We start from the raw sequence: 56,387 nt of genomic DNA, 5'->3' as shown, positions 1-56,387 counted from the left end.
TACCTACAAGACCTTGGTATTCCTCGGTGCCGCCGCGGTGGCCTTCGCGCTGCTGCCGTGGGCCACGCGGCGCCTGTTCCAGCGCTACGGCGGGCGGCCTTCGGAGCTGGAAGCCAAATTTCTGCTGGCGGTGCTGTTCGCCCTGGGCGCGCTCGCTTCCTGGGCTGAGAGCGAGGCGGTGCTGCCCGCCTACATGGTGGGCATGGTGCTGGCCGGTACCGTAGGCAAGGACCATCAGTTGATCCGCCGCCTGCGCACCCTGACCTTCGGCCTGCTGACGCCGTTCTACTTCATCCGCGCCGGCAGTCTGGTGTCGTTGCCGGCTCTGGCCGCGGCGCCACTGGCCTTCGTGATCCTGCTGCTGGCCAAGATGGCGACCAAGTTCGCCGGGGTCTACCCGGTGACGCAGTTGTACAAATCCCCCCGGGGCGAGGCGATGTACACCACGCTGCTGATGTCCACCGGTCTGACCTTCGGCACCATCTCGTCCCTGTTCGGCCTGTCCCACGGCATCATCGATCAGGCGCAGTATTCCTACCTGGTGGCGGCGGTCATCGGCAGCGCCGTGGTGCCGACATTGATTGCCAATGCATTCTTTCTGCCGCGCCATCTGCTCGGCGGTTCCAGCACGGTGGTGGTGGAAACGGACGCGGCCAAGGAGAAGGAGGGGCGGGCCGATGGTTGAGACGGTTTTGTCGCGTCGGGCGGTTTACACGGTCGAGGGGCGGTGAGCCTCTGTTGCAAGGAGAACGACATGTTCAAGCACATCCTGGTTGCCTATGACGGTTCCGAGCCGGCGTTGCATGCCTTTCGCTATGGTGCCGGCCTGGCACGTGCGTACAGCGCCGCACTCACCGTGCTGTCGGTGGTACGGCCGCCGGAGTTCGGCGCCGACGTGGAGACGGAGGCGGTGATCGAGTCGTCGCGCCGTTACCACGAAGACCTGTTGCGCGCGCTGGCCGCCGTGCCGGAGGCGCAGGGACTGACGGCCGATTACCGCGTCGCCGTCGGCCACCCGGCGGAGCAGATCATCGCCGCGGCGGAGGCGGGCGGCGCCGACCTGATCGTGCTCGGCCACCGCGGCCGCAGCGGACTTGGCCGCTGGCTGCTGGGCTCGATCTCGAAGCAGGTGATGACCCACGCGCCTTGCGCAGTACTGATGGCCCGCTGAAGGCCGCAAACACCCCGTTCACATGGCGAGGAGTCACTCATGAAACTACACATCGAACACATCTCGGCTCTGGAAATTCTCGATTCCCGCGGCAATCCCACGGTGCGCGTCAGCGTAGCGCTGGCCGATGGCACGGTCGGCACCGCCTCGGTGCCTTCCGGCGCCTCCACTGGCGCGAACGAGGCGGTGGAACTGCGCGATGGCGATGCGCGCCGCTATGGCGGTAAGGGCGTGCGGCGTGCGGTGGACAACGTGAACAAAGAGATCGCACCGGCCCTGGCCGGCTGGGACCCGCGCCAACAGGCGCTGATCGACGCGCGCATGAATGAGCTGGACGGCACGCCCAACAAGGCGCGTCTCGGTGCCAACGCCATCCTCGGCGTGTCGCAGGCGGTGGCGCGTGCCGCCGCCCAGGCCAGCGGTCTGCCGCTCTACGCCTATCTGGGCGGTGTCGGCGCGCGGCGCCTGCCGGTGCCGATGATGAATGTGCTCAATGGCGGCAAGCACGCCGACAGCAGCCTCGATTTCCAGGAGTTCATGATCGTCCCCCACGGCGCCCCGACCTTCGCCGAGGCGCTGCGCTATGGCGCCGAGACCTTCGACACCCTGCGCCGCCTGTTGAAGAAGAAGGGCTATGCCACCAGCGTGGGCGACGAGGGCGGCTTCGCGCCGCAGCTACAGAGCAACGACGAGGCCTGTGAGCTCATCGTGCAGGCCATCGAGGCGGCGGGCTATCGGCCCGGCGAGGACGTGGCGATCGCCCTCGACCCGGCGGCCAGTTCGTTCTATCGCGACGGTGCCTACCACCTCGATCGCAGTGGTCAGGGGGTGAAGAGCAGTGCCGAGATGACGGCCTTCTATGCTACGTGGCTCGACAAGTATCCGATCATCTCCATCGAAGACGGCTTGGCCGAGAACGACTGGGACGGCTTCCGTGCCCACACCGCCGCCCTCGGCGGCCGCATCCAGATCGTCGGCGACGATATCCTGGTGACCAACACCAGGTTCATCCGCCGCGCCATCGCGGAGCACTCCTGCAACGCGGTGCTGATCAAGCTGAACCAGATCGGCACCGTCAGTGAGACCATCGACGCGATCCAGCTTTGCCGCGATGCCGGCTGGGGCTTCGTCATCTCCCATCGCTCCGGCGAGACCGAGGATACGTTTATGGCGGATTTCGCCGTGGCCATGGGTGGCGGCCAGATCAAGACCGGTTCACTGTGCCGCGGCGAGCGCATCGCCAAATACAACCGCCTGCTGGAGATCGAGGCGGAACTCGGGGATGTCGCGTGTTTCGGGCGTCGGTGATTCGTAGCGCGGGATGGTGCCCCTGCAGGATAGAGATGACGACGGTGTACCATGACCGTGCCTGACGGCCTTGCTGAAACGCATTTGCGCCGCCTGTTGGCGGATTTCCGCTACATGGACGAACTCTGGGTGGAGGCGAACGCGCGTCTGGTCAAACCCGATGTCGAACGACTTTTTCCGCGTTTCGTGCCGGATGCAAGCGAGGCTCAGGTGAGGTTGGTGGCGGAACATGCCGCCCGATTCCGTGAGGTCATGCGGCGCTTTCTCGAAGACCATCGGGCGTTTCCTGCGGCACCACCGCAGAGCGCCATCGGCAGCATGGGCGTGATGCTGAGTATCCTGGAGGTGGCGCTGGGAGAGATTACGCCCAAACAACTGGCGGGCTACGGTGCGCTTACGCCGGAAGGGGCGCAGGCCATCGTGCGGCTGCAAACCTCCCTGCAGGAGATCGTCGACGGTTTGCGTGCGCATCTGCGCGCCATGGCATGAGCGGCGGCATGGGGATGCAGGACCACACGGCAATGCCTGCCCCTTCCGCTGAGTCTGCGGCCAAGACCTGGCAGCGGCCGCCGGATCTGCCGTGGCATACCCGTGCCGTCACGGAGGTGCTGGCGGCGTTCAGTGTGGATGAGTCGGGGCTCGCTCCCGCGGAGAGCGCGCGCCGTCTGGCCCTCCATGGCCCCAATGCGCTGCCGCCGCCCCGCGTACGCAAATCTTGGCGCCGCTTGCTGGCGCAGTTTCAGAACATACTCATCTATGTGCTGCTGGTTTCCTCCGTGGTCACGGCCCTGCTCGCCGAGTGGGTGGACACCGGGGTGATCCTCGGCGTGGTGATAATCAACGCCATCGTCGGTTTCATCCAGGAGGGAAAGGCGGAGTCCGCACTCGCGGCCATCCGCAGCGGACTGGCGCGCCGTGCCACGGTGCTGCGCTCGGGTGAGCGGCGCGAAGTGGCGGCCGAGGAGGTGGCGCCTGGTGAACTGGTGCTGTTGGCGCCGGGGGACCGGGTGCCGGCGGACCTGCGCCTCGTCGAGGCCCGCGGCTTGCGCATCGACGAGGCGAGCCTCACCGGTGAGTCGGTGGCAGTGGACAAGACGAGCGCTCCGGTGGCGGCTGACGCCCACCTGGCCGAGCGTTTTTGCATGGCCTATGCCGGTACCCTGGTGAGCCAGGGGCGGGGCGCGGGTGTGGCGGTCGGTACGGGATTGAATACCGAGTTGAGCCGCATCAGTGCGCTGCTCGGCGGCATCGAGCCGCTGACCACCCCCCTGTTGCGGCAGATGGACCGCTTCTCCCGCCGCCTGGCGTTCGCCATCGTCGCCGGTGCGGCGCTGCTGTTCGTGTTTGGGACGCTATGGCGCGGACTCGGGGCCGAGGAGATGTTTCTTGCAGTGGTCGGACTTGCCGTCGCCGCCATCCCCGAGGGGTTGCCGGCGGTGCTGACCATCGTGCTCGCCATCGGCGTGCAGCGCATGGCGCGGCGCAACGCCATCGTGCGTCGCCTGCCCGCCGTGGAGACCCTCGGTGCAGTGACCGTGATCTGCTCGGACAAGACCGGAACCCTCACGCGCAACGAAATGACCGTCCGCCATCTGGTGACCGCCGGCGGCCGTGTCCAGGTGAGCGGTTCGGGTTACGCACCGGCCGGTGGTTTCAGCAGGGACGGGCGAGAGATCGCGCTGGACGGCCTGCCGGATGTGAACGAACTGATCCTGGCCGGTCTGCTGTGTAACGACGCGCGCCTGATGCAGCATGATGGGCAGTGGGCGGTGGAAGGCGATCCTACGGAAGGGGCACTGCTCGCGCTGGCCGGCAAGGCGGGGCTGGATATCAAACAGGACCGCGAGCGCCGGCCGCGTATCGACGCCATTCCCTTCGAGTCGGCGCATCGCTTCATGGCCACCCTGCACCACGATTTCGCGGGCCACCACTTCATCGTGATCAAGGGCGCGGCGGAGGCCGTGCTCCCGCGCTGCACCCACCAGCGCAGCGGCGGTGACGAACGGCCGCTCGAGGCGGCTTATTGGCACCGTGAGGTGGCGGCCATCGCGGCCAGCGGCGACCGCCTGCTTGCACTGGCCTTCGCGGCGTTGCCGGCGCCCGCCGCTGCGCTGACGCTGGCGGATGTGGAACAGGGCCTCACCCTGCTGGGGCTGGTGGGTATCACCGATCCGCCGCGGCTCGAGGCCCGCGAGGCGGTGGCCCGCTGCCAGTCCGCCGGCATCCGGGTGAAGATGATCACCGGCGATCACGCGGTGACCGCCGCCGCCATCGCCGATCAGTTGGGCATTGCCACGGGCCAGGTCATGACCTGCGACGAACTGACGCGGATGGACGCCACGGCACTGCGCCGCGCCGTGGCTGCCACGGCGGTGTTCGCCCGCGCCGCACCCGAGCACAAACTACGGCTGGTGGAGGCCTTGCAGGCGAATGGCGAGGTGGTGGCAATGACCGGCGACGGTGTCAATGACGCCCCGGCCCTCAAGCGCGCCGATGTGGGGGTGGCTATGGGGCGCAAAGGGACGGAGGCGGCGCGTGAGGCGGCGGAGATGGTGTTGGCGGACGACAACTTCGCCACCATCGCCCACGCCGTAGAAGAAGGTCGCACCATTTACGACAACCTGAAGAAATCCATTCTCTTCATCCTTCCCACCAACGGCGCCGAAGCGGCGGTGATCGCTGCCGCCATCCTGCTGGGTCTGACCCTACCCATCACCCCGGCGCAGATCCTCTGGGTCAACATGATCACCGCCGTCACCCTCGCACTGACCCTGGCCTTCGAACCACCCGAGGGTGACCTGATGGCACGGCCGCCACGGCGCGCCGACGAGCCGCTGCTGTCCGGCTATCTGGTGTGGCGGGTGGCGCTGGTCAGTGGCGTGCTGACCGCCGGCGTGCTGTGGCTGTTCCTGTGGGAACTGGCTACGGGTGATTCACTGGAATCAGCCCGCACAGTGGCGGTCAACGCCCTGGTGATGGGCGAGATATTCTACTTGTTCAATACCCGCTTTCTGCACCGCCCGGCGTTACGCGGCGGGTTGCGTGGCAACCGCGCCATCTGGATCGCCATCGCACTGTTGCTCGTTGCACAGCTTTCCTTTACCTACCTGGGGCCGTTTCAGGCCCTGTTCTCGACGGCTCCGATCACCGCGGGGGGGTGGCTGCTGAGCGCCCTGGTGGGGGGCGTGCTGATGGTGTGCGTAGAAGTGGAAAAGTGGCTGCTGGACTACTGGCAGTCCAACCACCGTGGTTGAGAGGAAAGCCGTGACCGATTGTAGCAGCACCTATTGTTCCCAATTCACCTATTGGCTCGACACGCTATGCGGTATCGAGGGGGCCGACCCCGCCGTGTGTGCCGACCTGCGCGCCAAGCTGGCGGCCCAATCGTTCAACCTGGTGGTGGCAGGACAGTTCAAGCGAGGCAAGAGCACCCTCATCAACGCCCTGCTCGGAGCAGAGTTGCTGCCGGTGGCGGTAGTACCTCTTACTGCCGTGGTCACCCGTCTGCACTATGGCGATACACCGGCGGCGCGGGTGGTGTTCGAGAACGGTACGGAGCGTGCGATAGCGATCGAACAATTGGCAGAGTATGTGGCCGAGGCGGGCAATCCACGCAATGCCAAGGGAGTACGCGAGGTCAGCGTGCAGTATCCTTCCGCGTGGTTGAGGGAGGGCATTCATTTGGTGGATACGCCGGGCATCGGTTCGGTACATAGCCACAATACCGAGGCGACCTATCGCTACCTGCCTCAGGCCGACGCGGTCATCCTGGTGATTTCTGTGGATCAGCCTGCCAGCCGCGAGGAGCTGGATTTCCTCGCCGAGATTCGCCGCCATGCCGGTAAGGTATTCTGCCTGCTGAACAAGGCAGACTACCTGAATGCTGAGGAGCTGGAGGAATCGCTCGGTTTCACCCGCACCGTGCTGCAGCAGGCCGCGGGCGAGGCCGTGCCGGTGTTCCCGATCTCGGCACGCCTGGCCTTGCGCGGCAAGCTGGAACACTCGCCGGCCATGCTCGAGGCGAGCGGGCTGCCACGCTTCGCGGCGGTGCTGGACCGCTTTCTGCATGAGGAAAAAGGATCTGTCTGGCAACAGTCCATGCGCCACCACCTGCTGCGCCAACTCAATCAGATGCGCCTGACGGCCTGTCTCGAATGCCAAGCGCTGACTGAGCCCCTGGAGCGCATCGAGACCAATCTCAATGCCTTTGAGAGGAAGAAGCAGGAGACCCGGCAGGCGCGCTCCGATTACGAAACGTTGCTCAAGGCAGAGGCACTGCGCCTGATCAAGGAAAAGGTGGAGCCCGATCTGGAGGCATTGAAGCCCGCCTTGCAGCGACATCTGGCTAGCCGTCTGCACGACTGGTACCGTGAATTGCGCCCGCAGGGTTCGGCAGCCGTGCAAGCGGGCCTGGAGACTCGCTTGCAGGCGGCAGTGCGGCAAGAGTTCGATGCCTGGCGCCGCGCTGAGGACGCCGCCGTGCGTCAGGCATTCGAGACGATGTGCGGCCGATTCTGGAATAACGTCCAGGAAATGGCTGACGAGTTGTTGCGCTATTCCTCCGAACTGTTTGCCATTCCGTTCCAGACCACGCGCGCCGACTCGCTTTGGCAGGCCCGTTCCGGTTTTCACTACAAATTCTGGCAGGAGCCGCCATCCATGGTGCTGTTGACTGCCTCATTGCTGCGCTGGTTGCCTGGTTTCATCGCTCACCCCCTGATGCTGCGCCAGGCACGCCAGCGCGCTGCCGACCTAGTGGAGGTGCAGGCGGGGCGTCTGCGCCACGACTTCGAAGAGCGCATCAAGGCGAGCACCGAGGAATTCCGCCAGGCTATGCTGGAGCGGCTCGATGCCACCATCGGCGGTATTGAGGTGGCCGTTGCCAAGGGAGTGGTGGCACGGCGTGCCGGTGCAGAGGTTACATCCAGCCGCTTAGCAGTTCTACAGGCCGTCCTCATGGACATCGATCGGCTTTCAGGGCAGATATCAGAATCACAGGTATCATAACCGTGCTATCGATCGATAGGCCGATCGGTGGACGCACCGGGAATATCGAGATGAATCTCACGTTGCTGAAAGAATAGTTCGCTTTCCATCGCGTGGACGAGGATCTGCTAAAGGAACGCAGCGCTGGAGGCCGGGCGACGTGGGGCGTTTCATGGTTTTGTTCGGGTCTACCAGTTTAATCTTCGAATCACCACCTAAGCTATGCTGTGGTTTGTATTCAGAGCCAAATACGCCCGAGGAACAAACCCTGTTCCTATTCGGCTGGTTTATCGTCGGACTGCTGACGCAAACCCTGATCGTGCATATGGTTTGTACACCGAAGATTCCTTTCATCCAGAGCCGGGCAGCCCCGCCGCTCCTGGTGATGACGGCGGTAATCATGGGTTTTGGGATTTTTTTACCGATGGGACCACTGGCGCACTATTTCAAGTTGCAAGCGCGGCCACCGCTGTACTTTATGTTTCTGCCGCTGATCTTGCTGGCCTACATGGCGCTGACTCAGGCCAGGAATGGCATCGATGTGCGCCGTTACGGTTGGCATTGGGTGGTCTGCACGGGTAAAGCATGGCCGCGATATTGACCCCGCTGTCGGACACCGAACGTGCCGCTGCCATAGAGCGTGCAGTCGCATATCTGCACGGCCGCCAGTCACCGGCCGGCGGCTTTTGCGTCTATCGCAGCGCACAGCTCGACGAGCCGAATCTGTTCGACACCTACTACGCCGTGGCGGCGCTGCGCATGGCCGACGGTGTGCTGCCGCGGCCGGAGGCGATCCGGCGCTTTCTCTGCCAAGCCGAACCAGTGCAAGTGTACGGTCTGTACTTCCGCAGCTTTGCCCTGCAGTTGCTGGGACAGGACGATCCCGTCATTGCGGCGACGCGGGCGGCGGTCGTCGCCTTGCCGCTGGTCCCTCCGCGGGCGGAATCCCTGACCAGCGGGAAGCTGCGCTCCCTGTTGTTCACCTTGCGCCTCAAGCGTTTGTTGGATGCGCCGCTGGATATGGTGGTGGCGGCAAGGTTGCGCGCGCTGGAGCATGCCGGCGGTGGTTTTGGCGGCAAGCCCAATGCCATCGATACCCACCTCACGCTGGCGTGTCTTGCCGCCTGCGGCGATCAGGTGCCAATGCCGCGTACCGATGAGTTCCTGCAACGTCTCCAGCATCCCGCATTCGGCTTCCGGCTCACGGAGGATTCGCTGGCGCCCGCCCTCGATACGCTGTATGCCGGTGTGCAGGCCTGCCGCCTGCGGCAAGTGCCTGTGGCCTATCCCGCCGCGGTCGCCCGTTTCGTCCTCGACTGCCAGACGGCCAACGGCGGCTTTGCCCGCGCCCCCATGGCTCTGCCCGGGATTGAACTGACCTGCCGCGCCTTGGCTTTGCTGCTGCCTTCGGCTCGCCCTGCCGCATGATCAGGGACGGATGTTCTGTCGCCTTACTCACTTCATTGTCGCCTTTGTTACATACGACAGGCCATAAATTCATAATAAATACAGCGATGTAGAGTATGGCACGGCGGTTGCTGGGGGAGATATCAAACCTTCAGCCCCTAAGGTGCCGCCATGCAGCCGAAAGACATTGCCGCCCTGCTCGACGAACCGGCCTGCGTCCACAACAGCAAGGAAAAGTCCGGTTGCGCGCGGCCCAAGCCCGGCTCCACCGCCGGCGGCTGCGCCTTCGACGGTGCGCAGATTGCCCTGTTGCCCATTGCCGACGTGGCGCATATCGTCCATGGTCCCATCGCCTGCGCCGGTTCCTCCTGGGACAACCGCGGCACCCGCTCCACCGGACCGACCCTGTACCGCATCGGCATGACCACCGACCTCACCGAGCAGGACGTGATCATGGGCCGCTCGGAGAAGCGTCTGTTTCACTCCATCAAGCAGGCCATCGACAGTTACGCCCCGGCGGCGGTGTTCGTCTACAACACCTGCGTGCCGGCGCTCATCGGCGACGATGTCGATGCCATCTGCAAGGCCGCCACGGAAAAGTGGGGCGTGCCGGTAGTGCCGGTGGACGGCGCCGGCTTTTACGGCACCAAGAATCTGGGCAACCGTATCGCTGGCGAGGCGATGGTCAAGCACGTCATCGGCAGCCGCGAGCCAGACCCGTTGCCGCAAGCCAGTGTCCGTCCCGGCATCAAGGTGCACGACATCAATCTGATCGGCGAATACAACATCGCTGGCGAACTGTGGCACGTGCTGCCGCTGCTGGACGAGCTGGGTCTGCGCGTGCTGTGCACCCTGTCAGGTGATGCGCGTTTCCGTGAGGTGCAGACCATGCACCGTGCCGAGGTGAACATGATGGTCTGCTCCAAGGCCATGGTGAACGTGGCGCGCAAGCTGGAGCAGAAATACGGCACACCCTGGTTCGAGGGCAGCTTCTACGGCGTGCGTGATGTGAGCCAGGCGCTGCGCGATTTCGCGCGCCTGATCAACGACCCCGATCTCACGGCGCGCACCGAACAGGTGATCGCCCGCGAGGAGGCTAGGGCCGATGCCCTGTTGCAGCCCTGGCGCGAACGCCTCAATGGCCGCCGCGCATTGCTATACACCGGCGGCGTGAAATCCTGGTCGGTGATCTCGGCCTTGCAGGATCTCGGCCTCAAGGTGGTGGCCACTGGCACCAGCAAGTCCACCGAAGAGGACAAGGCGCGCATCCGCGAGCTGATGGGCCCCGACGTGAAGATGCTGGACGAGGGTAGCCCGCGCGCGCTGCTCGATACCGTGCGCGACTACCAGGCCGATATCCTCATCGCCGGCGGCCGCAATATGTACACCGCGCTGAAGGCGCGCATCCCCTTCCTCGACATCAACCAGGAACGCGAATTCGGCTACGCCGGTTACGCCGGCATGGCCGAGCTGGCACGTCAACTGGCGCTCACCATCGAAAGCCCGATCTGGCCGGCGCTGCGCAAGGGCGCACCGTGGGAGGTGGCATCATGAGTGTCACGGTCATCAAGCGCAACAAGGCGCTGACGGTCAATCCGCTGAAGACCAGCCAGCCGCTGGGCGCAACGCTGGCCTTTCTCGGTATCAACAAGGCGATGCCGCTGATGCACGGCTCGCAGGGTTGCACCGCCTTTGCCAAGGTGATGTTCGTGCGTCACTTCCGCGAGCCGATCCCCTTGCAGACCACGGCAATGGATCAGATCAGCACGGTGATGGGCGCCGACGACAGCGTGGTGGAGGCGCTCGCCACCATCTTCTCCAAGAACAAGCCGCAGGTCATCGGCCTGATGACCACCGGCCTGTCGGAAACCCAGGGCACCGACATCCTGCGCGCGGTGAAGATGTTCCACGCGGCCCATCCGGAGTTTGCCGATCGTCATGTGGTGGCGGTGAACACGCCGGACTTCACCGGCGGCCTGGAGAGCGGCTTTGCGCTGGCGGTCAAGGCGCTGGTGGAGACCCTGGTGCCGGAGTCGAACCGCGCCGGTCTGCGCCAGCGCCAGGTCAATGTGCTGGCCGGCGCCCATTTGACGCCGGGCGATGTCGAGGCGCTGAAGGAGATGATCGAGGCCTTCGAACTGCGCCCGGTGGTGTTGCCCGACCTGGCTGACTCCCTTGATGGGCACCTCACGCCCAATGATTTCACCCCGCACACGGTGGGCGGCACGCTGCTGTCCGACATCGAACTGATGGGCGAATCAGCGGCAACCCTGGTGATCGGTGCTGCCCTCGAGACGGCCGCCGACGCCCTGCGCGAACGTACCGGCGTGCCCGACCACCGCTTTGATCATCTGCTCGGCCTCGATGCAGTCGATCAGTTTGTGCACACCCTGAGCCGTATCGCCGAGCGTCCGGTGCCGGAGCGCATCAGCCGGCAGCGCGCGCAGTTGCAGGACGCCCTGGTGGACGGTCACTTCATGCTCGGCCAGCGCCGCGTGGCCATCGCCGCCGAACCGGATCAGTTGCTGGCCCTTGCCCAATTCGTGCAGGGGTTGGGCGCCGAGGTGGTGGCGGCGGTGGCACCGAGCCGCGGCCCGGCGCTGGACAGGCTGGCACTGGACGAGGTGAAGATCGGCGACCTGGAGGATCTCGAGCAGAAGGCCGGCGCGGACCATGCCGAGCTGCTACTGGGAAACTCCCATCTCGGCGCCGCGGCCGACCGCCTTGGCCTGCCGTTGCATCGCATCGGATTTCCGCTCTACGACATGGTGGGCGGCTACCAGCGCACGGCGATTGGCTATCGTGGCACGCGCACGCTGTTGTTCGATCTCGCCAATCTGATGCTGGAGCACGGCCATCACGGCATCGAGCCGTATCGCTCCGTCTACAGGGTGGGCGACTAATCATGGCCATGCAGCGTCAATTGCGCGTACTGGAAAATGAAGCAGGCGCCGACGATGCGATGGCCTTGCAGGTTGCTTTCGCCACCTCGGACCTCAAGCATGTGGATCAGCACTTCGGTTCCGCCGAGCGCTTCGCCATCTATCGAGTGGAGGCGGAGCGGGTGACGCTGTCGCGGGTGGCCGAGTTCGGCGCCCTGGAGCAGGACGGCAACGAAAACAAGCTGCTGGAAAAGTTCGTGCTGCTCGACGGCTGCGCCGCTGTCTACAGTCAGGCCATCGGCCCGTCCGCGGTGCGCCAGCTGCTGGGCCTCGGCATCCAGCCGATGCGCGTACCGGAAGGCAGTGTCATCAGTGCGCTGCTCTCCATATTGCAACAGGAACTCGCGGTGGGCGCGCCGGGCTGGATCAGTCGGGCACTGGAGCGCCAGCGGCGGGATCGGCGCCGTTTTGATGACATGGAGACGGAGGGCTGGGAGGACTGAGTATCGTCCGGGATGCGGGACATGGGGCTGAGCGGTAATTCGGGGGCGAGTTACAGCTCCCGTGTACCGCATCCCCGACGGTATTCGACCGATGGGAGCAAGACGATGAGCAATGCAATAGCAGACAACGATCCGATTCTGGGAACCGACTTCATTACGGAAATGCTGCGGCAGATGCGTGCGCTGGACAGCTATGGCGTGTGGGAGGGGAACAGCGCGGTCGAGGTGCTCGCGCCCCTGGTGCTGACGCCGGAGCGCAAGAAGGAAATCCCGGTGATCGGTGACCCGGACGAGGAGACCATGGCGCGGGTGAAGGCGTTCTATAACGCCATCGCTGCCCTGATCGAAAAGGAATGTGGCCTGATGGCGATCCCGCTGATGGTGCTCAGTCACGAGGGCTTCGGCCGCGTGGTGATCACCGTGGGCAAGCTGGTGGTGCTGGACAAGAGTCTGCGCGATGTACACCGCTTCGGTTTTGCCAGCCTGTCCAAGATGAAGGACGAGGCGGACAAGCTGTTGTCCGTGGCGCTGGAGCTGGTTGGCGCCCATTCCAAGGTCGCTGGTCTTTGAGGTGGCGTCATGAGTGAAGACGAACTGAAGGATCTGGAGAAAGAGGTGCGCAAGCGCAAGCGCATCGCCTCGGAGTGGGCCTCGCAGCTGCACGATCTGGTGGAGGACAAGTTGCCGGCGGCCTATGCCGAATTGCCCGGCATCGCCCAGTCCACCTACGAGGCCTGTGTGGCCTGGGCCGAGGCCAATCAGATCTGGCAGGCGGCACAGTCCGGCAAGTGAAACGTGGAGTAGAGAAATGAGTGAAATGATTACCGGTCTGACCCGCGGCGGCGCCAGCTGGACGCCGGAGTTCATCGTCGCCATCAATCAGCAGGAGTGCATCGGCTGCGGTCGCTGCTACAAGGTCTGTCCGCGCAATGTGTTCGAGCTGGTGGAGCGCGAAGGTGACGACGAGGATGATGACGACGACTTTTCCGACGACGTGGCCATGGTGATGACCATCGCCAATGCGCTGGATTGCATCGGCTGCGGCTCCTGTGCCCGCGTCTGTTCCAAGAAGTGCCACAGTCACGCCGCCGCGGCGCAAAGCGCCTGAGTCGGAGCAGGGGAGCGATCATGCCGAAACCGCAAAAGCATGTCTTTGTCTGTACCCAGGCCCGTCCCGAGGGGCACCCGCGCGGCTCCTGCCAGCAGAAGGGCTGCGCCGCCATCGCCGAGGAATTCTGGTTTCAGTTGCAGGGGCGCAATCTGCTCGGCCCGGTGCAGCTCACCACCACCGCGTGCATCGGTCCCTGCGGTGTCGGCCCCAACGTGCTGGTCTATCCGGAAGGGGTGATGTACAGCGGTGTCGGCAAGGAGCAGGTCGGCGCCATCGTCGAACAGCATCTGGTTGGCGGTACGCCGGTGGCCGAGCTGTTGGCGCCGGCCGATCTGTGGGGCTGATGTGCGCGATACGGCACGGCTGATCGTCTATCACAAACAGTCGACCAGCGCGCGGTTGCGCTTTCTGCGCCATGCCGCGCATACGGTATGTGGCTTCGGCGCGCTGCCGCGTCTCGCGGTAGTCGTGGAGCGTGGAGAAATGGCGCGCTTTGACCCGGCGGTCGTGCCGCATCCCGCCGCCCTGCCGCGGCGCATGGAAACTGCGCTGTCGCTGCCTGCCGGCAGCGTGGAGCTGGACACTGACTTCATCGCCCGCGTCGATGTGCCAGACGGTCCGCTGACCGTGTACCTGGCACGTTTCACTAGCATCGACCCACCCTTTGCCGCCGCCACGGCCCACGGCGGCGCCTTCATCGATCTCACCCAGGCACGCGACCTGCCCGCACCGGAATTGGAATTGTTGCGCCGTGTTTATCAGCATGTGATGGAAGGCTGAGTGTGTCCTGCGCCGTGCGCCCCGCGCAGAGGGATGATCTGCCTGTGTTGTGCGCCCTGCTGGGCGAGCTGTTTTCCATCGAGGCGGACTTTCGGCCCGATCCTGCGCGGCAGTGGGCTGGTCTGGAGCGGCTGCTGGCGCACGCGCCGGAGGCCGTGGTCCTGGTAGCCGAACTCGACGGCGTGGTGGTGGGTATGTGCACCGCCCAAGTGTTGATCTCCACCGCCGAGGGCGGTGAGGCCGCTCTGGTGGAGGATGTGGTGGTGCGTGGTGATCGGCGCGGCTGCGGCATCGGCAGTGCCTTGCTCACCGCACTGGAGGCGTGGTGTCGCCGGCGCGGCATCCGCCGCCTGCAATTGCTGGCCGATCGCGCCAACCCCCCGGCGCTGGACTTCTATCGCGCCAGGGGCTGGCAGCCGACGCAACTGATGGCCTGGCGCAAGACGCTCGCTTGACGGCTATGCGTAACTCGGGGCAAAGGCCTGCTGCGGGTCGCGCACCGGTCCATTGGCCTTGCCGTCCCAGTAGGGCGACAGCTTGCGCAACTGCGCCACGATGGACGGCACCGCCGCGACCACACGTGCGACTTCGTCCGCTGTGTTGTAGCGCGAGAAGGAGAAGCGCACCGTGCCATGCGCGGCGGTGTAGGGAATATCCATGGCGCGCATGACGTGCGACGGCTCCAGTGAGCCGGAGGTGCAGGCCGAGCCTGATGAGGCGGCGATACCGGCCTTGTTGAGCAACAACAGGATCGCCTCGCCCTCGATGTATTCGAAGGCGATATTGGCGGTGTTGGGCAGGCGCTGGTGCGGGTCGCCGGTGACGAAGCAGTTGGGCACCTGGGCGATGATGCCCTGCTCCAGACCGTCGCGCAGACGGCGTACCGTGGTGTTTTCCTGGTCCATGTAATGCAGCGCCAGTTCCGCCGCCACGCCCAGGCCGACGATGCCGGCGGCGTTCTCGGTGCCGGCGCGGCGACCGCGTTCCTGATGACCGCCGCGCAGCAGCGGGCGGTAGCGCACGCCGCGGCGCAGGTACAGCACGCCGACACCCTTGGGCGCGTGCAGCTTGTGGCCGGACAGCGACAGCATGTCGATGGCGGTGGATTTCAGATCGAGCGGGATCTTGCCGGCCGCCTGCACCGCATCGGTGTGGAACAACACACCGGTGCCGCGCGCCAGCTCGGCCATCTCGCGCACCGGAAACAGGGTGCCGGTTTCGTTGTTGGCCCACATCACCGACACCACCGCCACCTGCGGCGACAGCACGGCACGGTACTGGTCCAGATCGAGCCGCCCCTGTTTGTCTACCGTGAGGTAATGCACGGTGTAGCCTTCGCTCTGCGCCAGATGCTGGCACAGGGTCAGCACCGCCGGATGCTCCACGGTGGTGGTGATGATCTCACGCCGCTCCGGATAGGACTGCAGCGCGGAGAGGATCGCGGTGCTGTTGGATTCGGTGCCGCAGGAAGTGAAGACGATTTCCGACTCGTGCGCCGCGCCGAGCAGGATCTGCACCTGGCTGCGCGCGTGCTTGACGGCGCGGCCCACCTTGTCGCCGAAGCTGTGCATGCTGGAAGGGTTGCCGTACTGCTCGGTGAAGAACGGCAGCATGGCCTGTACCACCGCATCGTCGACGCGGGTGGTGGCGTTGTTGTCCAGATAGATGTCGGTCATGGCTAGCGCCCTCCCGCGGCGGCGCGCTTCATTTCGCTCGCCGGCACCACGCGCACAAACTCGCCCAGGGCCTCGATGAGCTGCTGCTGGATGCCGCCCAGGGTGGCGCCGGCCATCATGCAGCCGGTGCAGGCGCCGATCAGGTTGACGTAGATGACATTGTCGTCCACGTCGACCAGCTCCACGTCGCCATGGTCGCGCTGCAGCATCGGCCGCAGTCCTTCCAGCACCTGCTCGATGCGGCGGATGCGCTGCAGGTTGGTGAGGCCGCCGCAGGGCATGGCGTCGGCGGATGGCAGGGGAACTACCGGCGCTGGCGCTGCCCCCCAGATGCGGGTAAGCACGTTCTCGATGCCTTCGTGGCAGGTGGCGCAGCCGCCGCCGGCCTTGGTGTAGTTGGTCACTTCCTCGATGCTGCGCAGGCCGTTGGCGCGCACCGTCTGTTCGATCATCGCCTCGTCGATGCCGAAGCACTTGCAGATCAAGGCGCCTTCCTCGTGATCGTCGTGCCATTCCTCGCCGCGGTAGTTGGCGATGGCGGCGGCCAGCGCCTCGCGTCCCATCACCGAGCAGTGCATCTTCTCCGCCGGCAGGCCATCGAGGTAGTCGGCGATGTCCTGGTTGGAAATGGTCAGCGCCTGCTCCAGCGTCATGCCTTTCACCATTTCGGTGAGCGCCGACGAGGAGGCGATGGCCGAGCCGCAACCGAAGGTCTGGAAGCCGGCATCAACTATCGTGTCAGTCTGCGGGTCCACCTTCAGCGTCAGGCGCAGCGCATCGCCGCAGGAGATGGAACCCACCTCGCCGACGGCGTTGGCTTGCTCCACCGCGCCGGCGTTGCGCGGATTGAAAAAGTGCTCCTTGACCTTTTCCGAGTATTCCCACATGACACACCTCCTCAGGCAGAGAACGACTTGCCGCAGCCGCAGGTGGAGGCGGCATTGGGGTTGTGGAAGGTGAAACCGCTTTCGGTGAGGGTGTCGATAAAGTCGACGGTGACGCCCTGCAGCATCTGCGTGCTGGCCGGGTCGAGGAACAGCTTCACCCCGTGCGCCTCCACCACGGTGTCGCTATCGGAGGGCGCCGCCTCCAGTTGCATGTCGTACTGGAAGCCGGAGCAGCCACCACCGGTCACGGCGAGGCGCAGTCCGGTGGCGGGGCTGGCGCTGCCACGGATGAAACGGCGGGCAGCCTTGGCGGCACGTTCGGTTACGGTGATCATGGTTTCTTCCTCCTGGTGATAAAACCTGTGCTGATCACTCAGCAATGGCCGTGCCACCTCTGTGCGGTGCTGCTTACCTCTTGTGGCCGTTGAAGTTTTTCTCGACGAACGGGAGCGCGCGGCTGTTCCGTAACACGCAGCAGGGGAGGGTTTGTCGCAGATGCGACAACGGCGCCTTACTCAGCCGCCAGCAAACCCTTGAGGTAGTAGATCAAATCCAGCGCGCTGCGCGGGGTGAGGGTGTCGGGGTCGAGTTTGCGCAGCTCCACCACCACCGGCACGTCGGGCGGCGGTGGTAGGGCCAGGGCCATCTGCTGGGCCGGGTTGTCGTAGTCGCGGTGGGCGGCGTTGTCGGTTTCCAGTTCGATCAGCTTGCGCCGCGCCGCCTCGATCACCGCGCGCGGCACGCCGGCCAGTTGTGCCACCTGCAGGCCGTAGCTCTGGCTGGCCGGGCCGTCCTTCACCGCGTGCAGGAACACGATGGAATCGCCGTGCTCCACCGCGTCGAGGTGGACGTTCACTACGCCTTCCGCCAGTTCGGGCAGGGCGGTGAGCTCGAAGTAGTGGGTGGCGAACAGGGTATAGGCACGGACGCGCTCGGCCAGGTCGCGCGCCACTGCCCAGGCCAGTGACATGCCGTCGAAGGTGCTTGTGCCGCGGCCGATCTCGTCCATCAGCACCAGGCTCTGGTCGCTGGCGTTGTGCAGGATGTTGGCGGTTTCGGTCATCTCCACCATGAAGGTGGAGCGGCCGGAGGCGATGTCGTCAGAGGCGCCGATACGGGTGAAGATGCGATCGATGGGGCCGATCACCGCGCGCGTCGCCGGTACGTGGCTGCCGATGTGGGCCAAGAGCACGATGAGCGCGGTCTGGCGCATGTAGGTGGACTTGCCGCCCATGTTGGGGCCGGTGACGATGAGCATGCGGCGGCCCTCGCCCAGGCGGATGTCGTTGGGCACGAAGGGCGTTTCGCTGTATTGCTCCACCACCGGGTGGCGGCCGCCTTCGATGTCGATGCCGGGCGTGGCACTCAGTTGCGGTTGTACCCAGTTCAGTGTTTCGGCGCGTTCGGCGAGGTTGGCCAGCACGTCGATCTCCGCCAGTGCCGCTGCGCAATCCTGCAACGCGCCCAGGTCTGTGCACAGCGTTTCGAGCAGCGCATCGTACAGCGCCTTTTCCCGTGCCAGCGCACGCTCCGCGGCGGACAGGGCCTTGTCCTCGAATTGTTTCAGCTCCGGCGTGATGTAGCGCTCCGCCCCCTTCAGGGTCTGGCGGCGGATGTAGTCGTCGGGCACCTTCTCGCTCTGGGCGCGGGTCACCTCGATGTAATAGCCGTGTACGCGGTTGTAGCCGACCTTGAGGGTGGGGATGCCGCTGCGCGTGCGTTCGCGTGTCTCCAGATCGACCAGGTAGTGGCCGGCGTTTTCGCGGATGGCGCGCAGTTCGTCCAGTTCGGCGTCATAACCGGCAGCGATGACGCCGCCGTCGCGGATCAGCAGCGGCGGCGCCTCGATGATGGCGCGCTCCAACAGCCCGTGCAGTTGCGGGCGGGCGGTACTGCGCGCGGCGAGGTCGGCGAGGCGCGGCGCATCGAGCGCGGCGAGTTGCTGTTGCAGAGACGGCAGGCGGCCGAGGGCGGTGCGCAGTTGTACCAGATCGCGCGGACGGGCGGACCTCAAGGCCACGCGGGCGAGAATGCGTTCGATGTCGCCGCTGCCGCGCAGCAGCTCGCGCAGCGGTTCCCAGCGCCGCGCGTCGATGAGCGTAGCAATGGCCTGCTGGCGTGCGCCGAGCACGGCGTGGTCGCGCAGCGGCCGGTGCAGCCAGCGGCGCAGCAGGCGGCTGCCCATGGGGGTGGCGGTGTGGTCGAGCACCCCGGCCAGGGTGTGTTCGGCGTTGCCGCCGAGGGCGTGCTCCAACTCCAGGTTGCGGCGGCTGGCGGCGTCCAATAGCACCGCCTCGTCGCGCCGTTCCAGGGCCAGGCCGCGCAGGTGGGGCAGGGCGGCGCGCTGGGTCTCCTGCACGTATTGCAGCACGGCGCCGGCGGCGCCGAGGGCGGTATGCAGGTGATCGCAGCCGAAGCCGGCGAGGTCGCGGGTGCTGAACTGGGCGCTGAGCAGGCGGCGCGCGCTGTCGGTGTCGAAGCGCCAGGGTGGCAGGCGCTGCACACCGCGCCGCTCCTGCCACAGCGGGTGGGGTGGCAGGTCGTCGGACAGCAGCAGTTCCGCCGGGCGCAGCCGCTCCAGTTCGCCGGCCAGGGCCTCATCACCACTGACCTCCATTACCGTGTAGCGCCCGCAGGTGAGGTCCAGCGCCGCCAGGCCCCAGGTGTCGCCGCTGCGGTGGATGCCGCACAGCAGGTTGTCGCGCCGCTCCTCCAGCAGGGCCTCGTCGGTGACGGTGCCGGGGGTGACGATGCGCACCACCTTGCGTTCCACCGGGCCCTTGCTGGTGGCCGGGTCGCCGATCTGTTCGCAGATGGCCACCGATTCGCCCAGTTTAATGAGCCGCGCCAGGTAGCCCTCGACGGCGTGATAGGGCACGCCGGCCATGGGGATGGGTGCGCCGGCTGAGCTGCCACGGGTGGTGAGGGTGATGTCCAGCAACTGGGCGGCCCGTTTGGCGTCGTCGTAGAACAGCTCGTAGAAGTCACCCATGCGGTAGAACAACAGCAGATGCGGATTCTCCGCCTTGATGCGCAGGTATTGCTGCATCATGGGGGTGTGGGCGGCGAGGGCCTCGGGTGCGGCGGGACGGGTCATGGGGCGCAAGGATAACGAAAAAGCCGTGCCGCCGCGAAGGGTTGCGCAGGGTGGCGCCGGTCTGTTACCTATGCAGCAGGTATCCAAGGGAGGAGATGGGGCGTGAGCAGAGAATACGACGAGAAGCGTAACTTTATCCGTATGTGCATGGACTGTCCCATGAGCTTTACCCGCTACGACGGCAGCGTGTACAGCGCGCTGGCCCGCGACCTCAGTGGCGGCGGCCTGGGTTTCGTCACCGATCAGGCGCTGACCCTGGGGGAGGTGCTGACGGTGCAGGTGGCGCCGCAGCACGCGGTGGTGGCGCCGCTGCGCGCCGAGGTGGAAGTGGTGCGGGTGCAGCCGTCGAACCCGGGGGGCTACGACATTGGCGTGACCCTGCGGCGTTTCCTCTAAGGAAGGTCTGAATAAGTCCATCCTGGACTTCTCAGCCCACGCGAAACGAAAAGTGTGATTTTCGATTCGCTTAATTTTCCAACGACTCATGGTCGTTGGAACATGGCGGCACATCCCTGTGCCGCGGAAGCGCTTCCCTAAACCATCTCGTCCAGCCCCTGGTGGGAACCTCCCGCCGGGGCGCTGTTGGCCTGGTAGGCGGACAGGGCGCGGGCGGCGTAGGGGGAGGTGCTGCCGCCGGGGGCGGCGGGGCCGTTCTGCGCCGTCTCGGCACGCTGCTGGCGCGCTGCGCGGATCAGATCGCGATAGTCGGTGCTATCGTTTTCCTCCACTACCTCGCCGCGGGCGATGTATTCGGTCAGGCCGCTGGCGCGACGCTCCGGCGCTGCTCCCGTGGTGGAGGATGGTTCCTGTGCCGCAGGCGGACGTGCAGGCGTCTGCGCCGGCTGCAGCGGCGTGTACAGGGGGATGGGGGAGTGGCGGATCTCCATGATGTAGCAACTATAACGGATCTTTTGATGACCGATCAGGAATTGGATGCGTTGGCGGAACAGGTGGCGGCAGCCCTGCTGGCGCGCGGCTGGATGCTGGCCACGGCCGAGTCCTGCACCGGCGGCTGGGTGGCCAAGGTGTGCACCGACCTGGCCGGCAGTTCGCGCTGGTTCGAGCGCGGCTTCGTCACCTACACCAACGAGGCCAAGCAGGAGATGCTTGGCGTCGAACCCGGTGTGCTGGCGGAGCAGGGGGCGGTGAGTGAGGCGACGGTGCGGCAGATGGCTGTCGGCGCCCTGTCCCGCAGCCACGCCCGGGTGAGCGTTGCCATCAGCGGCATCGCCGGGCCGGGCGGGGCGACGCCGTTCAAGCCGGTGGGCATGGTGTGCCTGGCCTGGGCGGTGCGCGGGGGCGAGACGGTCAGCTGTATCCGCCATTTCGATGGCGACCGTAACGCGGTGCGGCGCCAGGCGGTGGCGGCGGCCCTGCAAGGGGTGCTCGATGTCCTCGCCGCCGCCTGAGGGGCCGCGCCTGTTTTTCGCCCTGTGGCCGGATATGGCCCTGCAGCAGACCCTTTATAAGGTGGGCCGGGCCATCGCCCCGCCGGGCGGCAAGCCCATGGCGGTGCACAATCTCCACATTACCCTGGCATTTCTCGGCGCGATCGATGCCGATAGGCGCGTTTGTATGGAACAAGCGGCTGATGCCATCCGCTTGCCGCCGTTTGAGCTGGCGCTGGACCGCGCCGGTTTCTGGCCACGGCCACAGGTGGTGTGGCTGGGCTGCTCGACGGTGCCCCCAGCCTTGCAGGCCCTGGCGGCCCGACTGAACGGGGCCATGGCCGCCTGCGGCCTGACGCCGGAAACCCGTCCCTACAGCCCGCACCTGACGGTGCTGCGCAAGGCGCGGCAGGGACCGCGACAACTGGATATAAATACAGTATCATGGGCCGTGGGTGACTTCGTGCTGGTGCAGTCCTTGACCCTGCCCGAGGGGGCCCAATATCAAGTGGTGCGGCGCTGGCCGCTGGCGGGACAACTGTGAAATAATCCGGGTCCTGAATATGGGCGGCGGGGCATGGATGGTCCCGCCCTATGCATTTTTGGAGGCAGGAATGGACGACAACAAACGTAAGGCCTTGAGCGCGGCTCTGAGCCAGATCGAGAAGCAGTTCGGCAAGGGGTCGGTGATGCGCATGGGTGACGCCGGCGTGGCGCGCGACATCCAGGCAATCTCCACCGGCTCCCTGGGCCTGGACATCGCCCTCGGCATCGGCGGTTTGCCCCGCGGCCGCGTCATCGAGATTTACGGCCCGGAATCCTCCGGTAAGACCACCCTGACCCTGCAGGTCATCGCCGAGGCCCAGAAGCAGGGCGGTACCTGCGCCTTCGTCGATGCCGAGCATGCCCTCGATCCCACCTATGCCCAGAAGCTGGGTGTCAATGTGGACGACCTGCTGGTGTCGCAGCCGGATACTGGTGAGCAGGCGCTGGAGATCGCCGACATGCTGGTGCGCTCCGGTGCGGTGGACGTGGTGGTGGTGGACTCCGTCGCCGCCCTGACCCCCAAGGCAGAAATCGAAGGTGAGATGGGCGACTCCCACGTCGGCCTGCAAGCCCGCCTGATGTCGCAGGCCCTGCGCAAGCTGACTGCCAACATCAAGCGCTCCAATACCCTGGTGATCTTCATCAACCAGATCCGCATGAAGATCGGCGTGATGTTCGGCAGCCCCGAGACCACCACCGGCGGCAATGCCCTCAAGTTCTATGCCTCGGTACGTCTCGATATCCGCCGCATCGGCGCCATCAAGAAGGGTGAGGAGGTGGTTGGCAACGAGACCCGCGTCAAGGTGGTGAAGAACAAGGTCGCGCCACCGTTCAAGCAGGCCGAGTTCGATATCCTCTACGGCGAGGGTATCTCACGCGAAGGCGAAATCGTCGACCTGGGTGTGAAGGCCAATATCATCGAGAAGTCCGGCGCCTGGTACAGCTACAACGGCAATCGCATTGGCCAGGGCAAGGACAACGCGCGCCAGTTCCTCAAGGACAACCCGGAACTGGCCCATGAGATCGAGACCAAGATCCGCACTGCCGTGCTGCCCGAGGTGATCACCGCTGGCAGCGATGACGTGATGGAAGAAGCCTGATCTGTTCGATATGTGGGTCGGACTGGGGGCCGACCCACATCAGGATATGCAACAGCAGGACGATCCCTATCCGCGTGCGATGGCGCTGCTGGCGCAGCGCGAGCACAGTGCGCGCGAGCTGGAGCGCAAACTGCGCGACAAGGGTTATGCCCCTGAGTTGATCGCCGCCTGCATGGCGCGCCTGCAACAGGAGCGTCTGCAGAGCGATGCGCGCTATGCCGAGAGCTACGTGCACATGCGCGCCGGCAAGGGCTATGGGCCGCTGCGTATCCGCGCCGAACTGGCCGAGCGCGGTGTGACCGACGAGTTCATTGCACCGCCCTTGGAGGAGATGGACGGGCAATGGAGCGAGCTGGCCGAACAGGCGCGGCGCAAGCGTTTCGGCAGCAAGCTGCCGAAGGATTTTCAGGAACGGGCCCGTCAGGCCCGCTTTTTACAGTATCGCGGTTTTGCCACGGAGCACTTTCGCAAGGTGTTCAACGGCGACGAATGAACATTGGTCGCAGATTTTTTCTTGAGTCAGGTGATGATGAAAAGCGCAGAACTTCGCCAGGCCTTCCTGGATTACTTCCGCAGCAAGGGGCATGAGGTCGTGGCCTCCAGCCCGCTGGTGCCGGGCAATGACCCGACACTGCTGTTTACCAACGCTGGCATGGTGCAGTTCAAGGACTGCTTCCTCGGTCAGGATCAGCGCAGCTACACCCGCGCCACCTCGGTGCAGCGTTGTGTGCGCGCCGGCGGCAAGCACAACGATCTGGAAAACGTCGGCTACACCGCACGTCACCACACCTTCTTCGAGATGCTGGGCAACTTCAGTTTCGGCGATTACTTCAAGCGCGATGCCATCCACTACGCCTGGGAGTTTCTCACCCAGACCCTCAAGCTGCCGCGCGAGAAGCTGTGGGTCACCGTCTACAAGGACGACGATGAGGCGGCGGCCATTTGGGTCAACGAGATTGGCGTACCGGCCGAGCGTGTAACGCGCCTGGGTGAAAAATCCAATTTTTGGTCCATGGGCGACACCGGCCCCTGCGGCCCCTGCACCGAGATCTTCTACGACCACGGCCCCGAGGTGTGGGGCGGTCCCCCGGGCACGCCGGAGGAAGACGGCGATCGCTACATCGAGATCTGGAACCTGGTGTTCATGCAGTTCAATCGTGACGCCGACGGCACCATGACGCCGCTGCCCAAGCCCTCGGTGGACACCGGCATGGGTCTGGAGCGTCTTGCCGCCGTGATGCAGCATGTGCACAGCAACTACGACATCGACCTGTTCCAGAATCTGATCAAGGCCGTGGCGGCCCTGGCGGCGACCAATGACTTGGGCAATCCCTCGCTCAAGGTCATCGCCGACCACATCCGTTCCTGCGCCTTCCTGGTGACCGACGGTGTGGTGCCCTCCAACGAGGGCCGCGGCTACGTGCTGCGTCGCATCATCCGCCGCGCCATCCGTCACGGCCACAAGCTGGGCCTGCGCCAGCCGTTCTTCCACAAGCTGGTGGCACCGCTAGTCAAGGAGATGGGCGTCGCCTATCCGGAACTGGCCAGGGCCGAGGCGCAGGTGACGCGTATCCTCAACCAGGAAGAAGAACGCTTCGCCGAGACCCTGGACCAGGGCATGCATCTGCTGGAGGAGGCCATCAACAGCCTGTCCGGCCACGTGCTGTCAGGCGCCACCATCTTCAAGCTGTACGACACCTATGGTTTCCCGGTCGACCTCACCGGCGATATCGCCCGCGAGCGCAACCTGGAACTGGACATGGATGGCTTCGACCGCGAGATGGAGGCGCAGCGCGAGCGCGCCCGCGCCGCCTCCACCTTCGGCGCCGCCTATGGCCACAAGCTGGAGATCGCTGGCAAGACCGAGTTCACCGGCTACGAGCGCGTGGCCGACCAGGCCAAGGTCATTGCCCTGTACAAAGGCGGCGATGCGGTACAGCAGCTCGCGGCCGGCGAGCAGGGCATGGTGATCCTCGACCACACGCCGTTCTACGCCGAATCCGGCGGCCAGGTCGGCGACCAGGGCCATCTCAGCACGGCCGGCGCCCTGTTCGAGGTACAGGACACGCAGAAGCAGGGCGAGGCCTTTGGTCATATCGGCATCGTGAAGAACGGCAGCCTGAAGGTGGGCGACAGCGTCGATGCGGCGGTGGATTTCGCTGCACGCGCCGCCACTGCCGCGCATCATTCCGCCACCCACCTGCTGCACGCCGCACTGCGCCGTGTACTCGGCGAGCATGTGCAGCAGAAGGGTTCTCTGGTGAATCCCGACCGCCTGCGCTTCGACTTTTCCCATTTCGAATCGGTGAGCCGCGAGCAACTGCGTCGCATCGAGCAGCTGGTGAATGATCAGATTCGTACCAACAACGAGGTACTGACCCGCATCATGGGCATCGAGGACGCCAAGGCCTCCGGTGCCATGGCTCTGTTCGGCGAGAAGTACGGCGACAAGGTGCGCGTGCTGTCCATGGGAGAGTTCTCCACCGAGCTGTGTGGCGGCACCCATGTGGGCCGCACCGGCGACATTGGCCTGTTCAAGATCGTGAGCGAAGGCGGCGTGGCCGCCGGTGTGCGCCGCATCGAGGCGGTGGCCGGTCGTCGTGCCCTGGAATGGGTGGACAGCACCGAAGACAGCCTGGAGGCGGTGGCCGCGGCGGTGAAGGCTAGCCGTGACGTGGTGGTGGACAAAGTGCGCCAGATGCTCGACCGCCAGCGCAAGCTAGAGAAGGAGCTGGAGCAGCTCAAGGCCAAGCTGGCCTCCAGTCAGGGTTCCGACCTGGCCGGACAGGCGGTGGACGTGGCCGGTATCAAGGTGCTGGCGGCCAATCTGGAAGGCGTCGACCCCAAGGCGCTGCGCGATACCCTGGATCAACTGAAGAACAAGCTCGGTTCGGCGGCCATCGTGCTGGCGGCGGTGCAGGGCGACAAGATCAGCTTGGTGGCCGGCGTCACCAAGGACCTGACCGACCGTGTGCAGGCCGGCAAGCTGCTGCAGGAAGTGGCACAACAGGTGGGTGGCAAGGGCGGCGGCCGGGCCGATATGGCCCAGGGTGGCGGTACCGAGCTGGCCAAACTGCCGGCGGCCCTGGCGGCAGTGAGCGGCTGGGTGGCGCGGGAACTGGGCGCTTAAGTCCCGGCTCCCCTTTAATTTCCGGCCAATTTAGTGTTTAATTTGCGCCCTTTATACCCAACTGGGTCGGTACATCGGCAAACATGGCTTTAATCGTCCAGAAATACGGCGGTACGTCGGTCGGCAGTATTGAGCGTATCGAGAACGTCGCCAACAAGGTGATGGCTTTCCGCGAACGCGGCGACGATGTGGTGGTGGTGCTTTCCGCCATGAGCGGCGAGACCAATCGCCTGATCGATCTGGCCAAGGCGATCCAGAATCCGCCCGACCCGCGCGAGCTGGACATGCTGGTGGCGACCGGCGAGCAGGTGACGATTGCGCTGCTGGCCATGGCGCTGAAGAAGCGCGGTCAGGATGCCCGTTCCTACACCGGTGGTCAGGTGCGTATCCTCACCGACAGCGCGTTCAACAAGGCGCGCATTCTTGAGATCGACGAGAGCAACATGCGCCGCGATCTCGCCGCCGGTCGCGTGGTCGTGGTCGCCGGCTTCCAGGGCGTGGACGAGCAGGGCAACATCACCACCCTGGGCCGTGGCGGTTCCGATACCACCGGCGTGGCGCTGGCTGCTGCGCTGAAGGCCGATGAATGCCAGATTTATACCGACGTGGACGGTGTCTACACCACCGACCCGCGTGTGGTGCCCGACGCGCGCCGTCTCGACCGTATCACCTTCGAGGAGATGCTGGAGATGGCCAGTCTCGGTTCCAAGGTGTTGCAGATTCGCTCGGTGGAATTCGCCGGCAAATACAACGTACCGCTGCGTGTACTGTCCTCGATGCAGGATGGTCCCGGCACCCTGATTACTTATGAGGATGAAGGAATGGAAGACGCGCTCATTTCCGGCATCGCGTTCAACCGGGACGAAGCCCAGATCACCGTGCAGGGTGTGCCTGATCAGCCGGGCGTGGCTTACCGTATTCTCGGTCCGGTCGGTGAAGCCAATATCGAAGTGGATATGATCGTGCAGAACACCAGCCCTGACGGCAGCACGACCGATTTCACCTTCACTGTACACCGCAACGATTATGAGAAGGCCCTGGCGCTGCTCACCAAGCATGCCGGTGAGATGGGCGCCCGCGAGGTGAAGGGCGACAGCAAGATCGTCAAGTTGTCGCTGGTCGGCGTCGGCATGCGTTCCCACGCCGGTATTGCCAGCACCATGTTCGAGGCACTGGCCAAGGAGGGGATCAATATCCGCATGATCTCCACTTCCGAGATCAAGATTTCTGTTGTTGTGGATGAGAAGTACCTGGAGTTGGGCGTGCGCGCCCTGCACTCGGCCTTCAAGCTGGATCAGGCGCCCGCTGCCTGAAGCTGTTTGTAGTGGTTCAGTCTGCCGACGGAACAGGGGAACGCGGTAAGCTGGTTTTTTCTGATGGACTATCATTAGTCAGCGCCCCGGGCCGGGAGAGGCCGAGACCGCGTTGGCATTACTGGATTGAATTGAGGAGACGGGAAGATGTTGATACTAACTCGCCGCGTCGGTGAAACGCTCATGATTGGTGAAGAGGTGAGCGTGACCGTACTGGGTATCAAGGGCAATCAGGTACGCATCGGCGTCAATGCGCCGAAGGATGTGTCTGTACACCGCGAAGAGATTTACGAGCGCATTCAGCGCGAGAAGCAGGACTCCGGTAATCAGTAAGACGTTTTTCGTCTTTACGCAAATAGCCCGGGCAGGTATCCTTAGCGCCTGCTGCAGTTCAGGAGAGATGGCCGAGTGGCCGAAGGCGCGCCCCTGCTAAGGGCGTATGGGTCAAAAGCCCATCGAGGGTTCGAATCCCTCTCTCTCCGCCATATGACAGTGTTTTCTTGACAGTTCTAGGTTGTATCAAGATAATACGCGTCCTCAAGCGCCCGTAGCTCAGTTGGATAGAGTACCTGGCTACGAACCAGGTGGTCGGGAGTTCGAATCTCTCCGGGCGCGCCAATAATAGAAGGCCCACCAGCAATGGTGGGCCTTTTTCATTTTCGTCTGGCCGTGCGTGTCGTGCCGGCACCTTACTCCAAACGGATGGCAAATACTTCATCCAGCGATGTCCTGCCGGTGCGTGCCAGGGCGAGAGCGTTGCGGGTGAGGGTGGTCATGCCCTCCCGAATCGCCGCTTCTTTGATGATTTGTACGTTGGCGCCGCCATTAATCAGGGTCGCAATCTCCGGCGTGATGGGCAACAGCTCAGTGACCGCGACGCGGCCATGGTAACCACTGTAGTTGCAGGCGGCACAACCGGCACCGCGATGAAACACCTCATCTGTGGGGACCTGTAGCACATCACGCACTTCCTCATCGACGCTCTCTTCCTCCAGGCACTGGGTACAGTTCAGGCGAATCAGGCGCTGTGCCATGACCCCCAGCAGGGTAGAGCTGAGCAGATAGGGTTCGATGCCCATATCGATCAGGCGAGTGACGGTGCTGGCAGCATCATTGGTGTGCAGGGTACTCAGGACCAGGTGACCGGTCAGGGCGGCCTTGTTGGCAATGCGTGCAGTTTCCAGATCGCGGATCTCACCGATCATCACCACGTCCGGATCGTGGCGCAGAATGTGCCGCAGCGCCTCGGCAAAGGTATAGCCGGTGGCTGGATTGATCTGGATCTGCTCTACGCCTTCCATGTCGTACTCGACCGGATCTTCGACGGTAATGATGTGCGGATCACGGCTGCGGATTTCATTCAGTACGGCATACAGCGTGGTGCTCTTGCCCGAACCGGTGGGGCCGGTTACCAGCAGCATGCCGTAGCTGCGGCTCAGCATGCGGCGGATCTGGCTCAATTCCCAGCTACCCAGGCCCAGGCCATCCAGGGGTTTGAGGCCGACCTTTTTATCGAGGATGCGGATGACCACGCTTTCGCCGTTGACCGTCGGGATGCAGGAGATACGCAGATCGATGGTGTTGTTGTCGCGGGTGAGGCGGGCATGGCCGTCCTGCGGCAGTCGCCGCTCGGCAATGTCCATGCGACCGGTTATTTTGATGCGGCTGACCAGGGGGGCCAGCAGACTTTTGTTCAACGAGCGGGAGAAGCGCAGCTTGCCATCGATGCGGTAATAGATGTTGACGCGATTGCGCTCGGGGCGGATGTTGATATCGGAGGCGCCATGCAGGATGCCTTGCATGATGACGGCGTTGACCAGCCTTACCACCGGCTTTTTCTGCGCCTCCTGCTCGATGAGGTGGACCGCGATGTCATCGGTCTTATCCTGCTCCGGACTGAGATCGATGACGTCGGCCATGTCGCTGATCTCACGATCTTCGCGCAGGCGGTAATATTTGTTCAGAGCCTGGCTGATGTCCTTGCCTGAGGTGATGACCGGCTCGATGCTGTGGTTGGTATTGAAGCGCAGCACTTCCAGCGCCTCCCAGTCCATGGGATTTTCCATGGCGACCACCAGATGGCCGGCATGGAGTGTGAGGGGAAGCACGCTGTATTGCAGGGCGATGTCCGGTGGTACCAGCGCCAGGACGTCTGCCTCGATCTCGAATTCACCTAATTTTACAAAGGGAATTCCGAGTTTGTGGGCGAGGGCGGCGTGGATTTGCTCCTTGGCCACCAGGCCCTGTTCGAGCAGGATGTCGCCCAGGCGGCGGCCAGGTGTCTGGCGCTGTTGGCGCAGAGCATCGTCGAGCACGTCTTCATGCAAATGCCGTTCACCCACCAGGATCTCGCCCAGGTGCAGATCTGACAGGGGATGCGTTTCAGCAAACACCTGCTGCAGATCGTCGGCATTGTTGATGACATGCTCCTTCATGGAACCCCCTAGGGTGGAACAGGATTCCCATACATTACGTGCAGCCCGCGGCGGAGACAATGGTTTCGAGCATCAGTTGTCCTGCGAGTGGCTATCCGCGCAGCGCCGCCGCCAGCGGCCGGTATTGCAGCCCGTAGAACATCTCCAGGTAGCGGCGAGTCTCGTCGCGCTCCAGATTGGTGACATATTTCCAGAAGCCGTAGATGCAGGAAAGAGTCAGCATGCGTTTAGCGTGGATTTCCCAGGTGTAGCGGCTGCGCACCCGCTCGATAGCAGCGCGGGAGATGGCGTTCCAATGTTCGCCATCGTTTTGGCAACGGTGGAAAAACTGCGCCATGCGCTCCGCCGCGACAGTGCCGTGATTGGGGTCGATGTGAAATCCGGACCGGCCATCCTGAATAATCTCCAGCGGGCCGCCATAGCAGGTGGCGAAGGTGGGCAGGCCCGAGACCATGGCCTCGATAACGGTCAGGCCGAAGGCTTCGAATAGGGCCGGTTGCACGAAGGCGCCCTTCCGATCGGCTACGTAGCGATACAGTTCACCGGCCAATGGTTTGTCCAGGTGCCGCCCCAGCCAGCGGACTTGGCCGTCTAGGCCATACCTGTCAAACAGGGCGTGCATGCGCTCGATTTGGCGCTGCTCCTCCATGTCGCCGGAGCGTCCGGCATCGGTGTGACCGGCAATCACCAGCAGGTTGGCCGCCTGGCGCAGGTCGTCGTTACTGCCGTACCATTCCACCAGGCCGGTGATGTTCTTGATGTGATCGAGCCGGGCCATGGTGAACAGCAGTGGCTTTTCCGGTTGTTGCAGTTGGCCGCGAGAAAATTCATCGGCAGCACCGAATATGAGGCGTTCTATCTCGGGTTGCAGACTGCGCAGCCGGCGTAGTTCGTCGTCATAGGGAAAATACACCGTGGCATCGGCGCCGGGAGACACGATGTTGAATTTGGGGTCGAACACGTCAATGCCATTTACCACGCGATAGAGCCCAGGCATGGTGAAGGCGCCATAACTTTCGTACTGTCCAACGCTGTCGGCGGTACCGGCGATCTCCTGATATGTGCTGGTAATGATAAAGTCGGCCGCGTTCATGGCAATGAGGTCAGCGGTAAATTGACAGGAGAAATGATATTGCGGGTCGTTCTCCTTCCAATACAGGTCGGAATACAGATACTTGGTCTTTTCCAGCGCATGGGCAATGCCACATTGGGTGACATGCAGCCGTTGTGATAGCAACGTGGCGACCAGATTGCCGTCCGAGTAATTGCCGATGATGAGGTCGGGGCGTGAGCCCAATTCGGCGAGTATGGTCTTCTCAGATTCTGCAGCGAAGCGTTCCAGATAGGGCCAGACCTCAAAACGTGAAATCCACTGGGGAACGATCTCACCGCTGTCATTACGGAAAGGGACGCGCACGATGCGTGTACCGTCGGTACCGATGACGGGTTCAATGGGCTGGTTGCAGCGGGTGGTGCCGGCGTCCGGAATGAGACGGGTGACAATCAATATTTGCGGTTGTATATCCAGCCCCTGCTCGTGGGCACGCTGACGCATTTCGTGCTCCAGCGCCCGCACCTGGTCCAGAATATAAACTACCTGACCGCCGGTGTCGGGCAGTCCCAGTACATTGGTCTGACCGAAGTAGCCGTGGGGAGACAATATCACCAAGCTGAAGATCATTGGTATGCGTCCGAGAAAGCGCTCGATGGCTTCCGGCGCCGGGGCCTCCAGGATATCGGTCAGCAAATCGAAGTTGGAGCGTATTTGCTGTACCGTGCGCCCCCATCCCGGTTCGAAGCCATGTTGCTGTAGGGCGTGTCCTACCACGTTCCAATCAGCATCCTCGGCTTGTGTCGACAAATAGTCCTCCGCATGACGCAATGCCGTCCGTAGGCCGGCAACATCGCGGACGCGATCATTGAGCATCAATTGCTTGCCGCGATATTGGTGCACGCTTAGGAAATCAAGCAAGCGCTTATCACCCTTACCCAATTCCTGAAACAGCTGGCTGGATAGACGGCGGTTGAGAAATTCCACGCCGCGGCCGATAGAGCGCGATTCCTGCAACTTGGGAAATTCCCGGTTGAACGGGCCGAAGTCCAGTTCCATCACATAATCCGTGCCATGACCAGCAGTGTTGCGCAGACGCTCTTTGAATTCCAGAAAGTCGTTCACGCTGATGGAGTCGTACTGCATGGTGTCAATATGAAAGCGCAGGTAAGTCCAACGCGCTATGCGCGTTCGCACCGCCAGGTATAGCCACGGGCTGGCGATAGCGGCCTCCTGGGTGACGCCGATGAGTCGTGCCAGTTCCGAGCGGGGCAGGTCAGTATTTCTGTGAGTGCCGCAAAACTGCTCGAATTCATCACGCAGATCCGAGCGCAGCAGAAAGGGACGTCCCAGTGCCATATAATGTCGAAGCAAGGCGTGCACCGCATCGCGATGCTGTACGATGTGGTCGGTCAGTGTGCTGATCATGGGTTCTCTCCAACAGATGGCGCGGTATGACGAGAGAGGAATGCATAGTGTTCCAATCCTTCCACTACGCCACGGGCGTAGTGGCCGGAGGCGAAGTAGATTTTTGGTTCGCCGCGCAAATGACGCAGCTCCGGGCTGTAGTTTCCTACCACAACACCAAGGGTGTCGCCGCGCAACATCTCGATGTCATTGCCGGAATCTCCGGCGACCAGCATACGCTGCGGGGCGATGCCCCACTTGGCGCCGAGATAACGTACTGCTTGACCCTTGGAGGCGCGTATGGGCAGCAGATCAAGATATGACTGATGTGAGTATATTAGGTTGGCGGACAGGTTGTGGCTGCGCAGGTGGCGCGTCAGCTCGCGGATGGGTGGTGCCTTGTCCGGATCGATGTAGTAGCTGATTTTATGGCTGCGTTGATTCTCTTTGGGTTGCATGCGTAGGCCGGGCACGCCTTCGAGTAGCTGTCGTAGCCGCTCTCTATCCCAACGATAATCGATGTGCTTCTGCCAGTCGGTATCTGGCCGTAATTGCCTGCCGTAATGAATCTCCGTGCCGACCGAGGTGACAAGCACATCAGGAATTGATACGCCATTCTCGGTTAATACCTTGAGTGCACTGCTGAGGTGGCGTCCGGTGGCGACCCCGAAGCCTAAGGTAGGGTCCGCGTTGATGTGTGTGAGTAACTCTGCAAGCGCCTCGTCGTCACCCAATAGGGTATTGTCGATGTCGCAGATTACTATCCGCTCAATGGTTGGCAGGCGGCTCTTGTTTGGGCGGATTAGACGAGCACGTGCCGTTTGGCCGAGCAACCGGCGCACGGCCTTTACATAGCTGGTTACATGCGATGCCCATGCATAGTAACGATGCGCTCCTTTGACGCCGTTGCTGGCCCAGGTGCGCCAGCGCTTGCCGTTGCTCAATGCGTCGAGCAACATGGTGCCCATGGCATCTGCATCCAGTGGATCTATGAGCAAGCCGTTCCTGCAATGAGCCACGATATCCTTTGGGCCGCCGTCCTCTGTGGCGACGATGGGCAGACCACTGGCCGCTGCCTCGATCAGTGTGAGGCCGAAGGGCTCGGTCAAGGCGGGGTTGACGAACAGGCCTCGGCTGCGGGCAGCGAGGCGATAGAGTTCAGGCACATCGTTGGATTGGTGGGCCTTAGGGTAGGCGACCCGGCCATAAAGATCGTGTTTGTCGATTAGTAGGAGCATATCGTTCAGTACCGTGCGCGTTCCTTTGTCCAGCGTGGTGAGATCGTCACGGTTGCCAGCGATGACTACGAGGTTGGCGCGCTGCTGTAATTCCCGGTTTTCGCCAAAGGCGCGCAACAGGGTGGATATGTTCTTGCGTTCGTCGGCGCGTGAGATGGCCAACACCATAGGCTTGCGCGGTTCACGCAGGAAACGGTGCAACGCATGACGTATTGGGGAATCGTTGAGGAGGCCCCGTGGCGGATGGAAGCGGCTGAGATCGGTGCCGGGGGGGATCACCAACATGTTTTTGGGCTGGTAGTTGGCATACTGGCTGTATTGCTGCTCTACCTCCTGCCGGGTGCTGGCGATAACCACGCTGGCGACGTCCATGGCCAGTTCCTCAGCCTCAATACGCCGGGTTATGTTGTATTGGGCCTCGATCTGAGGTGCCGGCACGCCCTGATCGAGTAAGCGGCGCCGTTTCTCTCTCCCAAGCGAATGCCCGGTATGTATGAGTTGAACGCCAAGCAGACTGGCTAGGCGGGAGCCCACGTAGCCGGCATCGGCGTAGTGGCTGTGAATGATGTCAGGAACACGCCCCGTGCTGCGGATATGCTGTAGTGCCTGATCGGCCATAGAGTCGAGATACGGCCAGAGCACTTCCTTGCGCAGATAACGCCGCGGTCCAAATGGCAGGCGTACAATGAAGCTGCGCGGGCCGATTTTTTCCAGTGGAACGGCGTATTCCGGTGACACCTTGGGATCGTAGATTTGGCGCGTGATGAGGTCGACGCGATATACGTCCGGGTGTTCACCCAGCGCACGCGCCAATTCGACTACGTATTTGCTCTGGCCTCCGGTATCAGCGTCGCGGCCGAGCTCAAGATTGTGTCCACGAATCAGTCCGTGGACGCTAATTAGGGCGATGTATAGTCCGTTTTCTGTAGTGATAACTCAGTCCTCCCAGCGGTTGATGAACTCCTCATAAAAGATGGGGTCGCTGACCGTGGCCCCACGTTGCATACAGATGGCTGCGGCAAACTCAGTGGCACTCCTAAGCATTTTCTGTGCGTGCCAACGACGGGTCAGGCCCAGCATGATTACGGCGCTGAAGGCATCGCCGGCGCCTACGGTATCTACCAGACGGTCGACCTTTGCTGCCGCGCTCCAGTGGTGCTGATCTCCATGGAGAAGAAGCGCACCATCTGCGCCCATCGTAACGAGAAGATGGGTGATATGATGCTGACGTGCCAGTTGCCGGGCCGCGCATTCAGCTTCGGTAGTACCCGTCACAAATTCGCGCAATTCATCATCATTCAGCTTGAGCCAGTCCGCATCCTGTATCAATGCGCGTACCTCCTCGGCCCGCCACCATGGGGCACGCAAATTGATATCAATGAAGGTAGGCAGATGAAGTTCGTGTCGTAGCCAGTGCAGGGTGTCACAGGAGGCAGCACTGCGTGCAGCCAGTGTTCCATGATAGAGGAGGCTCAAATTGTCATCGCTCAAGGCCATGCGGGCCTTCTCGCGATCAATGTGGTCGTAGGCCTGATCCGGTGCGATATGAAAGCGGTGGTAATCACCGTGCCATGTAATGGCAACCGTTCCGGTGGGATATACCGCACTTTTCTGCACGGCACGAGTATCCATGCCCCAATCGGCCATTTGCTGCAGCGCACCATGGCCATTGGCATCGTCGCCAATGCAGGTGAGAAATAGCGGCGACAGTCCAAAACCCTGCAGGTGCCAGGCGACATTGAACGGCGCCCCGCCGAGCACTTTTCTGCCATCGGGGAAGCAGTCGTACAACACCTCGCCGAAGATCAGTGGTCGTGTGCTGTCGTGTGAACAGTCAGTTTTTGCCATGTTTCGAATCCCTGAGCTGATTCGTTGAACGATGGCGACAGTGGGGCCATGAGGCCGTGCTTATGCCGCGGGTGCAGCCAGAAACTCAGCTGCGTGTGGTGATCGTAAGTGCAGACGTGGACAGGATTGTTTATTTATAACAGACCAGAGCCTTGATGGCAAAACGAAAAGGTCAGCGGTAGCCTTGCTTGAGGCGATAGACTACGCCATAAGCGGTGCGGACCATTTCGAACATGTCGACATAGCTGGTAGGGGACTCGGAACCGCCGAGGAATAGGTAACCACGTGGATTCATGCTCTGAGCGATGCGGGTGAGTATGTCCTTCTTCAACTCTGAAGAAAAATAAATCAACACGTTGCGGCAGAAAACGATGTCGAATTTCCCTAACGCGGCATAGCTCTGCATTAGATTCATTTCACGGAAGGATACGCGACTGCGAATTTCCGGTTTGACTTCCCAGCGATCGCCTTTCTGGACAAAGAATTTCTTGACCCGATCATCGGCGATGCCACGGACGATGGACATTTTGTCATATTGACCGTTGCTGGCATCCTTCAGCATGGTCGGAGAAATGTCAGTAGCTACGATTTGAATGTTGGTGGTCAGGGCGCCGGGTTTTGCCGCCATGAATTCCTGAATCACTATGCTGATGGAGTAGGGTTCCTGCCCCGAGGAACAGGCGGCCGACCAGATGCGTATCTGGCGTGCCTTCAGGCTACTGTATTCCGGCAGGATGATATTGGTGAGGATATCGAACGGATAGCGGTCACGAAACCACATGGTTTCGTTAGTGGTCATTGCATCGACAATACGCTCGCGCAGTTTGGTGTGGTGTTTTTGCTTGAGCTGGACCATCAGCTCGCTGAAGGTATTGATGTCAAACTCACGCATCAGGCGCGTCAAACGACTGGTGACGAGATAATGCTTGTTGTCGCCCAGCATGATGCCGCAGGCATCTTCGAGAAAACGGCGAAACTCCTCGTATTCGTTAGGGGCAATGTGAGTGGTGGTCACTTGGTATTCTCAGGCAAGTCGGCAGCGTAAATCATTTGCGAGCATGTCTGGTGCGAACTGCACCCCTACATGCGGTAGACCGGCGCACACTCAGCTCATGGCTTTCAGTCGCTCAATGACGGCGTTTGCCAGTTCGTCCGGTTTGAACTTGGCGATGAATTTGTTGGCCCCTACCTTTTCTACCAGTGAGTTGTTGAAGATGCCACTCAGCGAAGTGTGCAGGATCACATACAGTTCCTTGAGACGGTTGTCGGAGCGTATCTGGGTGGTCAGCGTATAGCCATCCATCTCCGGCATCTCCACGTCGGATATCACCATGCTGATCTGGTCAGTAACGGGGGTGCCGCTTTCCGCCATGGTATTTAGCATATTGAGTGCATCGCGGCCATCCTTGGCGAGGATGGTTTCTACGCCGATTTGATCCAGCGTGCGCTTGATCTGGTTGCGGGCGACGCTGGAATCGTCGGCCACCAGGATGCGGTGCTTGCGTTGCCCGATAGTGTTCCGGTTGTCTTCAATGATGCTGCTGGTGACGGTCTCGTCGATATGAATCACTTCCGCCAATACTTTTTCAACATCGATAATTTCCACCAGATCGTTATCGACACGTGTAACCGCGGTCATGTAGTTGTGACCAGAGCCCTTGGGCGGCGGCAGAATTTCTTCCCAGTTCATGTTGACGATGCGATCGACGCCGCTGACCAGGAAACCCTGCACGGCGCGGTTGTATTCGGTGACGATAATATAGGCTTGTGAGGTATCGGTGATGGGACGGCGACCGATGGCTTGGGCCAGATCCATGATGGTGATGGTCTTGCCACGCAGCGTGGCGACGCCTCGTACCACGGGGTGGGCGTGGGGCACTTTGGTCAGCGGCGGGCACTGGATGACTTCCTGCACCTTGAACACGTTGATACCAAAGCGCTGCTTGTCGCCGAGGCGAAACATCAACAGTTCGAGCCGGTTGTGTCCGGCCAACCGGGTGCGTTGGTTAACGCCGTCGAGTACGCCCGCCATTATTGTTGTCTCCGCTTGGTCCTGTGGTTCAGGGATGAGGCTGTTATCGGCAGGCCCTGCTGCCGCCTTAACCTGCCAGTCGGCACGTTATTTGCGTGCATCAGGTATAGCGGCCGGATTTCACCCGCGCCCTACGGCACCAAATCTGCCGAGTTGCCCAAAGTATATACGCTAACTGATTAATTCTGGTAAAGAAATGATTTTTGTTATTGCACAGTTCTTTCGCCATACAGCGATGAGGGTGGCGCCAATATCCCGGCGCTCACTGGCGCTGTTGTGCTGTGCTGGCGGTCTTCTTCTGCCAGGGGGGCTGCGGGCGGAGGAGTTGCAGTCACTGGAGTCCATCCAGCAGGCGGCCGTTGCCTATCTGGAGGGACAGCATGCCGACAGCCGGACTCCGCCGCAGGTGAGCGCCGGTCGCATAGACTCCCGTCTGCGCCTGGCCAGCTGCGACACGCCGTTGGAGGCCTTCACTCCTCCCGGGCAGCGTAATGTCGGCATGACCACGGTGGGGGTGCGGTGTGCTGCGCCGGTATCATGGACGGTGTACGTCCAGGCGACCGTGGCCCTGGTGCAGCCGGTACTGGTGGTGCGACGTTCGCTGCCGCGCGGCACGGTGTTGAGTCGCGCGGATGTGGATGTTGTGGAGCAGGACGTTACCCGCCTTGCTACGGGGTATCTTACTGATTTAAAAGACATTGAAGGTATGGTTCTACGGCGTTCGGTTACTGCCGGTGCGGTGTTGCATCCGGGACTGGTGCAGCACCCCGTGTCGATCCGGCGGGGTGAACGGGTGACCATTCTCGGCCAGGTCGGAGGAATTGAGGTCCGAATGGAGGGGCAGGCCTTGATGGATGGTGCCCGGGGGGAGGTGATACGTGCCCGTAACCTCTCGTCCGGACGGGACATCGAAGGTGTGGTGGTTGCCCCCGGGGTGATCCAGGTACGATTGTAATTAATTCGCAAATAGAGGCTAAAGTTTATCCCCAGCTGGCCGATACGGGATGTAGAGAAAAGGAGAGTAACCATGGCAATCAACAACATAACCGGTTTCCCCGGCAATCAGAGCCAGCGCGCCACTGACGGATCGCAGGTGCAGGTGGCCCGTAGTGAGCCGACCGCCTCCCAGCAGCAGACCGGGCGGCCCTCGACGATGGATACGGTCAGCCTGACCGATACCGCCGCCCGTCTGCGGGAACTGGAAAACAGCCTGGCTAAGATGCCGGTAGTGGACAGCCAGCGGGTGGAGAGCATCCAGCAGGCCATCGCCAACGGCAGCTACGAAATGGATTCCGGGCGCGTGGCAGAGAAGATGTTGCGCTTCGAACAGGATCTGCAGCGGTAATCATGCCCGTGGACCAGGCTTGCGCATCTCTCGGGCATCTCATGCAGCAGGAGCAGGAGGCCGCTGCGCGGCTGTTTGCTGTTCTCCAGACTGAACATGAGGCCATCGCGCGTCGTGATACGGATGCTTTGCAGCAAGCGGTGGCGGACAAGCAGGCTTTGCTCAATCAATTGGAGAATAGCCACAACCGGCGTTTGCAGCTGATGCAGGCGGCAGGTTTGAATTCCGGCCCCGATGGGTTCGACATCATGCTGGAGCGGTGTGCCGCCTCCGGCCATGATTTGTTCCTCCGCTGGAATGACCTCAAAGAAAGTCTGGTATCTTGCCAGCGACAGAATCAATTGAACGGCGCCGTGCTGGAAAGCAGCCGGCGCAGCACGCACCGGGCTCTTTCCATCCTCTTGGGTGGGCAGGGAGACAGCTCCGAGTTGTACAACCAGGCGGGCAAATCCACTCCCTCGATGCCAGGCAGTAACCGCGTTATCAAGGCCTGAACCCTTGTTAAGCTTCCCCCCGCGCTAACGCGCACCGCACTTTCGCCTTTTATTTTGCTGTTGCCTACCACAGTGACGGTGGCGGCATCCGTTGTGCACTCCCTAAACACGTCGCGCCGAATTGAATATTAGAAATACATTAATTGCTGAATGTAAAAATTTTCATAGCTACCGCTTTAGAGGTATCCCCATCAGAAGATATTTAGCAAATTCAGTTAATTGCCATCGGACTTTTCTTGAGTTGTCACAAACCTGTCCTATAACTAATGCGCGAGTGTGTTAAAACACACACCAATGTGCGTCAGGAACCACACGGTTTGATTTGGATCAAGGCGCCTTGCGATACGAAGGATGACCATGACGCGAGGTTTACTTTGTCACCAACCAAGAAAAGGGAGAGGGCTGATATGAAGCCGACTGCAAAACGTACGCTCTCGATGCTGGCGGGCCTGGGAATAGGTCTGGTTGCATCGACGAGTGCCTGGTCCAACTCGACACTGGAACAGGTCATGAAGGCGCGGAACCTGACCCAGAAGGATCTGCTGGCAGCCGCCAAAACCTATACACCCTCTGGTGCCCGCGACGAGTTCATCGCATTTGCCTCCGGTGGCCAGAGCGGTCAGGTCATCGTCTACGGCATCCCGTCGATGCGCATCCTCAAGTACATCGGTGTGTTCACGCCGGAGCCGTGGCAGGGCTACGGCTTTGAGGAAGAATCCAAGGCAGTGCTGGCTCAGGGGCGTATCCAGGGCAAGGACATCACCTACGGTGATACCCACCACCCGGCCATCTCCGAGACCAAGGGTGAATACAACGGCCGCTGGCTGTTCATCAACGACAAGGCCAATCCGCGTATCGCCGTTATCGACCTGCATGACTTTGAAACCAAGCAGATCGTGGTCAATCCGCTGTACAAGTCGTCCCATGGCGGCGCCTTTGTCACCGAGAACACCGAGTACGTGATCGAGGCGGCTCAATACGCCGCGCCGTTCGAGAACAAGTTCGTTCCGCTCGAAGAGTTCAACGAGAAGTACCGTGGTGGTATCACCTATTGGAAGTTCAATAACGACACTGGCCGCATCGAACCGGAAAACTCCTTCTCCGTTGAAGCACCTCCCTATAGCCAGGACCTGTCCGATGCAGGCAAGGGGCCGAGCCACGGCTGGTCCTTCACCAATTCCTTCTGTAGCGAGCGCTATGTGGGCGGCATCGAGCGTGGCCGTCCGCCCTTCGAGGCGGGTTGTTCCTCCAAGGACACCGACTTCCTCCATGTCGTGAACTGGAAGAAGGCCGAAGAACTGGTCAAGGCCGGCAAGGCCAAGAAGGTGAATGGCCACAACGTGATCACCATGGACGTGGCGGCGAAGGAAGGGGTGCTGTTCCTGATCCCCGAGCCGAAGAGCCCCCATGGCGTGGATGTGTCGCCGGATGGCAAGTTCATCATCGTGGCCGGCAAGCTGGATTCGCACGTAACCGTGTACAGCTTCGACAAGATCCAGGCCGCCATCAAGGCGAAGAAGTTTGAAGGCAAGGATCCGTACGGCCTGCCCATCATCGCCCTGAAGGATGCAGTGCATAAGCAGGTACAGCTGGGCCTCGGTCCTCTGCACACCCAGTACGACGCCAAGAAGTGCGTGGTCTACACCTCGCTCTACGTGGACTCGATGGTGGCCAAGTGGGACTACTGCGAAGGCAAGGTGCTGGATAAAATCTCCATCCATTACAACATTGGTCACCTGATGACCATGGAAGGCGATTCCGTCACCCCGCAGGGCAAGTATCTGGTCGCCCTGAACAAACTGGCCATCGACCGCTTCAACCCGGTTGGCCCGTTGCATCCGCAGAACCATCAGCTCATCGACATCAGTGGCGACAAGATGGAGTTGTTGTATGACATGCCGCTGCCGCTGGGTGAGCCTCACTATGTGGTCGCCATCAAGGCTGATCGTCTGCAGCCGACAGTGCGTTACGCCTCCGGCACCGATAGCCGTACCGACAAGCGTCATCCGCATGCCGTGCGTGCCGGCCGCGAGAAGACCGAGCGTACCTGCGACAACACGGGCAAATGCACGGTACGTGTACTGGGTACGGCGATACGCTCGCACTTCACCCCGGAGATCATCGAGGCCGAAGTGGGTGATGAGGTGCTGTTCCACATCACCAACCTGGAGCGTGCGCAGGATCAGACCCACGGCTTCGCCATCTACGGCCACAACGTGCAGATGTCCCTGGAGCCGGGTAAGACGGCGACTGCCCGCATGGTTGCTGACAAGGAAGGCGTCTATCCGTACTACTGCACCGAGTTCTGCTCGGCGCTGCACCTGGAAATGCAGGGCTACCTGCTGGTTCGCCCGAAGGGCTACCAGGCCAAAGCCGTGTCGATGCAGGAAGGCGTGAAGTACACCAAGGCTGATTACGACACCCAGGTCAAGACCAACATCGAGACCCAGGCCGTAATCGACTCCGTGGTGGCCTTCATCACCAGCCACAACTACCAGGAGTTCCCGACCGTGGTCGGTCTGGTGGAAGACGCCACCGACCAGCTTGAGTTCGCCAAGGACGCCAAGGCCAAGTCGGAAGCCGCTGCGGCCAAGCAGGATTGGCAGAATGCCATGCTGTGGGCCAATCAGTGGTGGCAGTACCAGGTGAAGGCGGCTGACCTCGGTCTGCGTGCCAAGACCCACCTGGAAGAGAACAAGGCTAAGAAGATTAAGTAAGACAGTCTGTCTTTGATCAGAGTCAAAGACTAAATTGACAGGGGGACGCATTGTGTCCCCCTGTTTTTTGTAAAAGGCAAAAGGAGACACCCATGAAGTACCTGAACAAGCTCACCTTGGCGGCCATGACTGTTGGCGGTTTGCTGATCGGCGGAACCGCCTTGGCACAGGACGGTGCTACCCTGTACAAAACCAAGACCTGCATCGCCTGCCACGGTATGAATGGCAATGCGCCGGTACTGCCGACCTATCCCAAGTTGGCGGGTCAGAATGCGGCCTATGCGCTGCAGCAGATGAAGGACATCAAGAGCGGCGCCCGCAACAACGGTCAGACCGTGGCCATGAAGGGGGTGATGCACCTGGTTTCCGATGAGGAGATGAAGGCCATTGCCGATTGGTTGGCTACGGTTCAGCCTTGAGTGCCATCAGTGGCGCTCGTCTTGATGCGCGTCAAAGCGTTTTTTGAATTGAAGCATATACTGATATTCAACAACGGCACGGTGCCGTTTTCCACCAAGTGTGGTTGAGGACTTGGGTTTGTGTAGAGGAGCGATTCGGGACAGGCACGCCGGACAGGCGGCCCGGATCACTCCACCTAGAAGAGGGGTACGGTATGAAAGTGGTTCTGAAATCAGCATTGTTTGTTGCCTTGGCCATGTCGGCCAGCGGCGTGGCGCTGGCGGCCGAAGGTGGCAAGGTCAAGATGCCCGCCTGGCAGATGCAGGGTGACGAACTGGAAATCGCCATGGGGCTGAAGGGTGATGCCAAGCGTGGGCGTGATGTATATGAAGTCTGTGCGGCCTGCCACATGCCGGAAGGCTGGGGTTTGCCCGACGGAACCTTCCCGCAGCTGGCCGGCCAGCATCGCACGGTGCTGATCAAGCAGCTGGCCGATATTCGCGCGCAAAACCGCGACAATCCGACCATGTACCCGTTTGCTTTGCCGTCGCAGATCGGTGGTGCGCAGGCAGTTGCCGACGTGGTGGAATACATGGCCACCCTGCCGATGACTCCGGAGAATGGCGTTGGCCCCGGCACTGATCTGGCGCTGGGTCAGCAACTGTACAAAGACAACTGCGTGCGTTGCCACGGTCCGAATGGCGAAGGGAACAATGACGAGTTCATGCCGTTGATCCAGGGACAGCACTACGAGTACATCAAGCGGCAGTTCCGTGAGATTCGTGACGGTGCCCGCCGTAACGCCAATCCGGACATGGTCAAGCAGGTGAAGGGTTTCTCGGATCGCGATCTCAGCGCGGTCAGTGATTACGCCTCACGTCTGAAGCCGCCCGCCGATCGCCTCGGTCCTCCGGGCTGGCATAATCCTGACTTCGACTAAACTCAATATATCCGCCGTACCATTCCGGTACGGCGGATAATTGCAGCATCTTTATCCACGCCCATCTTCGGGTGTGCCGTTCAACTCCTTTCCTGACTCAAGGAACGCGAACGCCATGACTTCCGCACAAGATCGCACAAAGCTCATCCTCACCGGGCTGCTGACTCTGACTGCCCTTGTACTGCTGGTGGCGATTTATTACACCCCCACCTGGTGGGTATCGCTCAAGGCCCCCAATTATCCGCCCGAGTCCTTTCCTGATGGTGTGCGCATCCATTTCCACATGAATGGTGTGTTCAACGGCTGCACCATGGTGGAGAAGGCCGAGATCCGCGAGGATGAGGCACTGGATTGCGTGCATGAGATGGATACCATCAATCATTACGTGGGTATGTATCCCATTGCTGCCGGTGGCCCGGTGGAGAAGGCCTATTCACAGTTCCTGATGGTGCTGCTGGGAGTGATGGTGGTGGGGTTCGCCCTGCCCTGGCGCAAGGTGCGCCTTGGGGTCATGGCTGTGGGTTTCATCGTAATCGCGGGATGGATGTATATGACCATGTATAGCGATAATGGAATTCGCCTGCAGAACACCGGTTATGTGGATGCCTTGCTGGCATCGTTGGATCAGGAAAAAGGTGAAAGCAATGAACAGGCTGCCAGTATGGATCCTGGGCGGGCCTTGATCGAACAGCTACGCCGCGCCATGGCCGAAAAGGAAGCGCCGGTGGAACAAGTGAAGCCGAAAAAGGCCGAGAAGCCTGCCAGCGACAAGGAGCGCTATATCGACAGCCTGCGTGTCACCTTTGAACACGATCAGCGGCGCAAAGGGCGGGACGATGTATGGACTGGTAGTGGCTTCCAGGTAATGTCCTGGCACTATGAAAAGAATTTGGGCCGCTATTTCAATAATCCGGAAGAAATCGGGCCGATGGTTGACACCTTGAAACTGGCAACGCACCTGCTGTTTGTTGGTATTCTCGGCGCCATGGTGCTATTGCTGTGGGGGGCGCGGCAGTCACGCGGTTTCCTGTATTGGGTGTTGGCCTTGGCCCCGATGGCCTTGCCGGTATTCTTCATCATCGAATATGCGGCGTGGCTGTGGTGGTTTGGTCATAGCCTGCATGAAATGGCGGCATTTACCGTCAAACCGTTCATGCCTACGGTATTTGGTGACGGCAAGGTGGCCCAGTTCTCCACCCACTCCTATCCCCACATCGGTTTTGGCCTGATGCTGTTGTTCAGTGTGGTGATGGCAGCACTGGCCTTGCTGCGCCGCAAGCAAATCATGACCAGCGAAGCGGGGGACGCATGACGGTAGTGCCACGTTCCCTTGCCCTTTGGGGCGTAGGGCTTCTATTTTGGTTAGGTAGCGCGGCGCTTGTTGCCGAAGAGGCGCGGCCGTTACAGCCGATCCTGAACGAAGCCAAGGCGGGCGGTACACTGGTTCTGGAACCAGGGTATTACCGCGGTCCAGCCATCCTGGACAAGCCGCTGACGTTGGAGGGGAACGGCAAGGTCACCATCGATGCCGGTGGTCGCGGCACAGTGCTGGTAGTGGATACCGATGGCGCAACCATCTCCGGGTTACGCCTTGTAGGTTCGGGGCTATCTCACAATGATCTCGATTCCGGCATTCAGGTGCGCGGCAAGTACAATGTCATCAAGGACAATGTGATTGAAGACACCTTGTTTGGCATCGATCTGCAGCAGTCCAACAACAATATCGTGCGCCGTAATCGTATCAGCTCGAAGAACATAGAGCTTGGCATGCGCGGGGATGCTATCCGATTGTGGTACAGCTACGACAACCGCATCATGGACAACGTTGTGACGAACTCCAGGGACATTGTCATCTGGTACTCGCGCGACAACACGATCTCGCGTAATACCGCCAGTGGCGGCCGCTACTCCATGCATTTCATGTATTCACAATTCAATCTGGTTGAAGACAATACCTTTTTTGATAATTCGGTAGGCATATTTGTGATGTATAGCGACGGTGTGGTGATGCGCAATAACCACATTCGCAATGCCACTGGTACTACCGGTGTTGGTATCGGCTTCAAGGAATCATCCAATGTCGTTACCGAAAACAACCAGATTCTCTACTGCGCCAATGGTATCTATATTGATGTATCGCCGTATGAGCCGGATACCACCAATGCCTTTATCAATAATATTGTTGCCTATAACGGCATTGCGGTGCGGTTCCATAATGATTGGATAGGCAATGAGTTTCGCGGCAACCAGTTCAAAGGCAACCTGACACAGGTGGCGGTCGGCGGCGGCGGGACGGCTACGCGTCACCTCTGGCAAGGCAACCACTGGGATGACTATGAAGGGTTTGATCGCGACAATGATGGCATCGGTGACACGCCACACGAAATGCACGCCTACGCAGACAGGCTATGGATGGACGTGCCGCCGGCGCAGTTCTTCAAGGGCTCGCCCCTGCTAGAGGTATTGGATTTTCTGGAACGCCTGGCGCCGTTCAGCCCGCCCAAACTGTTGCTGCGCGACGCTGTGCCAGTGATCAGGGTCAGAGGCGAATCATGAGTGATGACAAGCAATCCTCGGGCAAAGGCAGTCCGGACAACGCGGAATTGCCGGTGGTCAATCGCCGCAAGCAGCAGGAACGACGCCAATTTCTGCGTTCGCTGATGCTACTCACCGGCATAGTAGGCATATCTGCTATGGGGTATGTGCCGGTCGCGCGTTCATGGAATCCGCGCCTGCGCCCGCCCGGTGCGCTGGACGAGGCGGAGCTTCTGGCCTCCTGCATCAAATGCGGTCAATGCGTTCAGGTTTGCCCGGTTGAGGCGATCAAACTGGCCGACATTATGGACGGCTTCGGTGTTGGTGTTCCCTATGTGGATGCAAGGGCGCAGGCATGTGATTTTTCCTGTGACGGCCTGCAATGCATTCTTGCCTGCCCCACGGGCGCCTTGTCGCATGACCTCAATTATCCCCACGAGATTCGCATGGGATTCGCGCGTCTGGACCGCCCCGATCTCTGCCTGGCCATGCACGGCAAGGGGTTCAAGGGTCAGATTCGCGGGCCGGAATTTGATGGACTGTTTCGTTATGTCGAGATTGATCGCTGGAAGCCGCAGCGAGTGCATGAGCAACGGTTCGATCTGGAGATATGCGACCTCTGTGTAAGTCATTGCCCGATAGAAATTCGTATTGCCCAATGTCAGGCTGGTGAACCTCCATCCGGCGACATCAATCAATGTCCACCGCGTCATGCCATTGAGCTGCAAGCGGAAGACCGTGGTGATGGCGTGATGCGTATGCGGCCTGTCGTGCTGGACGGCTGCGTCGGATGCGGTGCCTGCGAAATGGTCTGTCCGACGGAACCGGCGGCCATTGTCGTTGATATTGAGAGCACGGTGGAGCGGGTATGAACTTCTTCAAAGAATCTCTGCTGCAACTGCTGGGGCGTGCACCGAGCAAGCCCAAGCCGGAGGATTTCACGCCTGAAGTAAAACAGATTCATTTCTATAAGCGGGGTGAAAAAGTTACGCTGGAGGAAATTCGGGCGGAGCATGCGGCACATCATTCCCACAAATGGCGCAACCGCCGTTGGGCAACGCTGATAACCGTCAATCTGCTGTTTGTGGTGTCTTATTATTTTGATGTGCAGTTGCTCGAAGGCGCGCTGACCGCATCCAGGTTCATCGGCTTCCACATGGCGGACCTCAATGCGGCGCTGCAGGTTATGTTGGCGTTCAAGCATGTGGTGCTTAATCTTCTTATTGGTACGGTAACCATATTTATTCTATGGTTGTTGCTTGGCGGCCGCACGTTCTGTTCCTGGGTGTGTCCTTACCATCTGGTAGCCGAGTGGGCAGAAAAGATTCACCTTTGGTTGGTAGAACGCAAGCTGATCACGAGTTACACCTTCCATCGCGGTGTGCGGACGGTGTTCTATGTGGTTTTCGCGCTGTTGGCGCTGGCCACCGGTTACACCGTATTTGAAACCATTTCACCTACCGGCATCCTGAGCCGCGCCATTATTTACGGTGCGAGTCTGGCCTTGGGTTGGGTGGCGTTCCTGTTGCTATTCGAAATTTTTGTATCGCAACGCGCCTGGTGCCGCTATGTTTGCCCCATCGGCATGACCTATGGTGTGGTCGGTCTGTTTTCGCCACTGCGCGTTGTTTACAATGTGGAGTCATGCAAGCACGAAGGGGAATGCCGTAAGGTCTGCGAGGTGCCTCATGTGCTGGAGCCGGTGATTAAGGGGCGGGCCACGGATGTCAAGGTGCCTATCGGCGCCGACTGTACGCGATGTGGCCTGTGCATCGATACCTGTCCCACCGGTTCGTTGCGCTATGAAATCAAGGGCCTGAACAAGGTGCTATAAAAATATCCGCCGACTAACGGGTGTACGCGTGATAACTATAAACGGGCTGTCCAAACGATTCCGTCGTACCGAGGTATTGCGCGGTATCGACCTGACGATCAATCGTGGTGAGCGTATCGCCTTGATCGGCGCCAATGGTGCCGGCAAAACCACGCTCATCCGTTGCCTGCTGGGCGAATATACCCATGACGGCACTGTTACGGTGGTTGGCAAGAATCCGCGCTTGGAGCGCGAGACCGTACTCGCCCATGTGGGTTTCGTTCCGCAGTTGCCGCCGCCGTTGAAGATGCCGGTATCGCAGCTGATGAAATTTGCGGCCGATCTGTGCGGCTCACAGGTGGCTGATATGAAACAGGTAGCCGCCCGTCTTGGTTTGGATACCGACCGCATTGCCAGTCAGCCGTTCGTAAAACTGTCCGGGGGACAGAAGCAGAAGCTGCTCATTAGCGTTGCTCTGGGGCGTAACGCGGATTTGCTCATTCTGGATGAGCCCGCAGCCAATCTCGATCCGGAGGCCCGCCACAATCTGTTCCAATTATTGGCTGAACGCCAAGAGCATGCCGTGATGCTGATTTCCAGCCATCGGTTGGATGAGGTGGCTTCGCTCGTCAATCGCGTGGTCGAAATGGATCAAGGGACAGTGACGCTGGATGATCGTGTCGCTGACACGGTGGACATGGCCAGTACACTGCAATGTGACGTGCGTCTCAGTCGCGACGAGCCAGCGTTTGCCAAGGCCATCGCGGACTGGGGCTTTGTGGCCGAGGGCTTATCCTGGCACGGTAAAGTGGCGGCCCCCGATCGCCTGCGCTTTCTGGGCGTGCTATCACGCTATGCCGGTGTTCTGGCGGCCATCGAGATGCGGGAGAATGGGCAATGAGCGTCGCCTCCCGTCTTCTTCTGTCGTTGATTTTTTTGGGTGTGCTGGCGGGGTGTTCCGGTGAGCCGGAAACCGGCCCGGCAGAGGTGAAATGGGACCGCGACGTCTGCGAGCGTTGCCGGATGGTGCTGAGTGATCGGCTGTATTCTGCCCAGGTCCGCGGTGGGGCTGAGGGGCAAAAGACCAAGGTGTACCGATTTGATGACATCGGTTGCGCTGTGCTGTGGCTGGAACAGCAACCTTGGCGTGGGGATCCGCGCACCGAAATCTGGGTCAACGATTACCGTACCGGGGCCTGGATCGATGCGCGCGCGGCCTATTATGTGAAAGAGCGTATTACGCCGATGGCCTATGGGTTGGGGGCGCAGGCCGATCCGGTGCCGGAGGCTCTGAGTTATGCCCAGGCTCTTGAACATGTGCATTTGGTGGAGCAGCGGTTCAATTCACCTGACGCGCTTTCCGAAACACTGTCTCGCGACAGCGCGCCGGTCGGCCGCTGAGTCATATCAAGGACCGCTATGAAACATCTTTGGCTCACCGCCCTTACCGATGTCATCGAGTCGCTGCGTGCGCGCTGGTTCATGACCTATACCGCCATCTTCGGCGGCATGGTCGTTCTCCTGTTTGTGTTCGGCCTGACCGAGTCACGCATCATGGGTTTTACCGGACTTACCCGTATCCTGGTGACCTACCTGCAATTGACCATGGCGATACTGCCATTGTTCGTGCTGATCACTACGGTACGTTCGGTGGCGGGTGATCGCGAAGCCGGCGTGTTCGAGTACTTGCTGTCTTTACCGGTCGGACTGGCAGCATGGTATTGGGGCAAGATGCTCGGACGTTTCACCGTGATTTTCCTGCCGGTGTTTCTGGCCATGAGTGCTGCGCTGGTCTGGGGTGTCGCCCGCGGGGCTGAAGTGCCGTGGCATATCTACGGTTACTACACGGTGTTCCTGTTCGGCCTGTCCTGGTGTTTCCTCGGCATAGGCATGTTGATATCGTCCATGGCCAGGACGGCGGATGTGGCGCAGGGGGCCGCCTTCGTGGTGTGGTTGACGCTGGTTTTGTTCCTCGATCTGATTCTCTTGGGTGTGATGATACGCGAGCAGTTGCCGGCTGACACCGCCGTGGCCATTGCACTGAGCAATCCGCTACAGGTGTTTCGTACGGCGACCATGATGCTGTTTGATCCGCAGTTGGTACTTCTTGGTCCTACGGCTTTTGTCATTCTCGATAATTTTGGCGAGACCGGTTACCTGTGGTGGGCGTCGCTGTACCCGCTGCTGCTGGGTACCCTCTGTGCCGGTGTCGGCTATTTGTTGTTCCGGCGTGGCGACCTGCCGTAATCCCGGGGAAGGAATGGCACTGATGGAACGCTGGTTGTGGGGTGCAGTCGCGCTATTGGCAGTGGCGGTGGGGGGCCTGTTTGCCTACAAATATCTGTTGCCGCAGAATGACCTGCCGGTGGTGACTGCTGTTGCACCGTCCTGTGATGTCCAGTTGGGGGTGTGTACCGCGGTTATCGATAATGTCGGCACGGTAACGCTGACAATCGCGCCACGCCCGATCCCTCTGGTTGAGCCGCTGAGTTTTCAGGTGAGTACAAATATTCCCGGTGTACGGCGGGCAGAGATAGATTTCAGCGGTGTCGATATGAATATGGGCTACAACCGTTTCCTCCTGAATGCAGTGGCGGAGGGGGGATATGCAGGCGAGGGCATGTTGCCGGTATGTGTACGTAACCGCATGACATGGGAAGCCAAGGTCATGCTGTCGACCGACAGCGTCACCTATGTGGCGCCGTTCCGTTTCGATACCGTCTCGCGGCGCTGATATGACGATGCGTTTGCTTGCGCCAGCTTCGCTGCTGGCCTTGTTGCTGATGGTGTTCGCCGGCATGCTGTTTTGGCAGCCAGGCGAACATGCATCAGGAGTGTCCCCGGCGGGAGATTTCGAGTTGGCTACGCCACGTGGGATAGTGAGCCTACAGCAATTGCGCGGCAAGGTGGTGGTGCTGTATTTCGGTTATACCTGGTGCCCCGATGTTTGTCCTACCTCGCTGGCTTTGTTGGGTATGGCATTGCACAAGCTGGCGCCGCAGGAGCTGGAGGCAGTTCAGCCTGTATTCATCAGTGTCGACCCGGAACGCGATACGCTGGAGCGGCTGGCAGAGTACACGCCCTATTTTCATCCCGCCTTGCTCGGGGCCACCGGGACGCCGCAACAGATTGCCGAAGTCGCACGGCACTATGGTGTGGCCTATGCCCGTGAGCAGGGCGGTGGTGTGACGGACTACACCGTCGATCATTCCTCGCTTACCTACCTGTTGGATCGCAATGGCAAGTTACATGAGGTCTTGCCCCATGGTACATCGCCAGACAAGATTGTCATCGCCATTCGTCAGCTTTTGGTGCAGTAGCTCAGTTCGATACCTGACGTTGTTGCTGCTGCTGTCGAATTCTGGCAGTGGTCATACCGAGAGCCTCTCAAGCCGCCACTGGGTGCTGTTCAACACCACCTGTGCACGCTGTCATGAGGCACAGTGTAGTGGACGCCTGAGTCTGGGCCAGGATGACGCCCGATCCCGCGCCCATGTGGAGCGTTATGCCGGCCGTCTGACGGATGACCTGCACCAGCAGCTGTTCACCTATCTGCAGCACATGAAGGAGTTTTGCGGCTTTGCCGCCATTGCCCCGGGCGTCGAGTCGCGCGCAGTATGGTCGGAAGCGCAACTGGCCTCCTTCCATAGTCCGAATGGTGATGCCTATTTCGTGCCATTGGGTGAATTGGGGGTAGGCAAGCACCGACTGCAGGTACGCCTGACGGGCGGGGACTGGTCAGCCCAGATTGTTTCGTCATCTTTCGACGTCATGGCAGAGTCCACATCCTGTGGCGCTGGCGAAGAGTTCGGCTTGGACTTCAACTCCAGCGGGGGGATGCACTATCTACGCATCATGGGGCGCAAGGCGTTACGAGTGCATGAACTGCGGCTGGGCACAACTCATCGTGAAACTCACTGAACGTCGTCGACGGTGGCCAGGAAGGCAAAGATATCCATGAGTTCCGCATCGGTGAATTGCGTGAGCAATTCCACCGGATCGGATTCGTCGTGGATGCGGATCCCCTGGCGGTATTTGTCCACCTGACGCAGCAGATACTTGGTGTGCTGCCCGGCGATCATGGGCACATCACGGTCGTGACGTCCCCAGCCGTCGGTGCCGTGGCAGGAACGACACTCCTTGTTGTATAACGCCCGTCCCTTGTCCGGATCACCTTCCTCTGTGCGCGGGATGTTCAGTACCCGGCGTGCCATTTGCAGTCGCTCCAGCGGATCGAAGGGTTGGCTTTCGTCGATGGGGGGCAGGCGGGTGAGCAGTTCCAGCTGCGCCAGATAGGCGCTCACGTCATAGACGTCGTCTTCCGGGAAATCGCGCGGATTGACGTATTCCAGCATGGCCATGTTGTCCAGCTTGCGGTCGCGAAACAGGTGCATCTGTTTGACGATGAATGCCATCGGTTGCCCGGCGATGCGCGGGTATTCGCCGTCCTTGCCACCTTGGCCGAATTCGCCATGACAGCCGGCGCAGAGCTCATTGATGTCGCGTCCGTTGCGCAAGTCGAATTTGTCCTGGGCCGCCAGTCCGAGCGGTGTGAGGCAGCACATCAGCGTGGCCAGTTTCAACAGCGTATTCATGCCGCAGACTCCAATATCTGTACTGATTTCATTGGAATTAGTATATGTAGACGGCGCGGCCAGGTATTTGATGGATATCAAGGTGGGGGAAATGAAAACGGGGCCTTGCGGCCCCGTTTTCAGTCCTGCCTGCGAACAGCTTAACCGAAGGTGTCGGCGGTGATGTTCTTGAACCACGAGTGGGCGTAGGCCACCTCGCGGCGCAAGGCCTCTTCCGAGGCATCGGCCGGAGTCAGACCACCTGAGCCTGCCACACCGGCAATCTTGCCGTCGGTGAGCTTGTACACGGCCGCAACGGAGATACCGTGCTCCGGGGTGATCAGGCTGTAGCAGGTGTTGACATAGGCCGGTACCGGAGCCTCCATGCCGCTGAGCAGGGCGACCACGGCCGCTGCACACACCTTGGCCTGGGAGTTGGCGGAATAGCCGGACTTCGGCATTTCGCCAGCGATGCTGGCATCGCCCAGGACATGGATGTTGGCATGAATGGTGGACTCGAAGGTGCCCTGATTGACCGGGCACCAGCCCTTGTCGTTCACCAGACCTGCCGTGTGGGCGATCTTGCCGGCCCGCTGCGGCGGGATCACGTTCACGACATCGCCCTTGTACTTCTCGACGGCGCCCTGCACGGAGCGACTGGCCACATCGACAGACTCGATCTTGCCGCCGCCGGCTGCGCCAACCCACTCGATCATGTCACCGTAGTGTTTCTTCCAGCCGGCCATGAACAGGCCCTGCTTGGCGAACTTGTCCTTGGCGTCGAGGATCAGCACCTTGGACTTGGGCTTATGCTTCTTCAGGTAATGAGCGATCTGGGCAGCACGCTCGTACGGACCGGGGGGGCAGCGGAACGGATTGTCCGGTGCGCTGATGATGACCGTACCGCCATCCTTCATGTCCTGCAGCTGCTTCTGCAGGATGGTGGTCTGCGGACCGGCCTTCCAGGCGTGCGGCATGACCTCGGCGGCCTTCTCGTCGTAACCACCAATGGCACCCCACTGGAAGTCGATGCCGGGAGCCACCACGCAACGGTCATAGCTGAAGCTCTGGCCGCCAGCGGTGGTCACCTTGCGCGCGGCAGCATCGATGGCGGTGACGGTGTCGTTGACCACCTTGACGCCGTGCTTGCCCAGGCCGGTGTAATCGAACTTGATGGAGTCCATGGTGCGCTCGCCACCCAGCACTTCATTGCTCATGAAGCAGGTGTAGTAGTGCTTGTTGGGCTCGATCAGGGTGACTTCGATGGAGGCATCGGCGCGGCGCAGGTATTTGGCCACGGTGGCACCACCGATACCGCCGCCGACGACCACGACCTTCTTGCTGGCACCGAGGGCGATGTGCGGAACACCGATGGCACCGACTGCTGCGGTACCGCCGGCAACCTTGAGGAAGTTTCTACGAGTAATGTGCGTCATGTTTTGGCCCCTTCCCATTCTTATTTCTGGCTACCGTAGTAATGCACGAGCTGCTCGATGCTGTCCTTACCGGCCTTTTCCTTCTTCAGCATCTCGTCGACCTTGGACTTCATCTTCTTCGGCATCTCACGGCTGCCGCTGATGAAGTCGTCGAAGGAGTAGCGCAGGTAGGGCATCATCTGGCCAGCCAGAATGCCGCCGTCGTCGGCCATGCGGCCGCCTTCTTCATGGCACTTCTCGCAGTAACGGTCGTGCAGGCGCTTGCCGGCGCTGGCCAGCTTCTTGTCGGCGCCTTGCTCGATGCGGACGAACTTCTGTTCGGCGAAGAAGCCGGCCATCAGCTTGATCTCGTCGTCGCTGTAGCCCTTGGCGATGCGATCCATGATGGTGGCAGGACGTTTGCCGCTCTTGTATTCCTGCATGGTTTCGATGAAGTACTCGCCCTTCATACCGGCGATAGACGGGGTGGCGGGACCGTTGCTGGAACCGTCGGTGCCGTGGCAGCCGGCACAGGTGTTGGCCAGCATGGACGCGCTCGGGCCGGACGCCAGTGCGGCACCACCCAGGGCCAGACCGCCCAGGACGATGGCGCCCTGCATGATAGTCTTGTATTTCATGGGACCTCCTTTGGTTTGCTCTTGGTTCGCTTTTATGTCGTCAACTACGCTTGTTACACCTAACTACATGCCACACTGGCAACATCCCAGTGATTCCTGAAATTCTTTAACGGGCGCCGGCCTTTTCCAGCAGTTGCACGGTATCTTTGTGTTTGCCGGCCCGTGCCAGGCTGAGCGCCGTGGCGCCATTCTTATCCTTGATCGAAACATCGGCGCCACGTTCGAGCAGCAGGCGCACCACCTTGGTGTGGCCACCGGCAGCGGCCTCCATCAGCGGGGTGCTACCGCTGGCGTCCTGGTGATTGATGAAGGCGCCGCGCTGCAACAACAGCTCGGTGGTATGCAGATGGTCGTTGCCGGCAGCCCAGGCCAGGGCGCTGGAGCCGTCATCACTGACGGCTTGAATATCCACGCCGTGATCCAGCAGCATCTTTACGACATGCAGATGGCCCTTGCCAGATGCCACCAGCAGGGCATTGGCGCCGTCGCGGTTGCGCAAGTCAGGGTCGGCTCCGGCCCCCAGCAGCAGACGAACGGCGGCGAGGTTGTCTTTTTCGGCAGCGATCATGAGTGGCGTGTAGCCGTCCCGATCCGACACATTGACGTTGGCGCCACGGGAGAGCAGCAGTTCCATCACGTCCACATGATCGTAGCGGGCGGCGATGGCGAGGGCATCCCAGCCGGCGCGGGTCTTATCCTGCACGCGGGCGCCGGCGTCCACCAGCCGTTTCACCAGGTTGATGTCGCCTTGTTCGGCGGCAAAGGTGAGGGCAGTGCAGCCCACGGTGCTGCGTGCGTTCACATCGGCGCCTTGGGACAGCAGCAGCTCGACGACGTCGAGATTGCCTTCCTCAGCGGCAAACATCAGGGCGGATTTGCCGAAGGGGGTTTTGGCGTTGGGGCTGGCGCCCTGCTTGAGCAGGTTGCGGGCCTGATCCACGTCGCCGATGAGCGCCGCTTCGCGCAGTTCCTTGTCCAGATCCTTGGCATTTCCTGCTGCACCCCACAGCAACAGTAGGGTCAACAGCAGGAAGGTCTTTACACTCATTGCTTTGGGCATTGCGCTGTTCTCGGTCCTGAACGTTGCATGGACGAGGCCGTGTCACGGCCCTTAGGCATCCTCGTCTTCGGCGGCTTCGTAATCATCCGGTTCATCCGGCATGTGGTGGACGATACCCTTGTGACAGTCGATGCAGGTGCGGCCGCGCATCGGCGCCTGCTCATGGCGGTTGCGGGCGGAGCGGCTCTGTTCGCTGAAATCCATATCCTCGTATTCGTGGCAGGTGCGGCACTCGCGGGAGTCGGTGGCCTTCATTTTAGCCCACACCCGGTTCGCCATGTCCCAGCGGTGGGCCTCGAACTTCTCCTCGGTGTCCACCGTACCGGCGATCTGATGATAGATATCCTTGACCGCGATGATCTTGGCCGCAACCTTGGGGAAGAACTCCTTGGGCACATGGCAGTCGGCACATTCAGCCTTTACGCCAACGCGATTCTTGTAGTGCTTGGTTTCCTTATATTCTTCGTAGTTCCAGCGCATGGTGTGGCAGGAAATACAGAATTCGGTGGTGTTGGTGTAGGCGAAGAAGCCGTTGACGCCAGCCAGGGCGAGGGCACCGCCGACAAACAACGCAAATCCGATGATGTATTTTTTCATGGTGGTGTAATGACCCAGCTTTATATTTGTTTCATACCCAGTTACGGCGGGTCACGGGGACGTTGCGGGTCTCTGCTGACCTGACAACCCGTACCGGCAAACCTGCCTGCACATAAAGATTTTCATCTAAACATGATCACGCGAGACAGGCAAATATCCCCTCCTGAGTACGGTATCTAGGATACATATATAGTGTCCTGTGGCACCGCTTGCCGACAGTCCGGGTCTTGGCGTACTAGGGTATAACCGAAGGCAAAATACATGCCACTCAACTGACGGAGCGCGGATGCCGTAACGCATTGTTTTAAAGGTGTTAATTTTCAGCGCCATGATTTTTCCTAGGGTGGCAGACCTGTCATTAGGCATGCCGTCATGACAATATATGTCATGCGTTGAAGGGGGGAGGCATGCCAGGGCTCGCGTAGGTAATCAGTGGCACATGTGCTATATTTCGCGCCGTCTAACGGCCGGCAACGGACGGGCGATACGGGGCGGTAGCTCAGCTGGGAGAGCGTCGCGTTCGCAATGCGAAGGTCGGGAGTTCGATCCTCCTCCGCTCCACCA

General features: G+C 61.2%; 56 protein-coding genes, 3 tRNA genes and 1 pseudogene (1 of these 60 running past the window's edge). 44 read left to right on the top strand and 16 right to left on the bottom strand.

Translation table 11 applies throughout. The features are described from left to right. The 17 genes and pseudogenes from ACMV8A_RS11450 to ACMV8A_RS11370 all read left to right on the top strand — a co-directional run. Positions 1-685, top strand: the 3' portion of a protein-coding gene (locus ACMV8A_RS11450; RefSeq protein ID WP_495325928.1) for a cation:proton antiporter. 527 nt of this gene lie to the left of the window's left edge; only the last 685 of its 1,212 coding nucleotides appear in the window; its start codon lies beyond the left edge, outside the window; the stop codon is at positions 683-685. Positions 686-754: 69 nt separating this feature from the next. Then, positions 755-1,171 (top strand): universal stress protein, encoded by a 417-nt coding sequence (locus tag ACMV8A_RS11445; RefSeq protein WP_495325927.1) that lies wholly within the window; start codon positions 755-757, stop codon positions 1,169-1,171. A gap of 39 nt (positions 1,172-1,210) precedes the next feature. Then, positions 1,211-2,479: a phosphopyruvate hydratase gene (eno, locus tag ACMV8A_RS11440; RefSeq protein WP_495325926.1), complete on the top strand. Its 1,269-nt coding sequence runs from the start codon at positions 1,211-1,213 to the stop codon at positions 2,477-2,479. Between the two features lie 51 nt (positions 2,480-2,530). Next, a complete protein-coding gene (locus tag ACMV8A_RS11435; RefSeq protein ID WP_495325925.1) occupies positions 2,531-2,968 on the top strand; it encodes a hypothetical protein in 438 nt (145 codons plus the stop codon). A 32-nt stretch (positions 2,969-3,000) separates the two neighbouring features. Further along, positions 3,001-5,733 carry a cation-transporting P-type ATPase gene (locus ACMV8A_RS11430; protein ID WP_495325924.1) on the top strand — a complete coding sequence of 911 codons (2,733 nt, stop codon included), beginning with the start codon at positions 3,001-3,003 and terminating at the stop codon, positions 5,731-5,733. Between the two features lie 10 nt (positions 5,734-5,743). Further along, entirely contained in the window at positions 5,744-7,486 is a 1,743-nt protein-coding gene (locus tag ACMV8A_RS11425) for a dynamin family protein (protein ID WP_495325922.1), read from the top strand. A gap of 83 nt (positions 7,487-7,569) precedes the next feature. Next, positions 7,570-8,066: pseudogene (locus tag ACMV8A_RS11420) on the top strand (magnesium-translocating P-type ATPase); the annotation flags it as partial. Continuing rightward, on the top strand, positions 8,051-8,893 hold the full coding sequence (locus tag ACMV8A_RS11415; RefSeq protein WP_495325921.1) for a prenyltransferase/squalene oxidase repeat-containing protein: 843 nt from the start codon (positions 8,051-8,053) through the stop codon (positions 8,891-8,893). The pseudogene ACMV8A_RS11420 and the gene ACMV8A_RS11415, both read left to right, overlap by 16 nt. Before the next feature lie 150 nt (positions 8,894-9,043). Beyond that, positions 9,044-10,426, top strand: coding sequence for a nitrogenase iron-molybdenum cofactor biosynthesis protein NifE (nifE, locus tag ACMV8A_RS11410; RefSeq protein ID WP_495325920.1), 1,383 nt, complete (start codon positions 9,044-9,046; stop codon positions 10,424-10,426). After that, entirely contained in the window at positions 10,423-11,775 is a 1,353-nt protein-coding gene (nifN, locus tag ACMV8A_RS11405) for a nitrogenase iron-molybdenum cofactor biosynthesis protein NifN (RefSeq protein ID WP_495325919.1), read from the top strand. The genes nifE and nifN overlap by 4 nt, the downstream gene beginning before the upstream one ends. A 2-nt stretch (positions 11,776-11,777) precedes the next feature. Then, positions 11,778-12,257, top strand: coding sequence for a NifB/NifX family molybdenum-iron cluster-binding protein (locus tag ACMV8A_RS11400; protein WP_495325918.1), 480 nt, complete (start codon positions 11,778-11,780; stop codon positions 12,255-12,257). A gap of 105 nt (positions 12,258-12,362) precedes the next feature. Continuing rightward, entirely contained in the window at positions 12,363-12,827 is a 465-nt protein-coding gene (locus ACMV8A_RS11395; protein ID WP_495325917.1) for a NifX-associated nitrogen fixation protein, read from the top strand. Positions 12,828-12,836: 9 nt separating this feature from the next. Further along, positions 12,837-13,049 (top strand): CCE_0567 family metalloprotein, encoded by a 213-nt coding sequence (locus tag ACMV8A_RS11390; RefSeq protein WP_495325916.1) that lies wholly within the window; start codon positions 12,837-12,839, stop codon positions 13,047-13,049. 16 nt (positions 13,050-13,065) lie between these two features. Then, entirely contained in the window at positions 13,066-13,365 is a 300-nt protein-coding gene (fdxB, locus tag ACMV8A_RS11385) for a ferredoxin III, nif-specific (RefSeq protein WP_495325914.1), read from the top strand. 20 nt (positions 13,366-13,385) lie between these two features. Beyond that, entirely contained in the window at positions 13,386-13,712 is a 327-nt protein-coding gene (locus tag ACMV8A_RS11380) for a (2Fe-2S) ferredoxin domain-containing protein (RefSeq protein WP_495325913.1), read from the top strand. Position 13,713: 1 nt separating this feature from the next. Next, positions 13,714-14,148: a hypothetical protein gene (locus ACMV8A_RS11375; protein WP_495325912.1), complete on the top strand. Its 435-nt coding sequence runs from the start codon at positions 13,714-13,716 to the stop codon at positions 14,146-14,148. A 2-nt stretch (positions 14,149-14,150) separates the two neighbouring features. Then, positions 14,151-14,603, top strand: coding sequence for a GNAT family N-acetyltransferase (locus ACMV8A_RS11370; RefSeq protein WP_495325910.1), 453 nt, complete (start codon positions 14,151-14,153; stop codon positions 14,601-14,603). A 3-nt stretch (positions 14,604-14,606) separates the two neighbouring features. Here the strand turns inward: ACMV8A_RS11370 and nifS are convergent, their stop codons facing one another. From nifS to mutS, 4 genes are all read right to left on the bottom strand, one after another. Next, on the bottom strand, positions 14,607-15,824 hold the full coding sequence (gene nifS / locus ACMV8A_RS11365) for a cysteine desulfurase NifS (RefSeq protein WP_495325909.1): 1,218 nt from the start codon (positions 15,822-15,824) through the stop codon (positions 14,607-14,609). Positions 15,825-15,826: 2 nt separating this feature from the next. Then, positions 15,827-16,711, bottom strand: coding sequence for a Fe-S cluster assembly protein NifU (nifU, locus tag ACMV8A_RS11360; protein ID WP_495325908.1), 885 nt, complete (start codon positions 16,709-16,711; stop codon positions 15,827-15,829). An 11-nt stretch (positions 16,712-16,722) separates the two neighbouring features. Further along, positions 16,723-17,046: a HesB/IscA family protein gene (locus tag ACMV8A_RS11355; protein WP_495325907.1), complete on the bottom strand. Its 324-nt coding sequence runs from the start codon at positions 17,044-17,046 to the stop codon at positions 16,723-16,725. A gap of 176 nt (positions 17,047-17,222) precedes the next feature. Next, positions 17,223-19,808 carry a DNA mismatch repair protein MutS gene (mutS, locus tag ACMV8A_RS11350; RefSeq protein ID WP_495325906.1) on the bottom strand — a complete coding sequence of 862 codons (2,586 nt, stop codon included), beginning with the start codon at positions 19,806-19,808 and terminating at the stop codon, positions 17,223-17,225. Between the two features lie 102 nt (positions 19,809-19,910). Between mutS and ACMV8A_RS11345 the strand changes: the two genes are divergently transcribed. Further along, positions 19,911-20,204: a PilZ domain-containing protein gene (locus tag ACMV8A_RS11345; protein ID WP_495325905.1), complete on the top strand. Its 294-nt coding sequence runs from the start codon at positions 19,911-19,913 to the stop codon at positions 20,202-20,204. Between the two features lie 137 nt (positions 20,205-20,341). Here the strand turns inward: ACMV8A_RS11345 and ACMV8A_RS11340 are convergent, their stop codons facing one another. After that, entirely contained in the window at positions 20,342-20,695 is a 354-nt protein-coding gene (locus ACMV8A_RS11340; RefSeq protein ID WP_495325904.1) for a hypothetical protein, read from the bottom strand. Positions 20,696-20,722: 27 nt separating this feature from the next. Between ACMV8A_RS11340 and ACMV8A_RS11335 the strand changes: the two genes are divergently transcribed. From ACMV8A_RS11335 to ACMV8A_RS11295, 9 genes are all read left to right on the top strand, one after another. Beyond that, on the top strand, positions 20,723-21,217 hold the full coding sequence (locus ACMV8A_RS11335; RefSeq protein WP_495325903.1) for a CinA family protein: 495 nt from the start codon (positions 20,723-20,725) through the stop codon (positions 21,215-21,217). Further along, positions 21,198-21,740: an RNA 2',3'-cyclic phosphodiesterase gene (gene thpR / locus ACMV8A_RS11330; RefSeq protein WP_495325902.1), complete on the top strand. Its 543-nt coding sequence runs from the start codon at positions 21,198-21,200 to the stop codon at positions 21,738-21,740. The genes ACMV8A_RS11335 and thpR overlap by 20 nt, the downstream gene beginning before the upstream one ends. A gap of 70 nt (positions 21,741-21,810) precedes the next feature. After that, positions 21,811-22,842, top strand: coding sequence for a recombinase RecA (gene recA / locus ACMV8A_RS11325; protein ID WP_495325901.1), 1,032 nt, complete (start codon positions 21,811-21,813; stop codon positions 22,840-22,842). A 10-nt stretch (positions 22,843-22,852) separates the two neighbouring features. Continuing rightward, positions 22,853-23,335, top strand: a complete 483-nt coding sequence (locus ACMV8A_RS11320; RefSeq protein ID WP_495325900.1) for a regulatory protein RecX — start codon at positions 22,853-22,855, stop codon at positions 23,333-23,335. Between the two features lie 33 nt (positions 23,336-23,368). After that, positions 23,369-25,972: an alanine--tRNA ligase gene (gene alaS, locus ACMV8A_RS11315; RefSeq protein WP_495325899.1), complete on the top strand. Its 2,604-nt coding sequence runs from the start codon at positions 23,369-23,371 to the stop codon at positions 25,970-25,972. 83 nt (positions 25,973-26,055) lie between these two features. After that, complete coding sequence (locus ACMV8A_RS11310) at positions 26,056-27,285, top strand: aspartate kinase (protein WP_495325898.1); 1,230 nt, start codon at positions 26,056-26,058, stop codon at positions 27,283-27,285. 147 nt (positions 27,286-27,432) lie between these two features. Continuing rightward, positions 27,433-27,618 carry a carbon storage regulator CsrA gene (gene csrA, locus ACMV8A_RS11305; RefSeq protein ID WP_495325897.1) on the top strand — a complete coding sequence of 62 codons (186 nt, stop codon included), beginning with the start codon at positions 27,433-27,435 and terminating at the stop codon, positions 27,616-27,618. Between the two features lie 61 nt (positions 27,619-27,679). Continuing rightward, a tRNA-Ser gene (locus ACMV8A_RS11300) sits at positions 27,680-27,770 on the top strand. A 56-nt stretch (positions 27,771-27,826) separates the two neighbouring features. Next, positions 27,827-27,903 (top strand) — tRNA-Arg (locus tag ACMV8A_RS11295). A 71-nt stretch (positions 27,904-27,974) separates the two neighbouring features. On the opposite strand, the gene ACMV8A_RS11290 is transcribed toward ACMV8A_RS11295, so the two are convergent. The 6 genes from ACMV8A_RS11290 to ACMV8A_RS11265 all read right to left on the bottom strand — a co-directional run bounded on the left by ACMV8A_RS11290 (position 27,975) and on the right by ACMV8A_RS11265 (position 37,296). Then, the gene (locus ACMV8A_RS11290; protein ID WP_495325896.1) at positions 27,975-29,720 is read right to left on the bottom strand and encodes a GspE/PulE family protein; all 1,746 of its coding nucleotides are present in this window, start codon (positions 29,718-29,720) and stop codon (positions 27,975-27,977) included. Between the two features lie 91 nt (positions 29,721-29,811). Then, positions 29,812-32,199, bottom strand: coding sequence for a sucrose synthase (locus ACMV8A_RS11285; RefSeq protein WP_495325895.1), 2,388 nt, complete (start codon positions 32,197-32,199; stop codon positions 29,812-29,814). Then, the gene (locus ACMV8A_RS11280) at positions 32,196-34,349 is read right to left on the bottom strand and encodes an HAD-IIB family hydrolase (protein ID WP_495325941.1); all 2,154 of its coding nucleotides are present in this window, start codon (positions 34,347-34,349) and stop codon (positions 32,196-32,198) included. Before ACMV8A_RS11280 ends, ACMV8A_RS11285 begins: the two co-directional genes overlap by 4 nt. A 3-nt stretch (positions 34,350-34,352) precedes the next feature. Further along, entirely contained in the window at positions 34,353-35,264 is a 912-nt protein-coding gene (locus ACMV8A_RS11275) for a carbohydrate kinase family protein (RefSeq protein ID WP_495325894.1), read from the bottom strand. Between the two features lie 172 nt (positions 35,265-35,436). After that, positions 35,437-36,279: a CheR family methyltransferase gene (locus ACMV8A_RS11270; protein ID WP_495325893.1), complete on the bottom strand. Its 843-nt coding sequence runs from the start codon at positions 36,277-36,279 to the stop codon at positions 35,437-35,439. Positions 36,280-36,369: 90 nt separating this feature from the next. Beyond that, entirely contained in the window at positions 36,370-37,296 is a 927-nt protein-coding gene (locus ACMV8A_RS11265) for a chemotaxis protein CheV (protein ID WP_495325892.1), read from the bottom strand. Positions 37,297-37,621: 325 nt separating this feature from the next. Between ACMV8A_RS11265 and flgA the strand changes: the two genes are divergently transcribed. From flgA to ACMV8A_RS11185, 16 genes are all read left to right on the top strand, one after another. After that, positions 37,622-38,251 carry a flagellar basal body P-ring formation chaperone FlgA gene (gene flgA / locus ACMV8A_RS11260; protein WP_495325890.1) on the top strand — a complete coding sequence of 210 codons (630 nt, stop codon included), beginning with the start codon at positions 37,622-37,624 and terminating at the stop codon, positions 38,249-38,251. A gap of 72 nt (positions 38,252-38,323) precedes the next feature. Next, the gene (gene flgM / locus ACMV8A_RS11255) at positions 38,324-38,641 is read left to right on the top strand and encodes a flagellar biosynthesis anti-sigma factor FlgM (RefSeq protein ID WP_495325889.1); all 318 of its coding nucleotides are present in this window, start codon (positions 38,324-38,326) and stop codon (positions 38,639-38,641) included. Between the two features lie 2 nt (positions 38,642-38,643). Next, positions 38,644-39,135: a flagella synthesis protein FlgN gene (locus tag ACMV8A_RS11250; protein ID WP_495325888.1), complete on the top strand. Its 492-nt coding sequence runs from the start codon at positions 38,644-38,646 to the stop codon at positions 39,133-39,135. A 407-nt stretch (positions 39,136-39,542) separates the two neighbouring features. Continuing rightward, complete coding sequence (gene nosZ, locus ACMV8A_RS11245; protein ID WP_495325887.1) at positions 39,543-41,852, top strand: Sec-dependent nitrous-oxide reductase; 2,310 nt, start codon at positions 39,543-39,545, stop codon at positions 41,850-41,852. Between the two features lie 92 nt (positions 41,853-41,944). Then, positions 41,945-42,271, top strand: coding sequence for a c-type cytochrome (locus tag ACMV8A_RS11240; RefSeq protein ID WP_495325886.1), 327 nt, complete (start codon positions 41,945-41,947; stop codon positions 42,269-42,271). A 194-nt stretch (positions 42,272-42,465) separates the two neighbouring features. Beyond that, positions 42,466-43,191, top strand: coding sequence for a c-type cytochrome (locus ACMV8A_RS11235; RefSeq protein ID WP_495325885.1), 726 nt, complete (start codon positions 42,466-42,468; stop codon positions 43,189-43,191). A 40-nt stretch (positions 43,192-43,231) separates the two neighbouring features. Further along, positions 43,232-44,503, top strand: a complete 1,272-nt coding sequence (locus ACMV8A_RS11230; protein WP_495325883.1) for a hypothetical protein — start codon at positions 43,232-43,234, stop codon at positions 44,501-44,503. After that, positions 44,500-45,747: a nitrous oxide reductase family maturation protein NosD gene (gene nosD, locus ACMV8A_RS11225; protein WP_495325882.1), complete on the top strand. Its 1,248-nt coding sequence runs from the start codon at positions 44,500-44,502 to the stop codon at positions 45,745-45,747. The genes ACMV8A_RS11230 and nosD overlap by 4 nt, the downstream gene beginning before the upstream one ends. Continuing rightward, positions 45,744-46,598 (top strand): 4Fe-4S dicluster domain-containing protein, encoded by an 855-nt coding sequence (locus ACMV8A_RS11220; RefSeq protein ID WP_495325881.1) that lies wholly within the window; start codon positions 45,744-45,746, stop codon positions 46,596-46,598. Before nosD ends, ACMV8A_RS11220 begins: the two co-directional genes overlap by 4 nt. Then, positions 46,595-47,560: a NapH/MauN family ferredoxin-type protein gene (locus tag ACMV8A_RS11215; RefSeq protein ID WP_495325880.1), complete on the top strand. Its 966-nt coding sequence runs from the start codon at positions 46,595-46,597 to the stop codon at positions 47,558-47,560. Before ACMV8A_RS11220 ends, ACMV8A_RS11215 begins: the two co-directional genes overlap by 4 nt. A 28-nt stretch (positions 47,561-47,588) precedes the next feature. Continuing rightward, positions 47,589-48,440: an ABC transporter ATP-binding protein gene (locus ACMV8A_RS11210; RefSeq protein WP_495325879.1), complete on the top strand. Its 852-nt coding sequence runs from the start codon at positions 47,589-47,591 to the stop codon at positions 48,438-48,440. Beyond that, complete coding sequence (locus tag ACMV8A_RS11205; RefSeq protein ID WP_495325878.1) at positions 48,437-48,940, top strand: nitrous oxide reductase accessory protein NosL; 504 nt, start codon at positions 48,437-48,439, stop codon at positions 48,938-48,940. Before ACMV8A_RS11210 ends, ACMV8A_RS11205 begins: the two co-directional genes overlap by 4 nt. 18 nt (positions 48,941-48,958) lie before the next feature. Then, positions 48,959-49,786, top strand: coding sequence for an ABC transporter permease (locus tag ACMV8A_RS11200; protein ID WP_495325876.1), 828 nt, complete (start codon positions 48,959-48,961; stop codon positions 49,784-49,786). Between the two features lie 22 nt (positions 49,787-49,808). Next, entirely contained in the window at positions 49,809-50,273 is a 465-nt protein-coding gene (locus ACMV8A_RS11195; protein ID WP_495325874.1) for a hypothetical protein, read from the top strand. Position 50,274: 1 nt separating this feature from the next. Then, on the top strand, positions 50,275-50,859 hold the full coding sequence (locus ACMV8A_RS11190; protein ID WP_495325873.1) for an SCO family protein: 585 nt from the start codon (positions 50,275-50,277) through the stop codon (positions 50,857-50,859). A gap of 19 nt (positions 50,860-50,878) precedes the next feature. Further along, the gene (locus ACMV8A_RS11185) at positions 50,879-51,460 is read left to right on the top strand and encodes a hypothetical protein (RefSeq protein ID WP_495325872.1); all 582 of its coding nucleotides are present in this window, start codon (positions 50,879-50,881) and stop codon (positions 51,458-51,460) included. Here ACMV8A_RS11185 and ACMV8A_RS11180 read toward each other — a convergent pair. The 5 genes from ACMV8A_RS11180 to ACMV8A_RS11160 form a co-directional block, all read right to left on the bottom strand. Continuing rightward, positions 51,454-52,134, bottom strand: a complete 681-nt coding sequence (locus tag ACMV8A_RS11180) for a c-type cytochrome (protein ID WP_495325870.1) — start codon at positions 52,132-52,134, stop codon at positions 51,454-51,456. The genes ACMV8A_RS11185 and ACMV8A_RS11180 overlap by 7 nt on opposite strands. A gap of 140 nt (positions 52,135-52,274) precedes the next feature. Beyond that, positions 52,275-53,549 (bottom strand): FCSD flavin-binding domain-containing protein, encoded by a 1,275-nt coding sequence (locus ACMV8A_RS11175; RefSeq protein WP_495325868.1) that lies wholly within the window; start codon positions 53,547-53,549, stop codon positions 52,275-52,277. Between the two features lie 20 nt (positions 53,550-53,569). After that, entirely contained in the window at positions 53,570-54,166 is a 597-nt protein-coding gene (locus ACMV8A_RS11170) for a c-type cytochrome (protein ID WP_495325867.1), read from the bottom strand. A 106-nt stretch (positions 54,167-54,272) separates the two neighbouring features. Further along, entirely contained in the window at positions 54,273-55,226 is a 954-nt protein-coding gene (locus ACMV8A_RS11165; RefSeq protein WP_495325866.1) for an ankyrin repeat domain-containing protein, read from the bottom strand. 51 nt (positions 55,227-55,277) lie between these two features. Beyond that, positions 55,278-55,823 carry a NapC/NirT family cytochrome c gene (locus ACMV8A_RS11160; protein WP_495325865.1) on the bottom strand — a complete coding sequence of 182 codons (546 nt, stop codon included), beginning with the start codon at positions 55,821-55,823 and terminating at the stop codon, positions 55,278-55,280. 488 nt (positions 55,824-56,311) lie between these two features. Here ACMV8A_RS11160 and ACMV8A_RS11155 point away from each other — a divergent pair. Then, a tRNA-Ala gene (locus ACMV8A_RS11155) sits at positions 56,312-56,387 on the top strand.

The organism is Sulfurivermis sp. (assembly GCF_059410345.1).
Note: the sequence above shows the minus strand (reverse complement) of the source record. Positions and strands in the feature narration are given on the sequence as shown.

What these genes read in the sequence shown, in the direction of transcription:
- ACMV8A_RS11170 (WP_495325867.1), bottom strand. Translation starts at nt 54,166, where the DNA reads ATGAAATACAAGACTATCATGCAGGGCGCCATCGTCCTGGGCGGTCTG.
- ACMV8A_RS11165 (WP_495325866.1), bottom strand. Translation starts at nt 55,226, where the DNA reads ATGCCCAAAGCAATGAGTGTAAAGACCTTCCTGCTGTTGACCCTACTG.
- ACMV8A_RS11285 (WP_495325895.1), bottom strand. Translation starts at nt 32,199, where the DNA reads ATGATCAGCACACTGACCGACCACATCGTACAGCATCGCGATGCGGTG.
- nifU (WP_495325908.1), bottom strand. Translation starts at nt 16,711, where the DNA reads ATGTGGGAATACTCGGAAAAGGTCAAGGAGCACTTTTTCAATCCGCGC.
- ACMV8A_RS11390 (WP_495325916.1), top strand. Translation starts at nt 12,837, where the DNA reads ATGAGTGAAGACGAACTGAAGGATCTGGAGAAAGAGGTGCGCAAGCGC.
- nosD (WP_495325882.1), top strand. Translation starts at nt 44,500, where the DNA reads ATGACGGTAGTGCCACGTTCCCTTGCCCTTTGGGGCGTAGGGCTTCTA.
- ACMV8A_RS11250 (WP_495325888.1), top strand. Translation starts at nt 38,644, where the DNA reads ATGCCCGTGGACCAGGCTTGCGCATCTCTCGGGCATCTCATGCAGCAG.
- nifS (WP_495325909.1), bottom strand. Translation starts at nt 15,824, where the DNA reads ATGACCGACATCTATCTGGACAACAACGCCACCACCCGCGTCGACGAT.
- ACMV8A_RS11445 (WP_495325927.1), top strand. Translation starts at nt 755, where the DNA reads ATGTTCAAGCACATCCTGGTTGCCTATGACGGTTCCGAGCCGGCGTTG.
- ACMV8A_RS11355 (WP_495325907.1), bottom strand. Translation starts at nt 17,046, where the DNA reads ATGATCACCGTAACCGAACGTGCCGCCAAGGCTGCCCGCCGTTTCATC.
- ACMV8A_RS11215 (WP_495325880.1), top strand. Translation starts at nt 46,595, where the DNA reads ATGAACTTCTTCAAAGAATCTCTGCTGCAACTGCTGGGGCGTGCACCG.
- eno (WP_495325926.1), top strand. Translation starts at nt 1,211, where the DNA reads ATGAAACTACACATCGAACACATCTCGGCTCTGGAAATTCTCGATTCC.
- ACMV8A_RS11190 (WP_495325873.1), top strand. Translation starts at nt 50,275, where the DNA reads ATGACGATGCGTTTGCTTGCGCCAGCTTCGCTGCTGGCCTTGTTGCTG.
- nosZ (WP_495325887.1), top strand. Translation starts at nt 39,543, where the DNA reads ATGAAGCCGACTGCAAAACGTACGCTCTCGATGCTGGCGGGCCTGGGA.
- ACMV8A_RS11205 (WP_495325878.1), top strand. Translation starts at nt 48,437, where the DNA reads ATGAGCGTCGCCTCCCGTCTTCTTCTGTCGTTGATTTTTTTGGGTGTG.
- fdxB (WP_495325914.1), top strand. Translation starts at nt 13,066, where the DNA reads ATGAGTGAAATGATTACCGGTCTGACCCGCGGCGGCGCCAGCTGGACG.
- flgM (WP_495325889.1), top strand. Translation starts at nt 38,324, where the DNA reads ATGGCAATCAACAACATAACCGGTTTCCCCGGCAATCAGAGCCAGCGC.
- ACMV8A_RS11180 (WP_495325870.1), bottom strand. Translation starts at nt 52,134, where the DNA reads ATGAATACGCTGTTGAAACTGGCCACGCTGATGTGCTGCCTCACACCG.
- ACMV8A_RS11340 (WP_495325904.1), bottom strand. Translation starts at nt 20,695, where the DNA reads ATGGAGATCCGCCACTCCCCCATCCCCCTGTACACGCCGCTGCAGCCG.
- ACMV8A_RS11235 (WP_495325885.1), top strand. Translation starts at nt 42,466, where the DNA reads ATGAAAGTGGTTCTGAAATCAGCATTGTTTGTTGCCTTGGCCATGTCG.
- ACMV8A_RS11265 (WP_495325892.1), bottom strand. Translation starts at nt 37,296, where the DNA reads ATGGCGGGCGTACTCGACGGCGTTAACCAACGCACCCGGTTGGCCGGA.
- alaS (WP_495325899.1), top strand. Translation starts at nt 23,369, where the DNA reads ATGATGAAAAGCGCAGAACTTCGCCAGGCCTTCCTGGATTACTTCCGC.
- mutS (WP_495325906.1), bottom strand. Translation starts at nt 19,808, where the DNA reads ATGACCCGTCCCGCCGCACCCGAGGCCCTCGCCGCCCACACCCCCATG.
- ACMV8A_RS11275 (WP_495325894.1), bottom strand. Translation starts at nt 35,264, where the DNA reads ATGGCAAAAACTGACTGTTCACACGACAGCACACGACCACTGATCTTC.
- ACMV8A_RS11290 (WP_495325896.1), bottom strand. Translation starts at nt 29,720, where the DNA reads ATGAAGGAGCATGTCATCAACAATGCCGACGATCTGCAGCAGGTGTTT.
- ACMV8A_RS11220 (WP_495325881.1), top strand. Translation starts at nt 45,744, where the DNA reads ATGAGTGATGACAAGCAATCCTCGGGCAAAGGCAGTCCGGACAACGCG.
- ACMV8A_RS11200 (WP_495325876.1), top strand. Translation starts at nt 48,959, where the DNA reads ATGAAACATCTTTGGCTCACCGCCCTTACCGATGTCATCGAGTCGCTG.
- ACMV8A_RS11240 (WP_495325886.1), top strand. Translation starts at nt 41,945, where the DNA reads ATGAAGTACCTGAACAAGCTCACCTTGGCGGCCATGACTGTTGGCGGT.
- recA (WP_495325901.1), top strand. Translation starts at nt 21,811, where the DNA reads ATGGACGACAACAAACGTAAGGCCTTGAGCGCGGCTCTGAGCCAGATC.
- ACMV8A_RS11320 (WP_495325900.1), top strand. Translation starts at nt 22,853, where the DNA reads ATGTGGGTCGGACTGGGGGCCGACCCACATCAGGATATGCAACAGCAG.
- thpR (WP_495325902.1), top strand. Translation starts at nt 21,198, where the DNA reads ATGTCCTCGCCGCCGCCTGAGGGGCCGCGCCTGTTTTTCGCCCTGTGG.
- ACMV8A_RS11160 (WP_495325865.1), bottom strand. Translation starts at nt 55,823, where the DNA reads ATGAAAAAATACATCATCGGATTTGCGTTGTTTGTCGGCGGTGCCCTC.
- ACMV8A_RS11415 (WP_495325921.1), top strand. Translation starts at nt 8,051, where the DNA reads ATGGCCGCGATATTGACCCCGCTGTCGGACACCGAACGTGCCGCTGCC.
- ACMV8A_RS11175 (WP_495325868.1), bottom strand. Translation starts at nt 53,549, where the DNA reads ATGACGCACATTACTCGTAGAAACTTCCTCAAGGTTGCCGGCGGTACC.
- ACMV8A_RS11310 (WP_495325898.1), top strand. Translation starts at nt 26,056, where the DNA reads ATGGCTTTAATCGTCCAGAAATACGGCGGTACGTCGGTCGGCAGTATT.
- ACMV8A_RS11395 (WP_495325917.1), top strand. Translation starts at nt 12,363, where the DNA reads ATGAGCAATGCAATAGCAGACAACGATCCGATTCTGGGAACCGACTTC.
- nifN (WP_495325919.1), top strand. Translation starts at nt 10,423, where the DNA reads ATGAGTGTCACGGTCATCAAGCGCAACAAGGCGCTGACGGTCAATCCG.
- ACMV8A_RS11195 (WP_495325874.1), top strand. Translation starts at nt 49,809, where the DNA reads ATGGAACGCTGGTTGTGGGGTGCAGTCGCGCTATTGGCAGTGGCGGTG.
- ACMV8A_RS11380 (WP_495325913.1), top strand. Translation starts at nt 13,386, where the DNA reads ATGCCGAAACCGCAAAAGCATGTCTTTGTCTGTACCCAGGCCCGTCCC.
- nifE (WP_495325920.1), top strand. Translation starts at nt 9,044, where the DNA reads ATGCAGCCGAAAGACATTGCCGCCCTGCTCGACGAACCGGCCTGCGTC.
- csrA (WP_495325897.1), top strand. Translation starts at nt 27,433, where the DNA reads ATGTTGATACTAACTCGCCGCGTCGGTGAAACGCTCATGATTGGTGAA.
- ACMV8A_RS11435 (WP_495325925.1), top strand. Translation starts at nt 2,531, where the DNA reads ATGACCGTGCCTGACGGCCTTGCTGAAACGCATTTGCGCCGCCTGTTG.
- ACMV8A_RS11335 (WP_495325903.1), top strand. Translation starts at nt 20,723, where the DNA reads ATGACCGATCAGGAATTGGATGCGTTGGCGGAACAGGTGGCGGCAGCC.
- ACMV8A_RS11430 (WP_495325924.1), top strand. Translation starts at nt 3,001, where the DNA reads ATGCCTGCCCCTTCCGCTGAGTCTGCGGCCAAGACCTGGCAGCGGCCG.
- ACMV8A_RS11400 (WP_495325918.1), top strand. Translation starts at nt 11,778, where the DNA reads ATGGCCATGCAGCGTCAATTGCGCGTACTGGAAAATGAAGCAGGCGCC.